Below are 57,671 nucleotides of genomic sequence, written 5' to 3'. Positions count from 1 at the left end.
AGGGACCCGCCCCTGCGGAGCTTGACGCCGGTCCGTGCGTAGGAGGACGACGTTGCCGGCAGGCCGTCCGCCGTGCTGGAGACCAGCAGGGTATCGGCATCCAACCAGCTGATGTTGCCCTTGGCGGTGGGAATGTCGAAGCCGCCCGCCGCCGGGTCCACGAAGGTGCGCGATTCGACGTCGAACTCGCGGTGGCGGTCAGCGTCCCCGCCGTCAGGGGAGAGCGAAACCATGGCCAGGCGGTACTCGGAGCCGTCCGCGGGACGAAGGAATCCGGCCCCGTGGAAGACCCATTCGACCCCTTCAGCCGCGGCCAGCGCGTCAATGTCCAGCAGCACGTCCCACTCGGGCTCGTCCCTGAGGTAGCTCTCCCATGTGGTGCGCCGCCAGAGGCCTTTGGGGTGCTCCTGGTCCTTCCAGAAGTTGTAGTAGAAATCGCCGCGTTTGTTGACCATGGCGATCCGGTCCGTGGAATCCAGGACTTCCAGGATGCCGGATTCCACCTCCGCGTAGTCGGCGTCTTCCAGCAACTCTTCGGTGCGGGCGTTCTGTTCCCGGACCCACGCCAACTGCTCCTCGCCGTGGATGTCCTCCAGCCAGGCATTCTCGTCCGTGGGTTCAGGCGCGATTTCCGCTGCGTGGCGCGGCCCGGAAGCTGGCGAGGAAGCCAGCCCGGAAGCCGGCTCGGTCTCATTCTCGGGAAGTGGCGACTGATCAGCTGCTGTGGTGGTCATCGCCCCATCCAAGCAACACTGTTCGACCGTAAGCAAGTCACTCAGAAGCTAGGCTTTGAACGTGGCTAAATCGCAAACCAACCGTGTTGCCCTTATTGGGGCCGGCCCCCGGGGCACCAGTGTCCTTGAGCGGTTGCTCGCGAACTGGGTTGCGGACGGCGCAGGGGGGTCCCTGCACATCCATGTCGTGGATCCATATCCCGCCGGTGCCGGCCATGTGTGGCAGCCGGAGCAGTCGCGCTTGTACCTGATGAACACCCAGTCGTTCTATCCCACGCTGATACCGGAGGAGCCCGGGTTGGCAGCGCCACTTGCGGGCGGTTCCTTCGATCAGTGGCGCGAGGCCCGGCGTCGGGATGGCATGGGCCTGAACGACGCAGAGAAGGCCGAGCTGGCCACCCTGGACTCCCACGACTTCCCCAGCCGCGCGCTCTACGGGCGCTACTTGCGGCAGACCCTGGCGGAGCTGCTGGACCGGCTGCCCGACGGCGTCGAGGTCACCTTCCATGAAACGCTCGCCGTGGCGGCGCGTCCGGCAGGCGGGATGTTCGACGTCGAACTCGCCAACGGCGCGACGCTCACCGTCGGTTCCGTGGTGCTGGCGTTGGGCCACATCGAGTCACGGCTGAATCCTGAGCAGAAGGCCTTCAAACGCGCCGCGGACGAACTGGGCCTGCTCTACTTTCCGCCAGCCCCGCCGGCCGACGTTGACTGGAGCGAAGTGCCGGACAACGAGCCCGTTCTTGTCCGCGGCATGGGCTTGAACTTCTTTGACGTCATGGGCCAGCTGACCGAGGGCCGCGGAGGCAAGTTCGTGGAGGCCGGCGCGCCCGGGGCCGGGGTGCTGGAGTACCGGGCATCTGGCCGGGAGCCCAGGATCATCGCGGCTTCCCGCAGGGGCACTCCGTACCGCGCCAAAGCTGGGTTGGACGGCTATTACCCCCGCAGTATCACCATGCGCTACCTGACCGAGGACGCCGTGGACCGCTTCCGGGCAGCAGGCATCCAGCCCGGCTTTGACCATGACCTCTGGCCGTTACTGCACCGGGATGCGTTGTGGGCCTACTATTCAACGCTGTCCCGGTCCCAGCCCGCCGCGATCAAGGACCCGGCGCAGTTCCTGGCAGACCTCGAAGACGCGCTCCAACCGCATGCCCACACCACCGCGAACTGGGAAAGCGATGTGGAGGTCCTTGTTGAAAAACACGTGGTCACTTCACGGCGTTTGAACCTTCGCGGGCTGGCGTCGCCGCTGGCGGGCCGGACGTTCGCTTCGCGGCGTGAACTGGATGCAGCGGTCACCGCGTATCTGGACGATGACGCGCGGCGCTCGGCGCTTGGGGAAGCCGACCCCGTGAAAATGGCCATCGGTGCGCTCCACACCGGCAGGGCCATCCTCAAGACCGTGGTGGCTGACGGCGGCATCACTGACGAGTCATGGCTGGCAGGGTTGCGGGGCTGGTTCGAGTCGTTCGTCGAAGGATTGGCCAGCGGCCCTCCCGCGCTGCGTTCGGAGCAGCTGGCCGCCCTGGCGCGTGCCGGCGTCGTAAGTTTTGTTGGACCGGACCCCAAGTTCAGCGTGGACCGTGGCTCCAGGGTGTTCCGGGCCGCCTCCCCGTGGGTGCACGAAGGGCCCGCGGAGGCGCGGACCCTGATCGAGGCGATGTCGCCTGCGAACAGGGTGGGCATCAACATCTCTCCGCTGCTTGAGCAGCTCATGGCCGATGGCTTGGTGCGAACCAAGATCATGATGAGTGTGGAGGGGACGCCGATGCAGACCACGGGCCTTGACGTCGAGCCGCACCCGTACCGTCCCAAAGCGGCCAACGGATCCGTCACAGAAAGCATGTATGTCCTGGGCCTACAGTTGTCCGCCTCGCAGTGGGGAAATGCCATCGCAGCGGAGGCCCGTCCGCGGTCAGGACCCGCCTATGCCAGTGGTCAGCGGACCCTCCGGGATGCTGACGAGATCGCCCGTAGCATCCTGGGCCTCTAGGCCGTTGGGGTTGCGCGGCCTGCCAGCCTTCGTTACTGTGTGAGCTGCATCACCGGATAGGGTGGTGCACGCTTATGATCTGCGGCGGGAGAGTCCTGCCGGTACATTTCGACAGGCGCCGTAGGAGCAAACCCTCCCCAGGAATCTCTCAGGCCCATGTACCGCCGCGGTTAGGCAACTCTGGAAAGCAGTCCGACAACCGGGCTCACCGAAGGTGCAAGCAGGCCCATGCCTGCGGAAACTCTCAGGTCTACCTACAGAGCGGGGAGGAACCCGAATCAATGTGGCACCTTGTGCCGCCTGAACGACGGAGTTCCTTTGACGATTCATCCTCCCACTGGCGCCGAATCACCCCATCTCGAGCGCCAGCTCAGCAACCGCCACATCCAGCTCATCGCCATCGGCGGAGCAATTGGCACCGGCCTCTTCATGGGCTCGGGCAAAACCATATCCGCGGCCGGCCCATCCGTCATCTTCGTGTACATGATCATCGGCTTCATGCTGTTCTTCGTCATGCGGGCCATGGGCGAACTGCTGCTAAGCAACCTGAATTACAAATCCTTCAGCGACTTCGCAGCAGACCTCCTGGGCCCCTGGGCCGGGTTCTTCACCGGCTGGACCTACTGGTTCTGCTGGGTCATCACCGGCATCGCAGATGTGATCGCCATCGCCGGATATTCGCAGGAACTATGGCCCTCCCTTCCCCTGTGGGTACCGGGCCTGATCACCATCGGGATCCTCCTGCTCCTGAACCTGGCAACCGTCAAAGCCTTCGGTGAGACCGAATTCTGGTTCGCACTCATCAAGATCGTGGCCATCGCAGCGCTCATTATCGTGGGCCTGTTCATGATCTTCAGTGGATTCCAGTCCGATGCCGGCCCGGCCAGCTTCACCAACCTGTGGAGCCACGGCGGTTTCTTCCCGAACGAGTCCATGGGCTCCGTGGCTGGTTTCCAGATCGCGGTGTTCGCGTTCGTAGGCATCGAACTGGTGGGCACCACCGCCGCTGAAGCCAAGGACCCGGAGAAGAACCTCCCCAAGGCCATCAACTCCATCCCCATCCGTGTGCTTCTCTTCTACGTGGGTGCGCTCATCATCCTCATGTCCGTCACGCCCTGGACCCAGTTCGCCGCCGGCCACAGCCCCTTTATTGCCATGTTCTCCCTGGCCGGCCTCGGCGCAGCAGCCACCATCGTGAACCTGGTGGTGTTGACGTCAGCCATGTCCTCGGCCAACTCGGGCATCTACTCCACCTCGCGCATGGTGTTCGGGCTCGCGCAGGAGGGTGACGCGCCCAAGGTGTTCGGTGCCCTCTCCGGACGCAAAGTACCCCGCAACGCACTGTTCCTCTCGTGCGTCCTGCTGCTGTCCGGCGTCGTACTGATGTATGCCGGCCAGGACGTTGGCAAGGCGTTCGACATGGTGACCACCGTGTCCGCGGTCTGCTTTGTGTTCGTCTGGTCGATCATCCTGGCAAGCTACCTGGCCTTCCGGAAGCGCAGGCCGCACCTGCACGACGCATCGGCGTTCAAGATGCCAGGTGGCGTGGCGATGGTGTGGGTGGTGTTCGCGTTCTTCGCTTTCGTGCTGTGGGCGCTGACCACCCAGCCTGACACCCTGCTTGCTTTGCTTGCCACGCCCCTATGGTTCGTCATCCTGGGCGTCGCATGGTTCTTGATCCGGCGCCGTCCAACACACCTGGCCCGTTATGCGGCGTTCCAGGCGGAGCTGCAGCGCGATGCCGAGCGCGTCCGGGAGCCGGAACCGGCGAACAAGTAACTCCGCATAACAAAACCGGGCCCCTCACGAGGAAAATCGTGAGGGGCCCGGCCTTCATTCGTCACTCGAGGAGGTGCTTAGCCCCTCAAGCACTTCTGGTACTCCAACCAGGCGAAGGCATACCGCAGCCAGCCCACGATGTCATACCACTTGGACGGCTTGGTGGGCGGGGTGCACTGTGGCGGTTGAGGCCCGCTGTCGGCAATTTTCACCAGCGCCTTGACCACAGTTCCACTTTCGACGGCGGTCAGTACCAGGGTGCCTGTGCCTGCGGCCGCCGCTGCGGGAACCTTGAGGTTCACCGTGGCCGCACCCGCTGTAACAGGAACATCGCCGAGCACCACGGCGGCACCCTTGGCGTCAGTGAAGACGGCCTTGAGTGTGGCGTTTGCCGGGCTGCCGATCGAGGTGAGGTCCAGCTTGGAGACAGCCAGGCTGATCGGCGATCCGGCCTTTACCTCGGCTGCCGTGGAATTGGCCACGGCAACCGAACGGCGTGCGAAGTCCGGGGACACAGGCTTGTGTTCGCGCAGGTACTTGATCCACGCATCCCGGTCAACCAGTCCGGTGTCCTTCGTGTTGCTGCCTTCCTTGAACACCCGGAAGTTGTCACCGCCGGTTGCCAGGAAGCTGAAGGTGCCAAGCCGGTACTGCTTTGCGGGGTCGATCACAGTTCCGTTGACCCAGATGCCGGTGATGCGGTCACCTGCGGGGCGGGCGGCGTCGTAGGTGTAGTTGACGTTCTTGGACAGCCCAAGCTGCTGGTACGGACGGCTGGGGACGGTGCCATCAGGGTTGGTCTGCCACTGCTGCTCCAGGAGAGTCTTGAACTGTGCGCCGGTGAGGGACGTGGTCCACAGGTTGTTCACGAATGGCAGGACCGCGTTGGCTTCGGCGTACGTGATGATTCCGTCGGGTGCATAGTACAGCTCGTTACGCAGTCCACCCGGGTTCACGACGCCGATCTCCGCCGCACCGAGTTCCGGCGCCTTGAGCGTGTCCACCAACGAGTCTGCCACTAGGTTTCCAAGCGTCGATTCGCTCGCGCGGTCATCGCGCTTCGGGGCTCCGCCGGCGGGGTCCGGAGTGAAGGCCGTGGTGATATCAGCGGTCACCGCGCCCACCGCCTGGTTGCCGATTTCAGCAGCCTGGGCAAGGGCCTTTTCCACGATCGCCTTCACGGCAGCCACCCGCGGGTAGGCGGCAACGAGGCTGTCAGCCGTGTCCGTTGTGCGGTCCACGACTGCTGCCTTGTAGGCCGTAACGGACTTGGTTGCGGTATCCACGGTCAGCGTCACGCTGCCCACGTTTTCGCCGTAGTTGCCGGTCTGCACAATCGGCCGGGTCTTGCCTGTAGCTTGTCCGTTGACGTCCAGGACCGGAGCATCCCAGGCGTATTCCTTGTGCGTGTGGCCGGTGAAGATGGCTGCCACGTCGGGGCTGGTTTCGTTGACCAGTTTGGCGAAGGGTCCGCCTGCGGCCACCTCTTGCTCAAGGGTGGCCCCTTCGGGCGTTCCTGAAGCAGCGCCGTCGTGGTTCTCCACGATGATGAGGTCTGCCAGGTTGTCAGCCTTGATCTTCGCGGCCACGCGGTTGATGGCCTCCACCGGGTCTCCAAACTCGAGGTCGGTGATTCCCGCAGGGGTCACCAGGGACGGGACTTCCTGCGTGACAGTGCCGATCACGGCCACCCGCATTCCATTCATGTCCAGGACTTTGTACTCCGGAAGGACCGGAGTGGTGGTTCCCTTCTGGTAGACGTTCGCGCCCAGGTACGCGAACTTTGCGTTGGTACCTCCGGCAACGACGCGGTCGCGCAAATCCTGCCATCCGCCGTCGAACTCGTGGTTGCCCACGGCGGAAGCCTGCAGCTCCAGCGCGTTCAGGACGTCAATGGTGGGCTGGTCCTTCGCCACGGAGGAGGCGAACAGGGATGCGCCGATGTTGTCACCTGCGGAAATAAACGCCGTTGCGCCCGGTGCTGCGGCCGCGCGGAGCTTCTCCACGGTGCCCGCGAAGAGCACGGTGTTGGAGTCGATGCGGCCGTGGAAATCGTTGATGCCCAGGAACTGCAGGTCGACAGTGGCCGGTGCCTCGGGAGCCAGGTTCAGGCCAACCACAACGGGGTCGTGGTCACTGGCCCGGAACTCGTCCCCAGCATAGTAGTTGGTCACATTGTTGTTATACCTGCTGTATTCGAGCGCCACGGATTCAACCGAGTTGATGTTCCAGATGTCGGTTCCTGTGACCTTTCCAGCCGCCGAAGGCGAGGCCAGAATGTGGTCCAGCGATCCCACCATGCCGCCGAACAGATACGAGTGTTTGCCCGTGCCGGCCTCAAGGTCGGTGTACCCCGCGCCCGTGAGGACGTTGATGGGATCTTCCTTGGCGTAGGCGTTGAAGTCGCCGATCAGGAAGACCTTGTCCGTTCCCTTGGACGTCTGGAGGTCCTTGGAGAACTGGAGCAGGGATTCGGCCTGCTTGGTCCGGGCGATGTTGGACGCGCCCTGGCCTTTGTCGGTGTCCTCCGGAGTGGCCGCAGAGCCCTTGGACTTGAAGTGGTTCACGATCGCGATGAACTTCTTGTCATCGGCCGCCCCGGCAGGCTTGAATACCTGTGCCAAGGGCTTGCGGGCGCTTGCGAAGGCCACGGTGTCGTTGTGGATGATGGACTCGCCCACGGGCTCGGCCGCAGCTTTCTTGAAGATGAACGCGGTGCGGATCATGTCTTCGTCGCTCAGCGGGGGAGCGTTGGCGGGAGTGCGCACGTAGTCCCACACGCCAGGCGTCTTCACGTTGAGCGCGTCAACCAGCTTGGACAGGGCATCATCCCGGTTCTTGCCGAACTGTGCCGAGTTCTCGATCTCTTCGAGGGATACGACGTCGGCTCCGGACTTGTTGATGGCCGCTACGATCTTGGCTTGCTGGCGTTCGAAGTTCTCCGCGTTGGCGGCACCGCGGGCGTTGCAGCCTTCCTTGACCGTGATCGGGTTGCCGTCGCGGTCGGTGTAGAAGACGCAGCCGCTCAGTTGGTCACCTGTGGTGGGGAAGTAGTTGAGCACGTTGAAGGAAGCGAGCTTGAGGCTTCCCCCGACATTTGCCGGGCCGTCGGGCCGGGTGGTGGTGAACGACGCCGGCTGGACGGAATCCGCGTTGGCGGGGGTCAGTGCGGTCAATGGCTGGAATTTCCAGGAGTTGTTGCCGTACCCCAGGATCACGTCCGTGCGGAACGTCGCTGACGATCCCACACGTACGGGATCCGACGTCGTCAAGTAAGGCAGCTGCAGGGCCTTCGTGGTGGCGTCTTTGAGGAAGTTCGTCGAGGCGCCGTCGTCAAGCTTGATGCCCCGAAGCGCGTTGTCCGCAACCACCGCGGCGTACTCGGGCGAGCCGTAGCTGGCCACCGCCGTCGGCTGTACCAAGGGGGACGTACCGGCGGCGAGGCCGATCTCGCCGTACTGGTTCAGGGAGTAGTTGTCCGTCACCGTGAAATCGCCTTGCGGCGCGACGAGCATGCCCTCCAGGCTTTCGCGGGCGGCGTCATTGGCGGGCAAAGCGAACGGAGTGGATTTGACCTCGGGTGCTGCCTCGGTGAGCTTCCTGAGCCCGGCGGCCTCGACGGTGAGCTGGGTCTGGTTGGCGAACTCGCTGACTGCGCCGGTGAGTTCCAGGTAGTCGCCCGGCTGGACCGCTGCCGCCGTCGTGGGTGAATAGACGAACAAAGCGTCCGACGCCGTCCTTGCCGCCCCGCCGTTGTCGCCTCCGGTTCCGGGCGTTTGGACGTAGTAGCCGTTGAATCCGCCGGTTGCGTAGACCGCGGTGACCTTGCCGCGCGTCGTCACGGTGCTGCCCACCAGAGGGCTGGCCGCCCCGGGACCCTGGATCTCGGCGATGCTCTTTACGCCGGGTTGCGGCTCAGGATCGGTGGGCGGGGTACCGCCGCCGTTTGACGCGGTGGGAGTGACGGATGCGCTGAGCGTGAAATCGGCGGCGTTGGAGTCTGTGTCCACGCCGTTGGTCCGGTTCAGGCTCTTGACGTCCGCGTTGCTGGTTGGTGCCGTGGCTGCGGCCGTTTCGAACGTGTTGGACGGTCCGTAGCCCAGAAGGTCGGCAACGGCTGGGTTCCCGGTGACCGAGCCGGCAGGAAGCGGCGAGACGGCAGTGCTCTGCTTGGCCAGGACAAGTGTTCCTGTGGTGCCACTTGGGTTCAGGGTGCCAGTTGCCTGCACGTCCGGAGCGGGGAGGGCGGGGGCGGTGGAGCTGCCATTGTTGGTGGCTCCCTGAACGAGGTAGTAACCCTTGGCCGGGATGCTCCCGGTCAGGGGAGTGATGCCCGAGGGGGCGGTTGTGGCGGTGGCAGACCTGTACTGCAGGGACCACCCTGCCAGGCTGACGGGAGCGTCCGAGGAGTTGTAGAGCTCCACGAACTTGTTCCTGAAGGCCGCACCTGTGCTGCCGCCGCTCAGGTAGGCCTCATTGATCACCACCGGCGAGGTGCCTTTGGTTACGGTCGGATCGTCCGCCGCGAAAGCGGGTGCCGCCGTCAGCGGGGCTGCGAGCAACCCTGCTGACAGGACTGTTCCCGCTGCTAATTTCCAATGTTGTTGGTGCATCCGCTCTAACTTTCATTAGGGAGCCCTGTGGGGCCCTGTGGACGACGCCCACCCTCTTGTGGAGTGGGCGATGTTCCGGAAGTTACTCCCGGGTAAAGCTGCCTCGGACATAGCTGAACACGAACGGATGAATGGGAAGTGGCTCCGCGGTGGCCGGAAGGTTCCCCCGGCCACCGCGGTTCCTACTTGGCGGCGCCCTTCAGGGTGCCGGTGGTAGCGGCCCCTGCAGCGGCACCGATCAGGCACACGATCTCGCGGTCGCCGGTCTTCCAGGAATCGCTGGTGGGGTGGAGGAAGGTCACGTCCAATGTGGACTCTTCAAAGGGGACGCCGACGAACGAGGGGAACTGTGCGCCACAGAACTCTTCTGCCTTGTTTCCCACTTCGGTGGTCCCGGGGAACGTGGAAGTGTCCAGCTTGGTGACAGCGTAGGCCTCGAGGTCGTGGCTCTGATCGCAGGGAATGATGGTGACGTCCACAACTTCCTCGGTATCAGGGTTGGCGATGCAGTCACCCAGTTTCACTTTGAAGGCGTCAGCTTTGGACGATTCCGTCGGTTTGCCGGATTCGTCACGCTTGGCGTCGCCGCTGCTGATCAGCGAACATCCCGCCAGCGCGAGCGATGCCATGGTCAGCACGGCAGCAGCCCTGAGGGTCTTTGAAAGGTGGAGCATTATGGTCCTCATTCCAGGAGGAACACAGGATTCCCATGGAACGACCTGTGGTCAGCGATGAGGGACCCAACAAGGTATTCCCACGCCGGTCGATCCCCCAAGGCCGACGATGAGAGGCCCCGGCCGGCTGCCCCTGGGTAGGAGGCAGGCCGGCCGGACCCGAATTTTCATAGTCTAGGACGTTTGGCCCAGGTCCTGGATCACTTTAAAGACGGCACCGGTGGGATCGGACAATGTCGCCAAGCGGCCGAAGGGTGTGTCCTCGGCGGGTTGCAGGATGGTGGCCCCCAGCGCAGTGGCCTGCTCAACGGTGGCATCAGTGTCCGCAACCGCGAAGTAGACGCTCCACATGGAGGGGACCTGCTCGGGGAGGAAACCGGACGCGTCCATGATGCCGGCCTTGGCATTGTCTCCGGAGCCGAGGGTGGTGTAACGGAACTCCGGAGTGTCGCTCATGACGTCCGTTTCCCAACCGAACACCTTCTGGTAGAAGGCGACGGCCGAGTCATAATCCTTGGACAGAAGCTCATGCCACGCGGGAGCACCTGCCTCCGCCGCAACCTCATAGCCCTTCATCCCGCCGAACTGCCAGGCGCCGATCGAGGCACCGGAGGAGTCGCCGTACATGGCCATGCTGCCCTGCTCAGGAACCTCCATCGGTTCCAGGTACACCTGGCCACCGTTGGCAGCCGCCGCCTCCGTTGTCGCCTTGATGTCGTCGGTCCGGAGGTAGGTGGACCAGAGGTCCGGCATGGCCCCCATGTCCTCCTGCTTCTGCATGATCCCCGCAACCATCCGGCCGTCCTTGGCCGCCGTGATGTAGCCGCCGTACTTCTCCTGGTCACCGGTCTGGTAGGTCCAGCCGAAGAGCGCGCCGTAGAACTCCTTGGCTTTCTCGGTGTCGGAGGTCATCAGGTCGATCCAGCAAGGTGCGCCCGGAGTGATGTCAGGGGTTGGCATAAGTGATGCTCCTGTGTGTTGTTCCGCCGCAAATCCACGGCTGATGTCGATGGTGTGGAGACAGTCAGAACACTATGCCGGGGGTCTGACAGTTTCAATGATTTTCCGGATGCCAGGTCTCAGATCGGGGTTGGACGGGCTGTTTGCCGGAACAAAAATGCCCCGGGTTCAAGAACCCGGGGCATTCAGTGGCGGAAGGTAAGGGATTTGAACCCTTGGTACGGGGTTACCGCACACTGGTTTTCAAGACCAGCTCCTTAGGCCGCTCGGACAACCTTCCTCGCCTAGTAGTGTTTCATAGGGAGTTGCCTGTTCCAAAACATCACGTCCTCCAGTCCTGTCCAGGGACCGCGGACAAGCAAGAAACCGGGAGTTCGTCATGAAAGCCGTCTACATCGCAGAGCCGGGCGGGCCCGAAGTCCTCGAGGTCCGCGAGGTGCCCTCTCCGGTGCCTGGCCACGGCGAGGTGCTGATCGACGTCGTGGCTGCGGGCCTGAACCGTGCCGACGTCCAGCAGCGCCGCGGCTTCTACCCGCCACCGCCGGGAGCTTCGGACATTCCCGGGCTGGAAGTTTCCGGCCGTATCGCGGCATTCGGCCCGGGCGTCACCAAGGCCTTCTCGGTGGGTGACAAGGTTGTGGCATTGCTGTCCGGCGGCGGCTACGCCCAGCAGGTGGCTGTACCGGCCGAACAGGTACTCCGCGTTCCCGACGGCGTGGACCTGATCACCGCCGCGGCGCTGCCGGAAGTGGCTGCCACCGTGTATTCCAACCTGATCATGACGGCACAACTCCAACAGGGTGAGACTGTGCTCATCCATGGGGCCACCGGTGGCATCGGCACCGTGGCCATCCAGTTGGCCAAAGCGTACGGCGCCACGGTGGCCGCAACAGCCGGCACGGACGAGAAAGTCGGCACAGCCAAGGCATTCCTCGGGGCCGACATCGCCATCAACTACACAGAAGAGGACTTCGTCGAAAGCCTCAAGGCACAAAACGGCGGCAAAGGCGCAGACGTGATCCTCGACGTCGTGGGTGCCAAGTACCTCCAGCAGAACGTCGATGCGCTCGCCGAGTACGGCAGGCTCATCATCATCGGACTGCAGGGCGGCACCAAGGCGGAGATCAACCTGGGGCAGCTCCTGAGCAAGCGCGCCGCCGTGATCGGCACAGCCCTCCGTCCGCGTTCGGTTGCCGAGAAGGGCATCATCATGACGGCGGTGCGCGAATCGGTGTGGCCCATGATCGCCGACGGCCGCATCAACCCGCTCGTCGCCAAATCATTCCCGTTGGACCAGGTCCAGGAGGCTCACCGGTACTTTGATTCGGGGGAGCACGTGGGCAAGGTTCTGTTGCTTCTCTGAACACCCGCCGCGCGCAGCAAGGAGCCTTATGTCCATCCGGCACAGCCTGCTGGCCCTGCTCCAGGACCAGCCCAAGTACGGCTATGAGTTGCGCGTCGAGTTCGAAGACCGGACCGGGGCCGCCTGGCCGCTGAACATCGGCCAGGTCTACACCACCCTGGATCGGCTGGAGCGCGACGGCTTGGTAACCAAGGACGGCGACGACGGCGGCGGGCACGTCGTCTACAGCATCACTGACGCCGGGGTTGAGGAAGTCGCGGCCTGGTTTTCGGGTGCTGTGGAGCGTGGGAATCCGCCACGGAACGAGATCGCCATCAAACTCGCGCTCGCAGTAACCATGCCGGGTGTGGACGCAGCTGCCGTGATCCAGTCCCAGCGTGAGGTTTCGGTCAGAGCCCTGCAGGAACACACACAGGCCCGAAAAGCGGTCTCGGCCAACCAACGCTCAGCCGACACCGCATTTTTGCTGGTGCTCGATTCCCTGGTGTTCCAGGCAGAAGCCGAAGTCCGGTGGCTGGACTTGTGTGAAGCGCGCATGGTGCAAAGCCTGGGCAAGGGCGGTCCGGCCAGCGCCGGAACCAGCTAGCCTACCGTTCGTCGCACCGAACATACCGTTCAACGCAGCCGAGCCTCGCTATGGTGAGTTCGGCCATTCCGTGGGGTACCTCCTTGCTAGCTTGCCCGTGACGTATGTCCGAGCCAAGGCAGCGCAGCAGTTCTCAAGGAGGAGATATGGGCAAGATTCCTGACCAGACCGGACTCAATGATGGGCTTGATCCGGCCTTGCCCGCACCTGCCGTGGACGATTCGGTCCGCGAAGCCGAGGAACGCAACTGGACGCCGGCCAAGATCGGTTTGTGGGTGGCGATTTCCTTGCTGGGAGCCGTTGCGTGGTTCATGCTCGCCTTGGTTCGCGGCGAGACGGTGAACGCAATTTGGTTCGTTTTCGCTGCGGTCTGCACCTACCTGATCGGGTACAGGTTCTATTCGAGGGTCATCGAGCGTTATCTTCTGAAGCCCAATGACCGCCGGGCAACTCCGGCGGAGTACAAGGCCGACGGCAAGGACTACGTCCGCACGGACCGCAATGTGCTCTTCGGGCACCACTTCGCGGCCATTGCTGGTGCCGGGCCGCTGGTGGGACCGGTTATTGCGGCCCAGATGGGCTACCTCCCCGGCACTATCTGGATCATCATCGGCGTCGTTCTAGCCGGTGCCGTCCAGGACTATCTGGTGATGTTCTTCTCGATGCGCCGGGGCGGCCGGTCGCTGGGCCAGATGGCCCGTGAGGAGCTGGGGGTAATAGGCGGTACCGCGGCACTGATCGCCACGTTGCTCATCATGATCATCATTGTGGCCATCCTCGCGCTGGTGGTGGTCAACGCCCTGGGCGAGAGCCCGTGGGGCGTGTTCTCCGTGGGCATGACCATCCCCATTGCGTTGTTCATGGGTGCCTACTTGCGATTCATCCGGCCCGGCAAGGTCATGGAAGTGTCCATCATCGGTTTCGTGCTGCTCATGGCCGCCATCATCGGCGGCGGCGCGGTGGCCGGTACCGAATGGGGTGCGGCGTTCTTCCACCTGGACAAAGTGACCATCGCGTGGGGCCTGATCATCTACGGCTTCATTGCCGCGATCCTGCCGGTATGGCTGCTTCTGGCGCCGCGCGACTACCTTTCCACGTTCATGAAGATCGGCGTCATCGTGATGCTTGCCCTCGCCATCATTGTGGTGCGGCCAGAGATCACCGTCCCGGCGTTCAGCGAGTTCGCAGGCCGGGAAAACGGTCCGGTCTTCTCGGGTGCCCTGTTCCCGTTCCTGTTCGTGACCATCGCCTGTGGTGCCTTGTCCGGGTTCCACGCCCTCATTTCCTCGGGGACCACTCCCAAGCTGATCGAGAAGGAACGCCAGACCCGTTTCATCGGTTACGGCGGAATGCTGATGGAGTCCTTCGTGGCCATCACGGCGCTGGTCGCGGCGATCTCGATCGATCGTGGCATCTACTTCGCCATGAACGCACCCCTTGCCCTGACCGGTGGCACCGCGGAATCTGCCGCTACCTGGGTCAACAGCCTGGGCCTTGCCAACGTGAACATCACCCCGGATGTCCTGGCGCAAACTGCCAAGGACGTGGGGGAGGAAAGCATCATCTCGCGCTCCGGCGGTGCCCCGACACTGGCTGTTGGCCTGGCACACATCATGCAGCAGTTCATCGGCGGTCCCGCCATGATGGCGTTCTGGTACCACTTCGCCATCATGTTCGAGGCCCTGTTCATCCTCACTGCCGTTGACGCCGGTACCCGTGTTGCCCGGTTCATGCTGCAGGATTCCATCGGCAACTTCGTTCCCAAGTTCAAGGAAGCCTCATGGCGGCCCGGTGCGTGGCTGTGCACCGCCATCATGGTCGCAGCCTGGGGTGCAGTACTCCTGATGGGTGTGACTGATCCCCTCGGCGGCATCAACACACTCTTCCCGCTGTTTGGTATCGCCAACCAGCTCCTGGCGGCTATCGCCCTGGCCGTCTGCATGGCCATCGTCGCCAAGCGGGGGACCTTCAAGTGGCTGTGGATAGTGGCCGTCCCGTTGGCCTTTGCCGCCGTCGTCACCATAACGGCCAGTTTCCACAAGATCTTTTCGCCCGTCCCGGCAGTGGGCTACTTCGCCAACAACCAGGCGTTCTCCAAGGCCTTGGCTGATGGCAAGACGGAGTTCGGTACTGCCAAGACGGTGGTGGCCATGGAAGCCGTGGTCCGTAATACAGCGATCCAGGGCTGGTTGTCAGTGATCTTCGTGGCCTTGAGCATCATCGTGATCCTCACGGCAGTGATCGCCACGATCAAGGCCATCCGGGCCGGTGGGGGACAGGACCATGAGGATCCCGCGGTGCCGTCCAAGGTATTTGCTCCGGCCGGGCTCGTTCCAACATCGGCCGAGAAGGCACTGCTCGCCGAATGGAACGCACTGCCCGCACACAAGCGCACCGAGAAGGCCGGGCACCACTGATGAAGGCCGTCACCAAGGGTTTTCGGAGCTTCGCGGCCTACATGGGCTCGCTCATGGGTGCTGATGCGTACGCGAAATACCTTGAGCACTTCGCCACCTGCGGCCACGCCGGTCCCGCCATGACAGAACGGGAGTTCTGGCGGGACCGGATGGACCGCCAGGACAGCAATCCCCAGGGCCGTTGCTGTTGACGTGCAGTTTCGCTACGAACGAAGTCCAAAATCCGGTTGTGGCCAGAGGTTCACAGGAACCACATGAGAGTATGAACGAATGAGCGATCTGAACGACATTCAGCCCACGGATGAGGCTTCGGACGACACCCCCGTGGAAGGAACCACGCTGGACGGTGACACGGCGACGCCCGATGCCCGCCAAAACCTGGAAGGAGAGGCCGCGAAGGAGGCCAAACCCAAGGGTGGCAGCCTTCAGGAACTCGTGGACGAACCGGCCAAAGTCATGCGGATCGGCACGATGATCCGGCAGCTTCTCGAAGAAGTGAAGAGTGCCCCTCTGGACGACGCTGCCCGTGGCCGCCTCGCAGAGATTCACGAGAGGTCCATCAAGGAACTCGAAGACGGGTTGGCGCCTGAGCTCATCGAAGAACTGGAACGCATCAGCCTGCCTTTCCCCGAGGACAAGGCCCCTTCCGATGCCGAGCTTCGTATTGCCCAAGCCCAGCTCGTGGGATGGCTGGAAGGGCTGTTCCACGGGATCCAAGCCGCAATCGCCGCCCAGCAGGCCGCCAAGGAACACGCTGCAGCCCAAATGCAGCTCCGGCAGCTTCCCCCGGGAACGGTTATCGCCCCGGGCATTGTGATCGGTGAGAACGGGCAACCCCAACGGGCTGCCGCCCCGGGTGGTCCTGGTGTTCCCGGTGGCGCCGCCACCGGCCGCCCGGAAGACCCCGACCATGGCCCGGGCCAGTACCTCTGAGTTCGCAGGTGGGTTTCTTTGGGGCCGTCCGGCAAGGGCGGAAGGATGATCTGGAGCTCGGCAAGGGCTTGTGGCGCCGTGCCCACGACCGTTTCCATCGTGGGTTGGACCGGTACCACCAGGTCCTCGAAGGCGTCGACGACGAGGAGCTCTACAACGAGCTCGTTGAGATCGCCAACGAGTTGGCGGAGTTGTCGCCCCGGGTCCGGAGCATCTGCGCAGAGGCCCAGAGGCGCTCGCCCAGCGATGGGCTGGACGTCCCAGGAGGACTAGCCGGCGTCCACAGGGCGCTGTCGAAGGCAGGAAACTCGTTGGCAACCACTGCCGAAGCCGCAGCAATGCTGCGGTTGGCCGTTGGCCCGGTTCCTGTTGGCGCCTTGTCCGTGAGGCGTCGTGCGGAGTCCGTCTTCGAGCAGGTCTCCGACGCTGAGCGCCAGCTGAATCCTGAGTGACAGCGGGAATAAGAGAGGCGTGCGCAACTACAAGCGTGCGCCTTTATTCCTTGTGTGCAAGAAGTTAAGCGGATAGCTGATCTTTGTAATATTTGGTGCTTTAAGCAACTTCCTGCTGGCAGGATGGCAGACATGACTTCGTCACCAGAACTTACTTTCAACGACGGCAACACCATCCCCCAGCTCGGCTACGGGGTGTGGCAGGTTGAAGACGATGTAGCCGAAAAGGTGGTGCGCCAGGCTTTCGACGCCGGGTTCCGCCACATCGATACCGCCAAGATCTATGGCAACGAGGCCGGCGTCGGCCGCGCCATTGCGTCCTCGGGCCTCTCCGCAGAGGAAATCTTCATCACCACCAAGCTGTGGAACGCGGACCAGGGTTACGAGTCCACGCTCGAGGCCTTCGAGAAGTCGCTTGACCGCCTTGGCCTGGAAACCCTGGACCTCTACCTGATCCACTGGCAGCAGCCAAAGCAGGAGAAGTACGTCGATACCTGGAAGGCCCTCATCGAGCTGAAGAAGCGCGGCCGGGTCAAGTCCATCGGTGTTTCCAACTTCACCAAGGAAGGCCTGCAGCACATCATCGATGAGACCGGCGTTGTACCGGCCATCAACCAGGTTGAACTGCACCCCTTCTTCAACCAGGCCGAACTGCGTGAGTTCAATGCCTCAAAGGGCATCCTCACCCAGGCTTGGTCCCCGCTGGGCCAGGGAGGCGAGCTGCTGGAGAGCGCAACGATCGCCGAGATCGCCGCCAAGCACGGCGCCACCCCTGCCCAGGTTGTCATCGCCTGGCACCTGGCCATCGGCAACGTCGTGATCCCCAAGTCGGTCACCGAGTCCCGCATCCAGGAGAACTTCGCCGCGCTTGACGTCACGCTGGACGCCACCGACGTCGAGGCCATCAACGGCCTGGACCGCGGTGCTGAAGGCCGCATCGGCCCGGACCCGGCAGTCTCCGACTTCGCTTAAGCCCCAGGTTATAAGCAGGTGCCCCGCTCCCTCATGGGTGCGGGGCACCTGCCGTTAACACCCGACGCATTGGAAGCGTCAGGCTCACCTGCGCTTCCGCAGTCCGCGGAATACGACGACGGCGAGGCCACCCGCCGCCAGCGCCCAGGGGGCTCCGACGATGATCGGATCCATCCACTGGTGGCTGAGATCGACGCGCTTTTGCCCCTTCCGGGAGCGGATCCCTCCGCGGGAGAACTCGCTGAGCACTCCTGTTTCGGTGATGGGGTTGTCCGGGCGCAGGGTGGCGAACGAGCGGAGGTGGTGCTCCCAGGCGTCCACTCTGTCTGCCGCTACCAGCAGCAGCCAGTGGGCGGCCCGGCCCTCACTGTACTTGTAGGCGTACTTGCGGATGGCGCCTGAGACCCCGGCCGGAGGAGTGGAGGTTCCAAAGACGGGAGGCAGGAAGGCATGTTCCACCGACCGTTCCCTGGGCCACTTCTCTGGCTGGCGTTCCGGGAAGTCCCAGCGAGCGCCCGTTTCGATGCCTGGTTGTTCGCGGGGGTAGGCAGGGCGGTCGGCTGGGTCGAGGTCGGCGCCCCATCCCGGGATCCGGGCCCGCAAAGCCTCCGCAGACTCCCTTTTGGCAGTCTTCTCGGCGACATAAGGTGTGGCTGTTTCAGTCAAGGTGTGCTCCCTTCAGGACTGGCCGGTGATGACGAGCGGCTTGATCATGTTGTCCAGCTTGGCGGAGAACATGTGGTAGCCCTCGGCGATATGTTCAAGCGGAATCCGGTGTGTGACAATGTCGCTTGGTTTCAGGTAACCGTTCCGGATGTGCTCGAAGAGCCGCGGCCATTGGCGCTTGACCGGGCATTGGTTCATGCGCAGTGTCAGGCCCTTGTTCATGGCGTCGCCAAACTTCACGGCGCTGAAAATCGGACCATAAGCACCCACCACCGACACCGTGCCGCCTTTACGGACGGAGTCGATGGCCCAGTTCAGCGCGATGGGGGAGCCGCCCTGCAGCTTGAATTTGCTGCTGGTGACGTGCTGGAGGAAGTTACCGTCCGCTTCGGCGCCGACAGCGTCAATAACGACGTCGGCCCCCAGGTAGTCGGTCTCCTTCTTGAGATGCACCACAATGTCGCCGTACTCGGCAAAGTTGTACGTCTCGGCGTGCGCGAAGCTGCGTGCTTTCTCCAGCCTGTACTCCAGGTGGTCAATAACGATCACCCGACCAGCGCCCATCAGCCAGGCTGACTTGGCTGCAAAGAGTCCCACAGGGCCCGCGCCGAACACCACCACGGTATCGCCTTCCACGATGTCTCCCAGCTGGGCGCCGAAGTACCCGGTGGGCAGGGCGTCGGTGAGCAGCACCGCGTCCTCTTCCTCCATCCAGTCGGGGATCTTCGAAGGCCCCACGTCCGCGAACGGAACGCGGACGAATTCGGCCTGGCCGCCGTCGTAACCACCGCAGGTGTGTGAGTAGCCGTAAATGCCGCCCACCGCCGTCGCGTTCGGATTGACGTTGTGGCAGTTCGAGTACAGGCCGCGGGAGCAGAAGTAGCAGGAACCGCAGTAGACGTTGAACGGCACCATGACGCGGTCGCCCACCGCCAGGTTCTGCACGGAAGAGCCCACCTCGTGGACTGTGCCCACGAACTCGTGCCCAAATGTCATGCCGACCCGTGTGTCCGGCATCATCCCGTGGTACAGGTGCAAATCGGAGCCGCAAATGGCGCCCGCGCTGACCTTGACGATCGCATCATTTGGATGCTCGATCTTGGGAATATCCTTCTCTTCGACCCTGACTTTGTAGGGGCCGCGATAAACCATTGCCTTCATCAGTACCCCGTCCTGTTTCTGGTTGGTTGTGGCATGGGAAGCTCCTTCTCAAACTCCGGCCGGGTGGAGGACTACCTTGGTCCAGCCGTCTTCGCGGTTGTCGAAGTTCCTGTAGCCGTCGGGGGCCTGGTCCAGCGTCAGCTCATGGCTGACCAGGAAGGACGGGCTGGCCTTTCCGCCGGCGATGAGGTCGCGCAGGGCCCGGTTGTATTTCTTGACCGGGCATTGTCCCGAACCCATGGTCTGTCCCTTGAACCAGTAGTTTCCGTAATCGAACGCGACTTGTCCCTGCTTCTCGAGCTCGTCGGGAGAACCTGGATCCTGTGGCAGGAACACGCCCACCACGCCCAGGCCGCCCACGAACCGGACGGAGTCGACGAGCCGGTTCAGGGTTTGGTTGGGATGTTCGTTGCCTTCGGGATCGTGGGCTTGGTAGCCAACGCATTCACAGCCCCTGTCCGCGCCGAATCCCATGGTCTGGTCTTTGACGAATTCGACGGGATCCACTTCCGCATCATTGACCGGAATGGCGCCGATCTGTTCGGCAAGTTTCAGGCGGTCGCTTTGGCGGTCGACGACCATGACTTTGCCGGCACCCTTGATGATGGCCGAGTAAGCTGCCATGAGTCCCACCGGTCCGGCGCCATAGATGACCACGGAATCCCCGGGATACACCCCGGCCATCTCCGTCGCATGCCATCCCGTGGGGAAAATATCGGCGACCATCACGTAGTCGAGTTCTTTCTCCTCGGCGTCCTCGCCCAGGCGCAGGCAGTTGAAATCGCCGTAGGGAACGCGCAGGTATTCCGCTTGGCCGCCCTGGTATGGCCCCATGTCCGCAAAGCCATAGGCTGCGCCGGCGAGCTTTGGTTCGGGCTGCATCGTCAGGCAGTAGTTGGTGAAACCCCGTTCGCAGTTCTTACAGAACCCGCAGGCGATATTGAATGGCAGCACGACGCGTTCGCCCACCTTGACCTTGCTGACGGCGGGACCGACCTCGATCACCTCGCCGAGGTTCTCGTGCCCGAACGTACGCCCGGTTTCGAAGCTGGTGCGACCCTCGTACATGTGCAGGTCCGAGCCGCAAATATTGGTGGATGTGATCCTGACCAGGACATCCGCGGGATGCTCAATTTTTGCATCCGGTACGTCCTCGACACTGACATCGTTTGGTCCTTTGTAAACAACAGCCTTCATTTTTCCGCTCTTTTCTTCTGCCCATGCCGATTCGACCAAGTCATCGTGGGTTCCGGGGGCACGCGCTCAGAAGGCTGCGGGGCCGGGACCGGAATGGTGGCGCGAGTGATCACGCAAAGACGCGTGGTGAATCAGTGAGGAAATGGGGAAACAAGGATTGTGGCCCTGCGTCCACCTGAAGGTTTGGAAGGGCCCAATGCTTTCAGCCGGCAAGCTGTCCGGGGAATGCCCAGCCGGTCCGTCCGCAAACGCGATACTGATTGAAGACCCAATACTAAGCACACTTATCATTGGTGTCGAGGGGTAGCCCTAAATGGGTCCAAGCCGGATGTGCCCACAAAAAAAGGAACCCCCGGAAATCACTGATTTCCGGGGGTTCCGTACCGAGCTTCCTATCAGAATCGAACTGATGACCTTTTCATTACGAGTGAAACGCTCTACCGACTGAGCTAAGGAAGCACCGCGTTCATCCCCGGTTTCCCGGGCGATCACGCAAGACATAACTGTAATAGAGGCACGGCGCCCGGGTCAAAACGAGCACAGGGGCCGCCGTTGCGGGGATGTTCACCCGGGCGTCGGGCCGGGTTCAGGCGGCCGTTTCCCGGTCGCCGGAAGCTGGGGAATCAACTGTTGCGGCGGTAGCCGCCACGCAGACAGCCGAAGGAGCCGCTCAATGACCGGGGACACACTGACCAGGGACGCCAACCACACACCGACCCGGCTGCGGCTGGCAGTCGTGGACATGGTGGGCACCACCATCACCGATGATGGCCGCGCTGAACGGGCCATGTCCCGGGCCCTGGTGCAACACGGCATCGAGCCAGGCAGCAGCCGGTTCGAAAGCATGCTCGGCTACGCCCGGGACACCATGGGGTTCTCCAAGATGGCCGTCTTCAGCCATCTCTTCGAGGACGGCGCGGTGGCGACGAGCGCCAACAAGGTTTTCGAACAGGCCTATGACGAAATGATTGCCGACGGCGGTGTCCGCGCCATCCCGGGTGCGGAGGATGCGATCTTGTGCATGCGCGAGTCCGGGATGCAGATCTGCCTGGCCACGGGCTTCGGGCGGCACACCCAGAACATGGTGCTCGAATCGTTGGGATGGATGGGCCTGGCCGACCTCAGCCTGTGCCCGGCCGATGCAGGACGCGGGCGGCCCTATCCGGACATGATCCTCACCGCGGTGCTCGCACTTGACCTTGATGACGTGCGGGAGGTCGCGGTGGTAGGTGATACCAGCTCGGACATGCTCTCGGGCGTCCGTTCGGGGGCGTCACTCATCGCCGGCGTGCTGACCGGCTCGCACTCAGAGGCGACTCTGCGCGCGGCCGGCGCGACCGCCGTCGTCGATTCCATCAAGCAGCTCCCGCTCCTGGTGGAGAAGCGCGAAGCCAGGCACCTCTAGCAGGTCAGACCGTCCTGCGGCAGCTTTCCGTCAACGAAATAGTCGTCGACGGCGGAGCTGACGCATGAATTCGAGCGACCGTAGGCGGTGTGCCCCTCGCCTTCCCACGTGACGAGGGAGGCGTTCTCAAGCTGTTTGCGCAGCGACTGGGCCCATTGCAGGGGAGTGGCGGGGTCGCCGGTGGTGCCTACCACCACGATGGGAGCATCGCCCGTGTACTTGACCGGTGCAGGGGTGCGGGTGTTGGCGTACGGCCAGTCCTTGCAGTTGACCCCACCGTAGGCAAAGAAGGAACCGAATGTGGGGGACTCCTGCAGGAGCCTGGCCTCCTCTGCGCGCATGCCGGCGGTGTCCATGACCATCGGGTAGTCGAGGCAGTTGATCGCCTGGAAGGCGAAGGCGGAGTTTGAGCTGTACGTCCCGTTGGGTTCGCGATCAGCCCCGAGGTCGGCAAGCCGCATCATTTGCGATACGTCGCCAGAGAAGGCGCTGTCCAGGGCCTGGGTAAGCGCCGGCCAGCTTTGGTCGTTGTAGAGCGGGAGGATGAGGCCGTTGACGAAGTCGTTTCCGGTCACCAGCCTGCCGTCCTTGGCGGTTTGCGGATTCTGGTCCACGGCGCTGATGAGGTCCCTGATTTCCTGCACGCCGTTGTCCACGGACCCGCTCATGGGGCACTGGTTCTGTTTCTGGCAGCTGGCTACGTAAGTATGGATGGCCTTTTCGAAAGCCCGGGCCTGGCCGGAGGTCAGTTCCTCGTTGCTGATTGAGGGGTCCACGGCACCGTCAAGGACCAAGTGGCCCACGTTGTCCGGGAAGAGCGAGGCGTAGGTTGAGCCGAGGAATGTGCCGTAGGAGAAGCCCAAGTAATTGAGCTTGGCGTCGTTCACCACTGCGCGGAGGATGTCCAGGTCCTTTGCCGCGCTGACGGTGTCGATGTGCCCCAGAACGGGGCCGGTCTGCTGGGCGCACTGCTCCGCGAAGGACTTGTTGAACGCTATCGCCGCGGCCAGCCCGTCATCGGTATCCTTCCGGAACACCTTCTCGCGGGCGGCATCCCGCTCGGCATCCGTCATGCACTTGACCGGTGCGGAATCCTTCACGCCGCGGGGGTCGAAGCCCACCACGTCATAGTTGGCCCGGAGTTTCTCCGTGAAATGCGTGGTGCCGGCGTCCTTGATGAAGTCCACGCCCGAGCCGCCGGGGCCGCCGGGGTTCACCAGGATGGAGCCCTTTTTGTTACCAGTGCTTGGCAGCTTGATTGCGGCGAGGGTGATCTCATCGGAGCCGGGCTGGGCGTAGTCCATGGGAACCCTGACCTTCCCGCATTGGAGGCCGTCCCCGCACGAGCTCCATTCCACAGCCTGCGAATAGAACTTCTCCAGGCCTTTGGGAGCAGAGGCCGCGACAGACGGATCCACCGTGCTGGTGGACGGCTTCGCCGTCGGTGCAGGCAGGAAAGGCACGGTGCAGGCGCTGAGGACCAGCATGGACGCCAAGGCAATACATGCTGCCGCGAACCTGCGGCCGCGGATTCCACGCTGTGCACCCCTCAGACGGGAAGCACCCGCAGAAAGCCGGGCAGGCCGGTCCCTTGAAGGGTTACCGGCGGGCCGGCGAGGTGCGGACGTCATGCGTTCTCCTATTGCTGGATAAGGCTGGTTGCCATGGACTCGACCGCCAACAGCGGTGCCACGTTGGTGGTGGTGATGCGGACACGGGCCTTGTTGATGGCATCCATCCTGGCCAGCGTGGTTTCTGGTGTTGACCGGCCGGCGTATTCTTCCAAATCGCCCCTCAGCTCAACGTTGACCAATTCGACGGCGTTCCCCAACTGGATGATCAGCACGTCCCGGTAGAAGGACAACAGATCGGTCAGTGTGCGGTCCAGGGAATCGGTGATGGAGCGCTTGGCACGCCGTTTCTGGTCGTCTTCAAGCTGCTTTACCTGACTGCGCATGGACGGCGGCAAGGTCCCGGACTCGGGGGCGCCCAGGCTCGCGAGGAGTGCGATTTTCTCGGCGGCGTCGCGTTCGTCGTTGGAGCTGTTGGCTTCTTCCGTGGCGATCTTGACCAGCTTCTCCGCCATCATGACGGCGGCCGTAACCCCCCGCAGGCCCAGGGGGATCCGGACGGTCTCCAGGCGACGCTCCCGGGCTTCGGCGTCACGGGCGAGACGGCGGGCTATGCCTATGTGGCTCTGGGCCGCCCGCGCGGCGCGTTCGGCGAGTTGGCGATCGACGCCGTCGCGCCTCACCAGGAGGTCCGCGACGTCGGCTGCCGGGGGAAGGCGCAGGCTCACCGGCCTGCAGCGGGAGCGGATGGTGACCAGGACGTCGGCGGGCGACGGGGCGCACAGCATCCAGATGGTGCGCGGGGTGGGTTCCTCGATGGCCTTCAGCAGTACGTTGGTGGTCCGCTCGGCCATGCGGTCCGCATCTTCCACGACGATGATCCGCCAGCGCCCGGTGGCGGGCCTGTCGCCGGCTTTGGAAACGAGTTCGCGGGCTTCATCGATGGTGATGGTGACTTTTTCGGTCCGCACGAACGTCACGTCCGAGTGCGTCTCGCCCAGGATGGTGTGGCAGGCCGCGCAGACGCCACAGCCGCGCTGGGTGACGTCGTCCTGCTCGCAGTTCAGCGCCGCAGCGAACGCTTTGGCCGCGTTTGAACGGCCCGAACCCGGGGGGCCGGTGAAGAGCCAGGCATGGGTGAGGCCTGAGTCGCCCTGCGCGGCCTGCTTCAGCTGCGCCACCACAGGAGCCTGCCCCTGGAGGTCGTCCCAGACGCTCACGGGCGTGGGCCGGGAACTCGGTCACCCAACAGGGACTCCACCCGCTCCAGGATCCGGGCGGCAAGGGCATCGATGTCCTCGCTCGCCGGCAGCACCAGGTAGCTTGAAGGTGCGGCCCCGGCAAGGTCCAGGAAAGCGTCGCGGATGGCTGAGTGGAAATCATCGGGCTCGGATTCAAGCCGGTCCTCGGTGGCATCCCCGGCGGTGCGTCGTTGGCGGCCGTCGGCGGGATCGACGTCGAGCAGAACCGTCAGGTGCGGATGGAGGCCTTCGGTGGCCCATTCGTTAAGGGACAACACGCCTTCCGTGCCCAGGCCGCGGCCAGCGCCCTGGTAGGCCACAGAGGAATCGATGTAGCGGTCCGTGATGACCACCGTTCCGTTGGCCAGGGCCGGGCGGATGACTTGGTGCGCGTGCGCCGCGCGGGCAGCGGCGAACATCAGGGCTTCGGTGCGGGCGTCGATGGTGCCGTGCCCGTGGTCCAGCACCAGGGAACGCAATTTCTCGCCAATCGGGGTGCCGCCGGGTTCCCGGGTCCGCAGTACGGAAAGGCCCCGGGATTCGAGGGCGTCCGAGAGCCGGGCGGCCTGCGTGGACTTGCCCGCTCCGTCCCCGCCTTCGAACGCGATGAAAAGACCTGTGCTCTGAATACTCACGCGTCTAGCCTACCGAGCTTCCCTGACAGCAAAGGCGCGTAATGCCTTTCATCCACAGCATTGCCCGCGACTACGCTGAAACCATGAGCCTTTCCGATCAGCACGCCGCCGAATTGTCGCCTGAAACCGTTGTGGTTGCTGCCGGTCGTCCGGAGCGCGCCCATGATGAACCGGTAAATCCGCCCATTGTCTTGTCCTCCACATACTTCGGTACGGGCAGCCTGGGTGACGGCGACCGGGGCTACGGACGCTACGCCAACCCCACGTGGGACCCGTTCGAGGACGCGTTGGCCAAACTGGAAGGCGCCACGCTCCCGGGCCTTCTCTATGCTTCCGGCCTGGCAGCGGTCAGTTCGGCTCTGTCACTGGTTCCCGCCGGTGGCGTCGTGGTGATGCCGACCCATAGCTACGCCGGTTCGCTCGTGATGGCCACGGAGCTGGCGGAGAAGGGCTTCCTGGAACTGCGCACCGTGGACATCACGGACACGGAAGCGGTGAAGGCCTTGATCAGCCCGGAGAGCGGCAGGAAGGCAGACCTGCTGTGGCTCGAAAGCCCCACCAACCCCATGCTCGGAATCGCCGACATCCGAGCGCTCACTGATGCCGCCCACGCCGCGGGCGCGCTGGTGGTCACCGACAATACTTTCTCCACGCCTCTGGTGCAGCAGCCCCTCAGCCTGGGTTCCGACGTCGTACTTCACTCGGTGACCAAATACCTGGCCGGACATTCGGACGTCGTCCTCGGCGCCTTGGTGACATCGAATCCGGAGCTGCGCGCCACGCTCCTGCACCACCGCATCATCCACGGCGGAATCGCCGGCCCGTTCGAAGCCTGGCTGGCCCTTCGAGGCCTGCGCACCCTGGCGCTGAGGATCGAACGATCGCAAGCCTCGGCAGCCACGCTCGCCGAAAGGCTCAGTACCCACCCCCGGGTCCAGTCCATCAGGTACCCGGGACTGCCCACGGACCCCGGACATGAACGCGCCAAGGCCCAGATGAAGGGCTTCGGCTCCATCCTTTGCATCCAGGTCTCCGGCGACGAGCACCGCAGCGGCGCCGACGCCGCGGACCAGCTGGTCCGCGCGTTGCAGCTATGGCTTCCGGCAACGTCACTGGGCGGGGTTGAGTCGTTGATTGAACGACGACGCCGGCACACGGCCGAGCCGCTCACCGTCCCCGAAAACCTGGTCCGTTTGAGCGTCGGAATAGAGAACGTCGAAGATCTTTGGTCCGACCTTGAGCAAGCACTCAAGGCGTTGGACAGTTAGGCTGGAGGGCGTGGACGGAAAAATCTTGATTGCGTACGTCACCACCGGGGTCTACTACATCCTGGGGTTGGTGGCCCTTGCCTTGGAACTGTGGGCGTTCGTTGATTGCCTGCGCCACCGGCCCACCTTGTTTGTGGCTGCTTCCAAGCGGACCAAGACCTTCTGGCTGGCACTTACCGGAGTCGCTCTGGCCATCGGTGGCCTGACCGTCCTTACGGGCGGCAGCAGCCTGGGCCTCTTCGGCATCGCCGCGGTCACCGCGGCTTGCGTCTACCTCGCTGACGTCCGTCCCGCGGTCCGTGAAGCGGGCAGCGGCGGAAACCGCAACGTCGGCCCCTACGGTCCCTGGTAAACAGCGTCCCTGGTAAACAGCGTCCTTGGTGAGCGCAGCTACAGGGGCGCCACAGCGTCCCACGCGACAGTGACTTCACCAAGACGCCACCGTGAGGGACCATCCTGAAGAGGCCATCCGGCGTCGCGCAGTGAACGGCACATCCCCGTCCAACGCTGCCGGTTACCAAACGAAGCCAACGGGGCCGCCTCCAACCAGGCCTTGTCCATCGCCTGTAGGAACGCGTGGATCGGCTCGCCCGGCACGTTCCGGTGGATCAGCGCCTTGGGCAGCCGCTCGGCAACCTCCGACGGCAGCTCGAAACTACCGAACCGGACAGAGAAGCTCAGGCTCAGAGGACGCTCGGGATCCAGGGCAACCCAGGTGACCCGGCGGCCGATTTCGTCGCAGGTGCCGTCAATGAACAGTCCATTCGGGGCCAGCCGCGACTGCACCAAAGCCCAGATCGCGGGCACGTCCGACTCCTCGTACTGGCGGAGCACGTTGAACGCCCGTACCAGTACGGGGTTGCCTGGAACCGGCACTTCAAAGCCGCCCACCGAAAAGCCCAGCCCGGGCCGTTCCAGTGCCTTCGCGTTCCGCACGCGCTCGGGCTCAATCTCAATTCCACGCACTTGCACATCCGGCCGCACGGCCTGCAGCCGTTCAAAAAGTTCCACTGCCGTCGTCGGCGAGGCGCCATAGCCCAGGTCAACTACCAAGGGCTCGACGGCGGCACGCAGCCGCCAGGCCTGCGGACCGGCCAGCCAGCGGTCCAGCCGGCGCATCCTGTTGGGGTTGGTTGTGCCGCGGGTGATGTTGCCGACGGGCTTGCCACCCCGACTGCGGGGAGAGCCCACCCTTTCCGCTTTTTGCACCACGGCCCCACTTTATCCTGCAACCCGGGGTCACTTATGGTCCCTTCGGAGGCAGCTGATGGGCCATAGGTGACCCCGCGTTGCTGTTCGTAACGCCGGGCAGGGCACCGGGCCGCTCGGCTAGGATGAAAACCATGACTTACAAGCTGATTCTGCTGCGCCATGGCCACAGCGAATGGAACGCCAAGAACCTGTTCACCGGTTGGGTGGATGTAGACCTGAACGACCAAGGCCGCAAAGAAGCAGTGCGCGGCGGGGAGCTCCTGGTAGAGAACAACATCCTCCCGGACATCCTCTACACCTCCCTCCTGAAGCGCGCCATCAACACGGCCAACATGGCTTTGGACAAGGCAGACCGCGGATGGATCCCGGTCAAGCGCGACTGGCGCCTCAACGAACGCCACTACGGCGCGTTGCAGGGCAAGGACAAGGCCCAGACCCTGGCCGAGTTCGGCGAAGACCAGTTCATGGAATGGCGTCGCAGCTACGACACCCCGCCGCCGCCCTTGTCCGATGACAGCGAGTTTTCCCAGGCGCATGATGTCCGCTACAAGGACCTCGGCGATGCCCTGCCGCGGACCGAGTGCCTCAAAGACGTCCTCGTCCGCCTGCTCCCTTACTGGGAATCGGACATCAAGGAAGACCTCAAGGCGGGCAAGACGGTCCTGGTCACGGCGCACGGCAACTCGCTGCGCGCACTGGTCAAGCACCTGGATGGCATCAGCGACGACGCCATCGCCGGTCTCAACATCCCCACGGGCATCCCGCTGGTGTACGAACTGGACGACGACTTCCAGCCCATCAACCCGGGCGGGACCTACCTGGATCCCGATGCAGCGGCCGAGGCCATCCTCGCCGTTGCCAACCAAGGCAAGAAATAGGGCTCTGCGGTTCTTCGCCGGGTGCTCGGTCGTTCCTCCCTTAGACGCACTCCGGCCGAAGAACGCGCTGCGCTGCAGTAAAAGGGCGGCCGGTCACCTGAGGTGACCGGCCGCCGTCGTATGCTCTGCGGTTGGAAACGTTAGAAGCCCTCGGGCTGCCATTCGCCGGTCACCAGGTAGGTGACCTTGCGGGCAACCGAGACGCCGTGGTCGGCGAAGCGCTCGAAGTAGCGGCTGGCCAGGGCGACGTCCACGGTGGTGGCGGGGTTCTCGGTCCACTCGGGGGCAGCGATGGCCTTGAAGACGCTGAGGTGGAGGTCGTCCACGGCGATGTTGATCTTGAGGATGTCCCGGGCAACTTCGAGGTCGCGGGTTTCGAGGAGTTCGATGACCTTGGCGGTGATGTCGATGTCGTGCTGTGCCATGGCCTTGAAGGTCTGGGTCAGCGGGGCGGGGATCACGGTGGCCGGGTAACGCAGGCGCGCCAACTGGGCCACGTGGCGTGCCAGGTCACCCATGCGTTCCAGCGAAGCACTCATCCGGAGCGAGCCGACGATCATGCGGAGGTCGCTGGCCACCGGGCCCTGCAATGCCAGGATGTCGATGGCGCGTTCGTCCAGGCTGTTCTGCAGGAAATCGATCCGGGCATCTGCCGCAATGACGTCCTGGGCAAGATCCACGTCGGCGCCCTCGAAGGAAGTTGTGGCCTTCGTGATTGCTTCGTGAACGAGCTTGGAGATCTCGATGAGGTCGTCACCTACCTGGGTGAGCTCCTCCTGAAAAACCTTGCGCACTAAGGCGTCCTTTCCTTGGAAATCCTGGCCCCTGGAGGGGGCCGGACTTCAAAACCATTGGCAGTCCAACCAGTAACTGTGTCAGGGCCCCGTGAACTGTTTGGCACCTTTAGATGAACGTTAGTTGAACCGTCGGCGTTTGGCGCCGGATCAATGCTCCGCCCCGATTCCACAGCATAAGCTGGACACGTGGATCCATTGCTCATAGGTGTCATTGCAGGCCTGGTTGGCCTGTCGTTGGGCGTCTTTGGCATGCTCGCTTTCAGGATCAGCGAACGTCAGCGCAGCATTGTGGACCTCGACGTAACCGAGCCCCTGCTCCCTGAAGGCGCAGCGGAAGTCCTTGCCGTCGTCGGGCGTGCGTTCGTTGTTGTGGACGCGATCGACGGCGTCGTCCGCGCCAGCCCGGCCGCCTACGCCTACGGCCTGGTCCGTGGGCACACCGTGGTCCACAAGCAGCTCCTGGACATGACCGCGAAGGTCCGCCGCGACGGCGTGATCCTTGAGGAACAGTACGAGCTCCCGCGAGGCCCTCTGGGCAAGGGAACCATTGTTGTCCAGGTCCGGGCAGCCATGCTCGGCTGGGAATATATCGTGCTCCTGGCCGATGACCGCACCGAGATCACCCGCACCGAGGAGATCCGCAACGACTTCGTGGCCAACGTGTCCCACGAACTCAAAACCCCTGTTGGCGCGATCTCGCTCCTGGCCGAGGCGCTCGAGGCATCCCCGGATGACGAAGAAGCCGTGCGCCGCTTCGCCAAGCGGATGCACAAAGAGTCCGGCCGCCTGGCTGCCCTGGTCCAGGACATCATCGAACTTTCCCGGCTTCAGGGCGCCAACGTCGCCCAGCAGGGCCATGCAGTGGATATCAACACGGTGATCGGCGAGGCCGTGGACCGCTCGCAGCTTCCGGCCGAGAGCAAGAACATCCACATCGTGGTCGGCGGCCACTCGGACTCCTTGGTGTTCGGCGACCGTGACCTCCTGGTGACAGCCCTGCGCAACCTGATCGACAACGCCATCCGCTACTCGCCCGAGAACACGCGCGTGGGAGTTGGCGTCCGGACCCGGGAGGGCGTTGTTGCCATCTCAGTCACGGACCAGGGCGAGGGCCTGACGCCCGAGGACCAGGAACGGGTCTTCGAGCGCTTCTACAGGGTGGATGCAGCACGCTCCAGGCATACCGGGGGTACAGGCCTGGGCCTCAGCATCGTCAAGCACGTAGTCTCCAACCACGGCGGCGAAGTGACCGTTTGGTCGCAGCCCGGTCAGGGTTCCACCTTCACCATCCGCTTGCCGGAGATGGAAGGCCAGGACGACGACGCCGGCCTCCCGCCCGTCGCCGGCACGGGGGCAGTGGCGCCTGGGCACGCAACTGCAGCGGCCGCCGTCGAACCTGAACGTGCCATCCAGCAACCCCATCACGTGAACCACCAAGGGGGCGCCAGTGGCGCCCGAGAGCAAGGAGCCAGCGCTTGAGCCGGATTTTGATAGTTGAGGACGAAGAGTCCTTCAGCGACCCCCTGTCCTATCTTTTGGGCAAAGAGGGCTTCGACGTCGAGGTAGTGGACAACGGCAGCGATGCTTTGGTGGAGTTTGACCGGAACGGCGCCGACCTCGTCCTCCTGGACCTGCAACTGCCTGGAACGCCGGGAACGGAAGTGTGCCGCCAGCTGCGCCAACGCTCCAGCGTCCCGGTGATCATGCTGACAGCCAAGGACTCCGAGATCGACAAAGTGGTAGGGCTGGAACTGGGGGCGGACGACTACGTCACCAAGCCCTACTCCTCCCGCGAACTGGTGGCCCGTGTCCGCGCTGTCCTGCGTAGGCAGGGCGAGCCGGAGGAACTCATCACTTCCACTGTGCAGGCCGGCCCTGTCCGCATGGACATTGAGCGCCACGTGGTGAGTGTGAACGGCGAGCAAGTCTCGTTGCCGTTGAAGGAATTTGAGCTGTTGGAGATGCTGCTTCGCAACTCCGGCCGGGTCCTGACCCGTGGGCAGCTCATCGATCGCGTGTGGGGTTCGGACTACGTGGGGGACACGAAGACCCTGGATGTGCACGTGAAGCGGTTGCGCAGCAAAATCGAGCCCGACCCCTCTGCGCCGCGCTACCTGGTGACCGTGCGCGGGCTGGGTTACAAATTCGAGCCGTAACCCCGTCCCGTCCCTCCTCCTCCGGAGTTTTTGTACAGGTAATGCCCTTTAGACGGCCTCTAAAGGGCATTACCTGTACAAAAACTCGCTCAGGCGGGGCAAAAAAGGAAGGGTCCCGCCGCAGTGAACTGCGACGGGACCCTTCCTTTGTTTGGTTCTTGGAGCGTGGTCCTAGTGGCCTGCCGCGGAACTCGTGGAGGTGGAGGACGGCGTTGCCGAGCTGGTCTCGGTGCCCGTTGCGCCAGGGGTTGCCGAACCGCTCGGGCTTGCCGAAGGGCTGGGGAGGTACTTGGCGTACTCGGGGAGCGTGCCGTCGACAACAGGGATGTTGATCGTGGCGGAGTCGGACCCGCTGCGGATGGTCACAGGGGTCAGGCCACCGGGCCTCACGCCGGCGGTGCTGAGGACGGCGGCGTCGGCGGTGTCATTGAGGTACGTTTCCGACATTGCCTTAACCGGGATTTCGGTCTGGGCGCCGTTTGCGCCGCTGAGCGTCAACGTGGCGTCGGAGTTGGACTGGTTGAAGACAGCGCCGATGACCCGGCCGGGCGCTTTTTCGCCCGAAGAAACAATCAGCATGTTGCGCAGCTGCAGCTTGCCGAGGTCGGCCCTGACCCCGTCCGAAGCTGAGTACTGGTGCGAAGTCTGCTGGGCATTGACGAAGCCGCAGCCGGTAACGGACAGAAGACCGACGCCGATTGCAGCGGCCGCAATTGCCAGCTTGCCGCGCTGGACAGTGTTCATCGCAGAAATGCGCACGACACCTACTCCTAGAGTCATTGGAAACTTTTTCAGCCATAGCCTATCGGCAAACGGTCCAAAACAAGGATTCGGGAAGGCTTTGTGGCGGACTCGACAGGGAAGTTTCCCTACCCGCGTTGCTTGCGCGATGCATCTTTCGGCGAATACGTCAAGAGGTTGGATGAACCCTTTTGGGGCCTCTTTCCCAGTATTGGCGCGGGTGAAGGGGCCTTTGGATGCCAGTCGTATGCCTTAATCGTGATAGACTAGTCTGCGGGAAAGGGGAAAGTCCACATGGTTTTTGAGGTCGGCGAGACAGTAGTTTACCCTCACCACGGTGCAGCAAAAATTGAAGAAATCAAGATGCGCACCATCAAGGGCGAAGAGAAAATGTATCTCAAGCTCAAGGTGGCTCAGGGTGATCTGACCATTGAAGTTCCAGCAGAGAACGTTGACCTTGTTGGGGTCCGGGACGTAGTGGGCAAAGAAGGCTTGGAGCACGTTTTTGACGTACTCCGCGCCGAGTTCACTGAAGAGCCTACCAACTGGTCACGTCGTTACAAGGCGAACCTGGAGAAGCTTGCTTCCGGCGATGTCATCAAGGTGGCAGAGGTCGTTCGCGATCTTTGGCGTCGTGATCATGATCGCGGCCTTTCGGCAGGCGAGAAGCGAATGCTGGCCAAGGCACGGCAGATTCTGATTTCAGAACTGGCCCTGGCTGAGAAGACGGACGAAGAGAAGGCTGCAAGCGTTCTTGACGAGGTCTTGGCTTCCTAAGAATTGAGCCCCGGTGGTGCGAAAGCGCCGCCGGGTTTCTTTTTGCCACAAAGTACGCTGGTGACCATGAGTAATCCTTCCAAGCGCGCCGTCACGGCCGTGATCGTGGTCGCTGCCGGTTCCGGTGAGCGGCTCGGCTACGGCATGCCCAAAGCCCAGGTTCCACTGGGCGGCGAGACCATCCTGATGCATGCCCTTCGAGGCGTTGTCGCCTCCGATGTTGCCCGCCAGGTCTGCGTGGCCCTGCCCAAAGGCGACACCACCCTGCGGGCGCTGATTGCCGATTTCACCGTGGATCTGGTGGACGGTGGTCCTGAGATCACAGTGGTCGACGGCGGTTCATCCCGGGCGGATTCCGTTCGCGCTGCTTTGGCTGCTTTGGAGGACGGAACCGAGTTTGTCCTGGTGCACGACGCCGCCCGGGCACTCACCCCTGAACGGGTCTTCCAGCGGGTTGCCGATGCTTTGTCTTCCGGGGCGAAGGCGGTCATACCTGCCATGCCCGTGGTGGACACCATCAAGACCGTTGCCGAAACAGATCGTTCCGAGGCCTCCATCGCTCCCGAGGTTGTCACCGGGACAGCTCCCCGCGAACAGTTGCGGGCGGTCCAAACACCGCAGGGTTTCGAGCTGGCCACGCTGCGCCGGGCACATGAGGCTGCCGGGCTTTTCGACGACAAGCAATCCGCGGCCGTGACCGACGACGCCATGCTGGTGGAACTCCTTGGCGTTCCCGTTCACGCCGTCCGCGGGGCAAGCCAGTCCCTCAAAATCACCACGCCGCTGGACCTCATCATCGCCGAAGGCCTCCTTGAAGGACCCTTGGGGATTCGTTGGGTGGAGGGATAGTGGCCGCGGAAAACCCGGTCCTGCCGAGGACTGGCATCGGGATCGACGTTCATGCTTTTGCGCCCGAGAACGACCCCCAGCCGCTCTGGCTCGGTGGTCTCTTCTGGGAGGGCGAACGGGGACTGTCCGGGCATTCCGACGGCGATTGCGTCGCCCACGCGGCTGCCGACGCACTTTTCTCTGCCTGCGGAATCGGCGACCTCGGCACCCACTTCGGCACGGACCGCCCGGAGTACGCAGGTGCTTCGGGCGTGACGCTCCTTGGCGAAGCCGCCAGGATTGTGCGAGCAGCAGGCTTCGGGATAGGCAACGTCGCCGTCCAGTTCGTGGCCAACCGGCCCAAGTTCGGGCCGCGACGGGAGGAATCCCAGCGCGTACTGAGCGAAGCCGCGGGCGCTCCCGTCAGTGTCACGGCCACCACCAGTGATGGACTTGGCTTTACCGGTCGTGGTGAGGGCATCTCGGCCGTGGCCACGGCCCTTGTCTACCCGATCGCCGGCATCACCCACCAGGGTCCAGCGAAAGGTGCCCCGCATGCGTAAGCCAGGTGCCGGCGTCGTGCGTTCCGCTGTGGTGTTGCCGGCCGCCCTGGCTGCCGTGCTCCTTCTGGGCGGTTGTGCCGGCACGCCGAAGATGGACGTGAAGGCGAGCTGCGATTTCCTGAACAACGACGCGTTCAAGCCGGACGGCAACCAGCAGCAGCAGTCGAAGCAGCTCGCGGAGCACTACCACCAGATCGCCGACAAAGTGGCACCGGAAATCGGGGACCCCATCAAGGAGATGGCTGCGATCATGGACAAGGCGGCCGCGTCGTCGCTGGGTGCAGCCACACAGGAGCAGCAGGAAAAACTCAAGGTCCAGTTCAATAAGATCGGCGAATTCTGCAAGTAGGCAGGTCATGCCGCGTCATCGGCTAATCTGGAGCGGTGACCCTGCGCTTTTATGACACCGCCTCCGCCGAAGTCCGCGACTTCGTTCCCCTCGAAGACGGCAAGGCCAGTCTCTACTACTGCGGGGCTACGGTCCAAGGCATGCCCCATGTTGGTCACATTCGCTCGGCAATAGTTTTTGATCAGCTGTCCCGTTGGCTCAAGCACAAAGGGTACAAAGTCACTGTTGTACGCAACGTGACAGATATTGACGACAAAATTCTGGCCAAGTCTGCAGCTTCCTTCGAGCCGGGATTTCAAGAGAACGCCACCGACATTCGTGAAGAAGAGTGGTGGGCTCTCGCCTACCGTTACGAGCGAGAGTTCTTGGATGCTTATGAGACATTGGGTGTTTCTCGGCCGACGTATGAACCCCGCGCCACGGGTCACATCCCCGAGATGCACGCGCTCATCCAGCGCCTGATTGACCGTGGCCACGCGTATCCGGCGCTCGACGATTCCGGCGACGTCTATTTCGATGTCCGCTCGTGGAGCAAGTACGGTTCGCTGACGCGGCAGAACATCGACGACATGCAAGGCGCTCCCGACGCCGACCCCCGCGGCAAGCGCGATCCCCGCGACTTCGCGCTGTGGAAGGGTTTCAAGGAGGGCGAACCCGTTACCGCCAAGTGGGAGTCACCGTGGGGCGCCGGGCGTCCCGGATGGCACCTCGAGTGCTCGGCCATGGTCACCAAGTACCTCGGCACCCGCTTCGACATCCACGGTGGGGGACTGGACCTGCGCTTTCCGCACCACGAGAACGAGATGGCGCAGTCCCAGGCCGCCGGCGACGAATTCGCCAATTTCTGGATGCACAACGGCATGGTCACGTACGAGGGCGAAAAGATGTCCAAGTCCATCGGGAACACCGTGAGCCCGGCCGAGATGTTGGAACTGGCATCGCCGCGCGTGGTGCGTTACTACCTTGGCCAGGCCCACTACCGCTCCATCTTGGACTACCGGCCGACCTCGCTGCAGGAGGCTGCGGCCGCTGTGGAGAGAATTGACGGGTTCCTAAACAGGGCTGAGGCAGCAGTCTTCCCTAACTTTGGCACCGTGACGAGCACATGGTCGCCAGTTCAGCAATACTTTGATGAGTTTTGCGCTGCCATGGACGACGACTTGAATGTTCCGAGAGCCCTTGCGGCATTGCACCAAACAGTTAGGGCGGGCAATGCGGGATTGGCGAGAGGCGATGACCTCGTAGTACACGCTGCGCGCGGACATGTCTTGGCGATGACGCAAATTCTCGGTTTGAATGCGGTAAGGGCGTCAGGCCGTATTGAAAGCGAGAAGGCCGCAGGCTTGGACAGGTTGGTTCGAGCGCAGCTCCAGGCCCGCGCCGCCGCCAGGGCCAACAAGGACTGGGCTGCCTCCGACGCAATCCGCGACACCCTCGCCGCCGCCGGCGTGGTAGTCGAAGATGGTGCGGATGGGGCCACCTGGAGCCTTAAACACGACTGACAAACCGCCGCTGCGGCCGAATTGCATCGGGTCAGTAGACTTGATTCCAGACATACTCACAAAATCAAGGATGGAATCTCATGGCCAACAATGGTCGCCGGTCGGTCAAGAACAAGAAGGGCCCCACCGCCGGAACCGGTGGCCACGGCCGCAAGGCCCTGGAAGGCAAGGGTCCCACGCCCAAGGCGGAGGACCGCACGTACCACAAGGCGTACAAGAACAAGCAGCTGGCTGAGCGCTCTGCCGCCAAGCGCGGACCGGGCACCCGCCCCGGCGGCGCCGGCGCCCGCTCCGGCCCCAAGGGCCGGGCAACCGAGGAACTGGTCACCGGCCGCAACTCCGTGGTGGAAGCGCTGCGCGCAGGCATCCCGGCCAAGGCCCTGCACGTAGCCATCCGCATCGAAATGGATGACCGCGTCAAGGAGTCCCTCAAGCTCGCCGCTGAACGAGGCATCCCGCTGCTCGAAACCGGCAAGCCTGAGCTGGACCGGATGACCGAGGACGCTGTCCACCAGGGACTGGTTCTCCAGATTCCGCCGTACGAATACGAAGACGCCTACGACCTCGCCGAGCAAACGGTTGACAAGTGGAAGAAGGGGCACATCTCCAATGCGCCCATTTTCGTGGCTTTGGACGGCATCACCGATCCCCGCAACCTCGGCGCCATCATCCGATCTGTCTCCGCCTTCAGCGGTCACGGCGTGATCGTGCCTGAGCGTCGTTCCGTCGGCGTCACGGCGTCCGCATGGAAGACCAGCGCCGGTGCCGCTGTCCGCGTGCCGGTGGCCCGCGCGTCGAACCTGAACAACGCGCTCAAGCAGTTCAAGAACATGGGCATCTACGTCCTCGGCCTTGACGGCGACGGCGACGTCTCGCTGCCCGACCTCACGGTTGCCACCGAGCCTGTCTGCATCGTGGTTGGCTCCGAAGGCAAGGGCCTGAGCCGTTTGGTCCGCGAAAACTGCGACCAGATCGTCTCGATCCCGATCGACTCCGCCATGGAGTCGCTCAACGCATCCATGGCCGTGGGCATCTCGCTCTACGAGGTCTCGAGGCAGCGCTCCGCCAAGTAATCCTTGGTAAGGCGGCGTGGCCGTCATCCTCCGCATGCTCGCTCGTTCCTCGCTTAGACGCATGCTTCCGGATGACGGCCACGCCGCCTTTCGTTGCTTGGCGGTCTGTCTGGGCGCTTCGTGGGCCGGTTCCGGCGGGCGGGGTGCTTTCGCTGCGGGTTTTCTTTGGGGCCACGCATACCGGATTACGCCACCTAAATCCCGGTGGCGCCGGCGAAATTGGGTGGCGCCGGCGAAATTGGGTGGCGCCGGCGAAATTGGGTGGCGCCGGTTAGAAGTCGCGGCGGTTGGCCAGGACCGGGAGCTTCTGGCGGGCGTCGGACACCACTGCGGCATCGAGCTCGGCGAAGATGAGCCCGGGCTCGCCTTCCAGTGCTTCCAGGACTTGGCCGAACGGGGATACGACGGCGGAGTACCCGACTCCCGTGGGCGCGGCACCTCTGGCTTCGACGCCTTGGGTAGCGGGGTCGCCCTGGCCGCACGCGAGGACGAACGTGGTGGTGTCCACGGCGCGTGCGCGGGCCAGGAGCTGCCACTGATCGGCTTTCCCGGGCCCGGCTCCCCAAGAGGCCGAAACGATGTTGACCACGGCACCACGGTGCGCATTGGCTGTGAACAAGGCCGGGAAGCGGACGTCGTAACAGGTGGCCAAACCGAAGGTGAGGCCGCCGGCGTCGAACGTCACTGGTTCTGTACCGGCCTCAACGGTGTCCGATTCAGCGAAGCCAAAGGCGTCAAAAAGATGGATCTTGTCGTAACTGGTTTCAACGCCGGGGCCCGTGGCAAGGAGCGTATTACGCACCCGCGGGGACCCGGAATCGGAGGGTGAACCCGGAGTGAACATGCCCGCTACGATCACCAGGTCCAGTTCATCGGCGATCGAACGCACCTTGGCGGCCCACGGCCCATCCAAAGGTTCGGCAATGTCCAGCAGCGAGTTCCCAAACGCGCGCATCATTGCCTCGGGGAAGACCACCAGCTCAGCGCCGCCGTCCTTGGCCCGGCGGGCGTACTCCTCCAGGAGCCGCAGGTTCCCGGCCAGATCCCGGCCGGAGATGACTTGGGCAAGTGCCACGCGCACGATAGAACCTCCAATTGGTCTCCGTCCCAGTATGCCAAGTAATCAAATCGGTACGTCGAACGTCGTCATATGGGCGGCAAGCGCGGCACATAGCTGGCGTGGAACTAAACTTGCCATCAATGGTTATGCCTATTTTTGACACAGCAGCTGCCGTCGACGCGTCGCGGCCACGGCCTCTCGGACTGAGCACGCCCCAGCCCGGTCTTTCCGATGCGGAGAGAGCGCAGAACCATGAAGTGAACGTGGCCGTTTTTGCGCCGGACCTGGAACGGGTTGAGATCGTTTTCCAGGCACCGAGTGAGCCGTGGCGTGCCCAGACCCTTCCCAACACGGAAAATGACGTGCATTTCGGGCTGGTTGCCGGCATGCCGCCCGGGACGCGCTATGGCTTCCGCGCGGCTCCACCCGAGGGCGGGCTTCCGGTGCCGGTTCCGGCGGTGGACCTCGACGACGACCACCGGCAGCCGCTGTTGCTCGATCCTTACGGCCGTGCCGTCGACCAGCGGGGCGAGTTCCTGACCAGCGTCCATGTGGATACGGGCTTCGACTGGGGCGAGGACCAACCACCACGGACTCCCATGCGGACCTCGGTGATTTATGAGGCCCACGTCCGGGGCCAGACAATGCTTCACCCGGACATTCCCGAGCACCTGCGCGGGACCTACGCCGGTATGGCGCACCCCGTGATGATCCAGCACCTCACCGAGCTTGGCATTACCGCCGTGCAGCTGCTGCCCATCCACTTCCACATGGATGAATCGCACCTCCAGGACCTTGGCATGACCAACTACTGGGGTTACAACACCGCTGCTTTTTTTGCCCCTCACGCCGATTACGCCACGGAGGCCGCCCGCAACGCAGGCCCCCACGCCGTGCAGGATGAACTCAAGGGCATGATCAAGCTTCTGCATGCGGCCGGGATCGAGGTCATCCTGGACGTGGTCTACAACCACACCGCCGAGGCCGGCCCGGACGGTCCTGCCTTGAGCTTCCGGGGCCTGGGGGAGAAGCGCTACTACCGCCACGATGCCCACGGCCGTTACCTGGACACCACCGGTTGCGGCAACACCTTGGATTTCAGTGATCCTGTGGTGGTGGACCTCGCCCTGGACTCCTTGCGCTACTGGGTCAGCGACTTCCACGTGGACGGCTTCCGCTTCGACCTCGCCGTCACCCTGTGCCGCGACGCCGGCAATACCTTTGATCCGCAGCACCCCTTTCTGCAGGCCATTGCGGAGGACCCGATCCTGTCTGGGGTCAAGCTGATCTCCGAGCCGTGGGACGTAGGCTACGGCGGCTGGCAGACCGGCCGTTTCCCGCAAGGCTGGTCCGATTGGAACGATCACTTCCGGGACGGTGTCCGCAGCTTCTGGCTCTCGGACCGTGCCGCCATGGAAGCCGGCGGGCAGGGCGGTTCGGTGGCGGCGTTGGCGGAGCTGATGGCCGGTTCCGCGAACCTCTTCGTATCATCGGGCCGCACCCGCCTGGCGTCGGTGAACTTCATTACGGCCCACGATGGCTTCACGCTCAAGGACCTCGTCAGCTACGACCGCAAGCACAATGAGGCCAACGGCGAGCAGAACCGCGATGGCCATGGTGACAACCGCAGCTACAACCATGGCGCGGAGGGCCGCAGCGAGAACGAGGCCATTGTTGCGGCGCGGGCACTGTCCATCCGGAACCTGATGGCAACCCTGTTGATTTCCATTGGCGTTCCCATGATCACGGCCGGTGACGAAATCGGCCGTACCCAGCAGGGCAACAACAACGCTTATTGCCAGGACAACCCCACGGCCTGGTTGGACTGGAGCCGCACGCAGGAAGCCAACGCCATGTTCCGGACCACCCGGGAGCTGGTCAGGCTCCGCCGTTGGTTCCTCCGGCACCAGCCGGAGAGTTTTCCGGGCCAAGCCAGCAATGCCAGCCTCCAGTGGTTTGACGACAAGGGCAAGCGCATGACGCCGGCCCGTTGGAACGATCCCGGCCTCCGTGCCGTGCAGCTGCTGATGGGCCACGAGGACAGCGAAATCCGCGGCCTCATTGTGGTCAACGGCAGCAACCACGACGTGAAGATGGTGCTGCCGGAGATTCTGAGCGAAACGGGAATCGGCAAGCGCATGTTCGAACTCCGGTTCACTACCTCGGTGCTGCACGATCGCAGGAAGGGTGCGCTGGTGGCCTCCGGAGAGCGGGATATCCTGCAAGCCAATACCATCAACATTTACCGCACCTAGGCGCCAACCCACAGGAGTACTACGCATGAACCGCAGCCGCAGCAAACTGGTGGCTTTCGCGGGTTTGGTTATCGCCGTCGTCGTGCTTGTCGTTGCGATGGTGGGCGGCGGCGCGCTGACGGCGCCCTCTTCAGCGCCTGGGCCCAGCGTCGGGACCACGACGCCGGTGCGTGGCCCCGTGCCGACGTCACCTGCCGCCCCAGCTGGCAGGACGACGACCCCAACGGCTGTGGAGAATCCCTCCAGCCTGCCCTCGATCAACGCCTCGCAGCTGCCCAAGGAAGCACGCCAGACCCTGGCCCTGATCGCCGCAGGGGGCCCCTTCCCGTATGACCGTGACGGCGTGAATTTCGGCAACTTTGAGGGTCTGCTGCCCAGAAAGACCGGCGGCTTCTACAAGGAGTACACCGTGCCCACGCCAGGGGAGTCCGACCGCGGAGCCCGGCGGATCATCGTTGGCAAGGACAGCGCCAAGTACTACACCCCGGACCATTATGAGTCGTTCACGTTCATTGTCGAAGGCAAGTAGGAGCCCATGAAAATCTACTCAGCAGACACCTGGACCCTCGAGGAACTTCAGGAACAGGTCTCCGACGCCGGCCGCCGCACCGTCCTGGTGCCGCCCGCCAACACCAAGCAGTCGGTGCTGGAAGTCTTCGGCCAGGTCCTCGATTTCCCCGAATTCTACGGCGTAAACCTGGACGCCTTGAACGATTCCCTGCATGACTACGCGGACGCCTTGTCAGAGGACGACGGCGGCCCGGTCACCATGATCTGGCAGGTCCCGGCAGCCTACCGGACGGACCGCTCCTTCGGCGTTGTCTGCGAGATCCTTCAGGACGCCGAGCGCTACGCCGGCCGTGACCTGGCCGTCATCGCAGTCTTCCAAAACTAGCTGCGCCGACTTACATGTCGTCCGGGCCGACGTCCGGACAGAGAACCGCCGAGGCGACTAGACGGCGAGGTGAGACGCAGTGAGCATCGGTCCCACCTGTGTTTTTACATCCCCCGAAAAATGTTTAAGTGGCGCGTGCAGGCCAATCGTGATGCGAAAAATCGAATATTTCGTTTCACTTTCTGATTATTTCAAAAGTTTGAAATTAAAAGAGTTGCGCGCTACATTTGCCGCGAGGCTATTGTGCGCCTCATCACTTGCGTATTGGGGAACGCTCTGAGTCAATTGCTGACCTCATGACGCACCGGCCAAATGGGGATCAAGATATGAAAAAGATTACACGGGTGGCTGCGGTCGCTGCGCTGTCCGCTGGAGCACTCTTTGCCGCCAGCCAGTCGGCGCAGGCCAGTATCTTTTATGAAGACAATAACTACGGTGGTGCTACGTACGGAGCCGACTATTCGACTTGGATGGGGTCGTTTGACAACAAGGCAAGTTCGGTCAAGAACTTTGGCTACTACGTAACCTGGTGGCAGGACATCAATTATGGCGGCGCTGGCTTCGGCAGCGCGAACGACTACAGCGCCATGGGTTGGTATGTGCCGTTCTTGGGAACGTGGAATGACAATATCAGCAGCTTTCACCGGGGCTGAACCTAACACACCGGTCGCTTGACCTAGAGCGATTGGCATCATGCTTTGACCTGTCGATCAAAGTATCGGCAGGTCAAAGTTGCTGTCCGGGAAGAGGCCCGGCTGCTCTGTCGAGGTGCAAGAGGTGAGATTGGAAGCGGTGTAGTGACGCGAAGAATTCCTGAACGAAAGGTGCGCTGGACACGATGCGTGGTCGGGGCGGTGGCCATGTGCATCACTTTGGCTGTTTCAGCCTGTTCCGGGTCTCCAGATAGTTCAATCACCCCGGACCCATCTGGAAGAGTGAATCTGGATTACGAGAACTCCCTGATTGTATTCCCGGTTGATGCATACAGAATATCTGCACGCGATCGGTCGCGAATTCTTCTTGCTCGAGAAGTCGTCATGACTGATTGCATGGAAAAGTTCGGATTCCACGATGATCCAAATACCGCTTATCCGGAGGCAGAGAATCGGAACTTCGGCGTATGGAACGTCGATCGCGTGAGACAGTACGGTTTTCGGCTTATTGGCGAAGAGTCTCAATCGAGCCAGGAACACGATGAGGCAGGCCCATGGGGGAAGGCCAGGTACGAGTGTCTTGCGAGTGAAAAGGGCAAGATGGATGAAATTACTCCACCAGACGATTTGATGAACGGGGGTGCTGCGGCAGTGATTGCCTTGCAAAGCTTGAGTATGGCTTCAGAAACTGATGCCTGGAAGAATGCAAAAGGCGACTGGGACGATTGCATCTCGGCGGCGGGCTTGACGCCAGGGAAAGACCCCACCAACGCGAAGTGGTCCAGCCAGCAGGCAGCTGATCTCCAGGGGAGGACAGATCAACGTAACCCGTCGAAGTCGGACGCTGCTGAGGGTGTCAGACTCGCCACGATTGAGGCCGAATGCAATCAGGAAGTGCGACTCACCCAAACACTCGGTGATATTCAAGCGAGCTACCAGTTGCCGCTCATTAGGCAGAATGAAGCGGTACTTACTGAACTCAAGAAGAAGAGTCAGAAGTATGTAGATGCCGCTGAGAAGTTGTTGAAAGAGACGCAGTGAATGATTTTCAGCCGCCCCACGAGGAACCGGCGACGACCGCTGTCTTGAGCCGGCTCTCGCGACGGTGGTTGATCGTCCTTCTGGCGGCGACCGCAGTCGTTTCCGCGGGGGTTGGCTTGGTGTCTGGCCGCATCTTTGATCAATCAGAAATTATTCGGCCCGAGAACTCCATGGCTGAAGTTCCTGTCTATGCAAAGGTTGAAAACCGCATCGTCGACGACCGCCTGACGTTTGCTGGCGTCGTAAAGGCTGGCCCCACAGTGCCGATCCTCATCGACTTGGAGGGGCAAGAACCGATTGTCGTGCGGCAAACCCTTAAGGCGGGAGCTACGTTGAAGTGGGGCGATCTTGTGGGTGTGGTTTCTGGCAAGCCCTACTTCGTTTTGCCGGGTCCACTCCCGTTGTACCGCGATCTCTCACAAGGAGACGAGGGAGATGACGTGTTGGCCCTGCAGCGGGCATTTAACCAAATGGGGTACCTCACCCGCGAAACTGGTCACATAGACATCGCCACTTTGGAAGCTGCATCTTCTTTCTTTGCCAGCGAGGGATTCACCTTGAGCAGCGGACGAATGCCCACGGAGACAAGCCACAAAGTCGAACTTGGAGCTACACCGGAAAAACCGGCATCAGACGGTTCGAATCCTCCCGCACTGACAATCCCCTTCAAGCAACTACTAACCCTCCCCGTAGCCAGCGTTACCGTATCCACCGCCCTGGACATAGGGCAGAAAGTCACGGCCCAAAACCCCCTCGCCACGTTCCAGGCCGAAGACAACTACGTTGAGTTTGTCGCTGAGGTCCAGCAAGCTGAATCACTCAAGCCGGGGCAACAGGTCACTGTAAGGGTATCGGATAAGCAATTGGTTGGACGGATAACTGGAGTAGGCCCATTCACCGATGCTGGGAATGGGCAACGTGCGGGACATTCCGTGACGGTCGAGCCGACAACGAGGGCGGATCTGGCCCTGTTTATTCCCAATTTGAGCGTCACTGTGGCTGGTCAGGGTAGTGCCGCCCAGGCCCTCGCCGTGCCGTTATCCGGTATTCGACAGGATGCCGAAGGGACCTACGTCCTCAGAACCTCGGGCGGTAACGCAACTTCAACGGTCCCCACTACACGTGTCCGCGTCACCGTTCTTCGGTCAGGGGGAGGTTTCGCCGCAGTTTCCGGTGATCTAAGCCCGGGAGACGAGGTCCAGATATCGTGACTATTTCGCGACCAGGGGCCCCCGAAGCTAGAGCGAAAGACACAGGCTCTGATGGCGCATTCGACATCAGCTTGGAAAGAGTATCGCGCACATATCCGGGTGCCGAGTCGCCTGCACTACTTGACGTCTCACTGAAAATTGAAGCGGGTGAGTTCGTGTCCATAGTGGGCCCTTCAGGGTCCGGGAAATCAACGCTTTTGAACATCATGGGCTTGTTGGACAGGGCCAGTTCAGGCCGACTCGCTATTCGTGGAAAGGTGGTCGAATTCGCTTCAGAGCAAAGCCTTGACAGGGTGCGACTTCACGTAATCGGGTTTGTTTTCCAGTCTTCGCACGTTCTCGGTGACGATAGCGTAATCAGCAATGCTGCTATCGGGTTGCGGGTTCAGGGCGTGCCCATGGACGCGCGCGCAGCGGGTGCCTTGGACGCGTTGAAGTTCGTTGGGCTGGAGCATAAGCACAGGGTTCAAGCGAAGCTTCTGTCAGGTGGCGAGCGACAACGGCTCGCAATAGCACGCGCAATTGCGACGCAACCGCGAATCATCCTCGCCGACGAACCAACAGGCAATCTCGATTCCAACAACAGCAGACGCATCATGGAATACCTTCGGAAGCTCAACTCCGAGGGTGTCACCGTAGTTGTCATCACCCATGATCCGGAAGTAGCGAACCAAACGGACCGCCGAATTCAGATCCGGGATGGTCGAATCAAGAGCGACGTCGGAACCGGTAGTCATCCGAAGCCGCCATCTAAGACTTCGGCCAACCCGGAGCCTTTACTTGTGCTAAAACGGCAGCCATGGGCGCCTCGCGTCGCCGGTACACTCATGGACGATTGGGGTGATGCACTTACCGCGCTGTCCGCCCGGACCCTCCGAACAATGCTCCTAATTCTTGCGTTTGCGATTGGTATTGGCGGGATGACGGGTGCCCTGGGAATTAGTTCGACGACTTCGAATGCCATAAATAATCGGCTGGCGATCGCGTCACAAGACAGGCTGGCCATTTCCGTCGGAGACGGACCTTCTGTGCTCCGGGACGATTTCGATGGGCTTCGTGCCGGGGTAGACCGCATTGCCCGCGTTCCTCACGTAGTTGGGGCGTCCTTTGTGTACTCAGCAGTTCCGGCAGACGTACGAGTTACCAGCGTTGGACCTTCCGAGCCTGAACCTGAAACGCCCTTATCACTTCATTGCTCCTCTAAGAACTACTTCAAGGACTTTGGCATCAAGCTGATTCCCCAGAACAGTTGGAGTGCCTTGGACGACGCACGAACTGGACCACTCGCAGTAGTCTCGATGAAGGCGGCGACGGCCCTCAACATACCGTTCAGCATGAAAACCGGGCCTGTGGTGGGCGCGAGTCTATGGGTCGAGGACCGACTTGTTCCGGTTATTGGTGTATTCGATCCCGGTCCTGATTTCCCTGAGTACTCCAACTCCGTATTCGTAGACGCCAGTATCATGCGTGCAGTCGCCAGGGCAGACCTTAAAATTCAGGTTCGAACCGAAAAGGGCTTCTCAGGGGCGATCGCGCAAGTAGCACCACTGGCGTACTCGCCCAGCGACCCTGGTAAGGCAAAGGTCGACGTCACAGCCGATATTCAGTCGATCAGGCAGGGTGTCTCAAACGATCTCGGGTCACTCATCGCTTTGTTATCACTCGTCCTGATGCTCCTGGCCACTATCACTGCGGCTTCCTCGATGTACCTGACCGTCCAAAACCGGTCGGCCGAAATAGCCCTACGACGAGCGATCGGCTCAGGCCGATGGCTCATTTGCAGATCCTTCATCCTTGAGGGCTTCATCGTTGGAATAACAGCGGGATCACTTGGCGGCATCATCGGAACCATCACGACGCTTTATGTGTCTTGGATCCAAGCATGGCCACCTGTGTTGCCAACAGGGCTATGGCTGGTGGGAATCCTTCTGGGGACGGCCACCGGTATTGTGAGCGCCATTTACCCTGCTTGGGTCGCCAGCCGCAAGGATCCAGCTATTGCCATTCGCGGCTAGCACGCCCTGAAATGCCATAGGACTAACGTCCTCGTGTCCTGCTCCAACGTCGACGACCCGCTTTCCGTTGTTACCAAAAACGGAAAGCGGGTCATCGGGCTCAGGCGTTCACGATCAACCCCAGTTCAGCCTTGGAAGCCAGCGCCGAGTGCTTCGGGAACACCCGGACGGTGTAGCCGAAGGAACCCGAGCGGTTGATGACCAGGAACCCGTTGAAGAGGTGACGCCCGTTGCCGAGGTCCTCCACGGAGCCCAGTTCCGCCACCACGATGTCCTCGAGTTCGTCCGATTCCTCCGCGCGGCCGAAGGCCACTTCCACGGAAACGTCGTCAGGCGTCAGGTTGTTAAGCGCCACGTACGCGTTGACCTGGAGACTGTCGCCCACTTGCGGTTCCTCGGATACGCCCACCGAGTCAACGTGTTCAACCACGACCTCGGGCCAAGCACTGCGCACCTTGGACGTCCAGGCCGCGAGTTCCTTGGCTTCCTTGAAGGATTCTGCGACCGCCCTGCGCCCGGAAACCGCGGCCGGGCAGTAGAGGTTGTTGACGTAGTCGTGGAGCATCCGTTCGGCTGAAACGGCAGGGCCCAGGTTGGCGAGCGTGTGCTTGATCATCGAGACCCAGTGCGTCGGCACGGTTTCGTGGCTGGACTCGGACGGTCCCGCGGCCCCTGCGCCTTGGGAGACAGTGGTTCCATAGAACCGCGGTGCCACCTGCGTCTCCAGCAGCTCGTACAGTGCCGACGCTTCGATGTCGTCCCGTTCGTCGGCAGATGCGCCGTTGTTGGCGGTGGGGATGGCCCAGCCATTTTCGCCGTCGTACATCTCGTCCCACCAGCCGTCCAGGACGGAGAGGTTCAGCGAGCCGTTGATGGCAGCCTTCATGCCGGACGTACCGCAGGCCTCCAGAGGACGCAGGGGATTGTTGAGCCACACATCGCAGCCAGGGAACAGCGTCCGTGCCATGGCGATGTCGTAGTTTGGCAGGAAGACGATCCTGTGCCGGACCTCGGGGTCGTCGGTGAAGCGGACCAGGTCCTGGATCATCTTCTTGCCCGCGTCATCGGCCGGGTGCGATTTGCCCGCGATGACCAGCTGGATGGGGTGCTTCGGATCCAGCAGCAGGGCCTTGAGCCGCGCGGGGTCGCGCAGCATGAGGGTGAGCCGCTTGTAGGTGGGGACGCGCCGCGCGAAGCCGATGGTGAGCACGTCCGGGTCCAGAACGGAGTCGGTCCAACCCAACTCGGCATCAGCGGCACCGCGCTTCTTCCAGGAAGCCCGGAGCCGGCGTCGGACGTCGTCGATGAGTTGTGCACGAAGTTCACGGCGCAGACCCCAGACGTCTTCGTCACTGACGTTGTAGGCCAGGTCCCAGCGGCCCATGGCTTCAGCTTCGGCACCGAACTGGTGCCGCGCCAAGGACGAAATCCGTGGGTCAACCCAGGTGGGGACGTGGACGCCGTTGGTCACGGAGGTGATTGGAATTTCGGAGTGGTCGAATCCCGGCCACAAACCGGCGAACATCTCGCGTGACACCACGCCGTGCAGCTTTGCCACACCGTTGGCGCGCTGCGCCAGGCGCAGGCCCATTACGGCCATGTTGAAAACGGAAGGGTTGCCGCCGTCGTAGTTTTCGCGGCCGAGTTCCAGGATGCGTTCGGTGGGCACTGCCGGCGCCAGTCCGGCGTCGAAGAAGTGCTTGATCTGGAGAGCCTCGAAACGGTCGATGCCTGCCGGCACGGGTGTGTGCGTGGTGAATACGGTGGACGCACGGCCCGCAGCCAGGGCCTCTTCCCAGGTGAGGGGATCGCTGGAATCGGACATGGCTTCCTGGATGCGTTCGATCCCCAGGAACCCCGCGTGCCCCTCGTTGGTGTGGAAGACCTCGGGCGCAGGCGTGCCGGTGAGTTCCTGGTAGACGCGAAGGGCCTTGACGCCACCCATGCCGAGTAGGAGTTCCTGCTGCAGGCGGTGGTCGCCACCGCCACCGTAGAGGCGGTCGGTGATGCCTCGCGCGGCTTCGTCGTTCGAGGGGACGTTGGAGTCCAGCAGCAGCAGCGGAACGCGTCCGACGTCGGCGCGCCATACGTGCGCGTGAAGCTCGCGGCCGTTGGGCAGCGGCAGGGAAATCTGGACGGGCTTGCCCTGGGCGCCATCCTTGGCCGGGTGGCGGAGCAGGGTCAGGGGAAGGCCGTCGGGGTCCAGCACGGGGTAGGTTTCCTGCTGCCAGGCGTCGCGGGACAGGGACTGCTTGAAGTAGCCGGCCTGGTAGAGGAGTCCGACGCCGATCAGTGGCACGCCGAGGTCCGAAGCGGCCTTGAGGTGGTCCCCTGCCAGGATGCCGAGGCCGCCGGAGTACTGCGGCAGGACTTCGGTGATGCCGAACTCGGGGGAGAAGTAGGCGATGCAGGCCGGCGCATCCTCGCCAAGGCCCTGGTACCAGCGCGGTTCACTGAGGTAGCGGTCCAGATCCTCGGCTGCGTGCTGGACCCGTTCCACTACCTCGCCGTTGTTTGCGAGGTCCTGTAACTGTTCGCGGCTGATGGACCCCAGAAGAGCTATGGGGTCGTGCTGCGCGGCCTCCCAGAGAGCAGGGTTGATGCTCGCGAAAAGTTCCCGTGTTGGCCGGTGCCAGGACCAGCGCAAATTGGTTGCCAATCGGGCCAGCGGCCGGATGGGCTCGGGGAGGACGGTACGGACTGTAAACCTTCGAATAGCCTTCACGAGCGCCACACTAACGGACTCGCATGGCAGTCGGAACTGCATTGGGTTTCTTTTAGGTAAAAGTCATCTTGCGTCGAGGAGAAACCTCGTTTGCTTAGCATTCTGTGATTTTTGTCGCTAACGTCATGGTTGTGATGAAAACTGCGCGAACCACCACCGTTCTGAAATCCAAGACGACCACGGACATCACCGAGGGACTTCGCTTCGGCCGGTTCCCCATTACCGCCGTGCAGCCGGTGGTTGAGGGTGGCCGTTTCCCGGCGAAGGCGTTGCCCGGTGAGGACCTGGTGGTCGGTGCCACGGTCTTCCGTGAGGGGCACGACCAGCTGGGCGTATCCGCCGTGCTGCTTGACCCCCGGGGCAGGGAGCGCCAGCGTGTGCGGCTCACCCCGGCCCAGGGCGAGCAGTGGAAGGGCCTTGACCGCTGGGAGGGCCGGATCACGCCCAGTGGCACCGGGGCCTGGTCGTTCGTCATCGAGGCATGGCATGACCGCTACGGCACGTGGCACCACAACGCCGAAGTGAAGGTTGGCGCCGGCATCGACGTTGAGTTGATGCTCGCCGAGGGCGCGGCCCTCCTTGCCGGAGCAGCTGACGACGCCGGACGCACTGGTGCTGAAAAGCGCACCTTGCGAGCCGCTTCCGTCGCGCTCGCGGACACCACCAAGTCTGCCGAGGAGCGCCTTGGCGCCGGTTTCAGCCCGGAGGTGCAGGCCGCCGTCGAACGCCTTCCGATCCGCGAACTGGTGACCGTTTCCGAGCAGTTCCCGCTGCAGGTGGAGCGCGACCTCGCCGGCCGCGGTTCCTGGTACGAGTTCTTCCCGCGCTCGGAAGGTGCCGCACTGGACCACTCCACCGGTGTGTGGACCTCCGGCAATTTCCGCACCGCGGCCAAGAGGCTCGACGCCGTCGCGGACATGGGCTTCGACGTCATCTACCTGCCGCCCATCCACCCGATCGGCTTTCAGCACCGCAAGGGCCGCAACAACACGCTGACTCCCGGCCCCCAGGATCCCGGATCACCGTGGGCCATCGGCTCCAAGGACGGCGGCCACGACGCCATCCACCCGGAGCTGGGAACGTTCGAGGACTTCGATGCTTTCGTGGCCCGCGCGAACGAGCTGGGCCTTGAAGTCGCCTTGGACCTTGCGTTGCAGGCCGCTCCGGACCACCCTTGGGTTACGTCGAATCCGGAGTGGTTCACCACGCGCGTTGACGGCTCGATCGCCTATGCCGAGAACCCGCCGAAAAAATACCAGGACATCTATCCGCTGAACTTCGACAACGATCCCGCGGGCCTCTCCAAGGAAATCCTGCGGATCGTGCAGCTGTGGATCAGTCACGGCGTGAAGATTTTCCGGGTGGACAACCCGCACACCAAGCCGGTGTGGTTCTGGGAATGGCTGATCGGCAAGATCAACAAGAAGAACCCGGAAGTCGTGTTCCTGGCGGAGGCCTTCACGCGCCCGCCCATGATGCACGCCCTGGGCCGGGCCGGGTTCCAGCAGTCCTACACGTACTTCACGTGGCGGAACACCAAGGCCGAACTGGAGGAGTACTTCCACGAGGTCAGCCACGTAAGCCCGGCCTACTTCCGCCCGAACTTCTTCGTCAACACCCCGGACATCCTCACCGAGTACCTGCAATACGGTGGACCGGCGGCCTTCCGAATCCGTGCCGCCCTGGCCGCGACGGCCAGCCCGCTCTGGGGTGTCTACGCCGGCTACGAGCTGTATGAGCACGTCGCCCGGCCCGGCGCCGAGGAGTACATCGACAATGAGAAGTACGAGTACAAGGCGCGGGACTGGGAAGGCGCAGCCGAATCGGGCCGCACCTTGGCGCCGTACATCACCAGGCTCAACACCATCCGCAAGAACCACCTGGCCTTGGGCGATCTGCAGAACCTGACCATCCACCACAGCACCGACGACGCCACGATCGTGTACTCCAAGCACAAGACCCTGCCCGATGGCACCAAGGACACCTTGATCATGGTGGTCAACGTGGATCCGCACAGTGCCCGCGAAAGCACGGTTTCACTGGACCTGGCCGCCTTGGAACTGGATCCGTCCGATCTCAACGAAGACGGGCTGTTCCGCGTGGATGACCTGATCAGCGGACAGAGCTGGTGGTGGGGCGAACACAACTACGTCCGGCTCGATGCCCACGTTGAGCCGGCCCACGTCCTGAGCATCCGGAGGCAGCCTTAGTGAGTTTTTCTCCGCAGAACCCCAGCCAGTACTTCACTCCGAAGAACACCTTCGAGTTGAATGCCCCCGGTCTCCAGCATGATCCGCTGTGGTACCGCAAGGCAGTCTTCTATGAGGTACTGGTGCGGGCTTTTGCGGATGCCAACGGGGATGGTTCCGGCGACTTCCAAGGGTTGATCGACAAACTGGACTACCTTCAGTGGTTGGGCGTGGATTGCCTTTGGCTGCCGCCGTTCTTCCATTCCCCGTTGCGCGATGGTGGCTACGACATTGCGGACTACACCTCCGTGCTGGACGAGTTCGGCACCATCAGCGACTTCAAAAGGCTCGTTGCCGAGGCCCACGCCCGTGGCGTACGCGTCATCATCGACCTTCCGCTGAACCACACCTCGGACCAGCACCCTTGGTTCCAGGAGTCCCGCAAGGATCCCACCGGACCCTACGGCGATTTCTATGTGTGGAGCGACACGGACGAGAAATACCAGGACGCGCGCATCATTTTCGTTGACACCGAGGAATCGAACTGGACCTTCGATCCCATCCGGCGGCAATTCTTCTGGCATCGGTTCTTCAGCCACCAGCCGGACCTGAACTTCGAGAACCCCAAGGTCATCGAGGCCCTCTACGACGTCATCCGGTTTTGGCTGGACCAGGGCATCGATGGCTTCCGTGCCGACGCCATCCCTTACCTCTTCGAGGAAGAGGGCACCAACTGCGAGAACCTCCCCGCAACCCACACCTTCCTGCAGGACCTGCGGCGGATGGTGGATGCCAACTACCCGGGCAGGGTGATCATCGCCGAGGCCAACCAGCCGCCGCACGAAGTGGTGGAGTACTTCGGGACCGATGATGCCCCGGAATGCCATATGGCTTTCCACTTCCCGATCATGCCCCGGCTGTACTACGCACTCCGCGACCAAAAGGCCGCTCCCATCATCGAGACGCTGCGGGACACACCGGAAATTCCGCGGGGCGCCCAGTGGGGGACTTTCCTGAGGAACCACGACGAACTGACCCTCGAGATGGTGCCTGCGGAGGAACGCGCCGCGATGCTCGGCTGGTACGCCCCGGATCCCCGCATGCGGGCCAACATCGGTATCCGCCGCCGCCTGGCGCCGCTCCTGGACAACTCCCGCGCCGAGATAGAGCTCATCAATGCGCTGTTGTTGTCCCTGCCCGGCAGCCCTTTCCTGTACTACGGCGATGAGATCGGGATGGGTGACAACATCTGGCTCGATGACCGCGACGCCGTCCGCACGCCCATGCAGTGGAACCCCGACCGCAACGCCGGCTTTTCCTCGGCGGACCCGGGCAAACTGTACCTTCCAGTGATCCAGTCGCTGGTCTACAACTACGGCATGGCCAACGTCGAGGCCGAGGCCGCGCACTCGGGTTCGTTGCTTCGGTGGACGCGGCAGATCCTCAGTGTCCGGAAGAACCATCCGGTGTTTGGGCTTGGCGGTTTCCGTCACATCGAAGCCGATCATGAGGTGGTGCTGGCCTACGTCCGGGAGCTGCCGGCGGGAAACCCCGAAGGGGCGGACGCCGAAACCATTCTGTGCGTCTTCAACCTTTCCCAGCACCCGGTGGCGGCAACGCTGGATATTCCCGAGTTCGCGGGCCGCGGCCTGCGCGATATTTTTGGCGGCCAGCCTTTCCCGGCCGTCGGTGACAACGGTCATCTGACCGTGATGCTGGGCAGCCACAGTTTTTATTGGCTGCGCGTCCGCTCGGCATTTTCCAATCCCTCGTCGCCTTTTACCCAGGCGATTCCAGTGGTGACCTCCAAAGGATGAGATGAACAAGGAAAACTTGAACCCCTCCATTGAAGGACTTCTCCGGACCTGGCTTCCCGGCAAACGCTGGTTCCCGGTCAAGAGCCCGGACTTTGCGTTGGAGCAGGTGGGTGGCTTCACGCTGCCGGGCAGCGGCGACGCCGTCCTGGAAGTCCTGCTGCTCGCCGTCACCCACAGGACGGCAGACGGCGGTCCCCGGACCGACGTCGTCCAGGTCCCGTTGAGCTTCCACAGCCAGCCGCTGGTGGACGCGCCTACGGCGCTTTTGGGCGAGCACACGGACCCCGGTTCGGGCCTTCGGCTGGTCTACGACGCGGTGTACGATCCGCAGTTCGTCACCGCCTGGTTGGAACTGATGCGGAGTGAAGGGAGCGTTGGTTCGGTCCGTGGCCACCTCACGGGTGGCCGTGTGCCGCTCCCGGGCAAGCCCGTATCCGTGCGGGTCCTCTCGGGCGAGCAGTCCAACACGTCCGTCATCATCGACGACGGCGAGTCGGCGGCAATCGTCAAAATCTTCCGCGTGCTTTCGGCAGGCAGGAATCCCGAAGTTGAACTCGGCGCGGCACTGACGGCTGCCGGGACCAGCGAGGTTCCCGCGACGTTGGGCTGGATCACGGGCTCGTGGAATGGGCCGGCGTCGAAGGACGCGGGGGCGACGGAAGCGGCAGTGGCCACCGGCGAGCTGACGGTCGTGCACGAATTCCTGCTCGGCGGCCAGGACGCCTGGCGCCTGGCCGTTGACGCCGCCGCTGCCGGCAAGGACTTCACGGAGGAAGCACGTGGCCTCGGCAGGGCTACTGCCACGGTTCATGCCAGGCTGGCGGAGACCTTCGGAACGCATGACGGCCAGGAACAGGGCCCGGACATCATCGCCACAGTAGCCCGGCGCGTCCGCCAGTCGTGGGCGGAGGCCTCAACCGCCGTCGGGCCCTACGACGCAAACCTCGAGGAGCTGCTGGCGGCCTTGGACCCCCGGGCCGTGGGCCAGCTGCAGCGTGTCCACGGAGACCTTCACCTGGGCCAGATCCTGTGGGTTCCCGGCGCCGAAGGGCAGCCGGGCCGCTGGGCCATCCTGGATTTCGAGGGCGAGCCGCTCCGGACAATCGATGAGCGCAACACCCCCGACCTTCCGCTGCGGGATGTCACGGGCATGCTGCGCTCGTTCGACTACGCAGCCGGGGCGGCGACGCGGGAAAACGAAGACACTGCCGCCGGCGTGCCCGAAACCTGGGTGGATGACTGCGCCGCGGCGTTCCTGGAGGGGTACAGCGACGTGACCCCGGGAACCATTGACCGCCAGTCGCCACTCTTTGTGGCATTGTGGCTGGACAAGGCCTTATACGAGGTGGTGTACGAGCTGCGTAACCGGCCCGACTGGTTGTCGATACCGGTTAACGCATCGCGACGAATCCTCGACAACACAAGCCGCGGCAAGCATGCGGCAGCAACAGCGGAAGGTAATGACATGACTGGCTCAGCACGTACCGAACGGCCCCGAGTTCCCCTGCACGTGGACTCCGAGACCTTGGAACGCGTGGCGGCCGGCGCTTACCACGCGCCGCATTCGATCCTCGGCGCCCACCTCGACGACCACGGCCACGTCACGGTCAGGACGGTGAAGCACCTGGCCAAGTCCGTCGCCGTTGTCACGGAGGCCGGCCGGACCCCCATGGAGCATGAGTCGCACGGTGTGTGGACCGCGGTCCTCGAACCGCTGCAGACCGGCCACGTGCCGGACTACCGCTTGGAAGTGGTGTACGACGTCGAACCGGTCACCATCGATGACCCGTACCACTACCTGCCTACCGTGGGTGAGGTGGACCTGCACCTGATAGGCGAGGGCCGTCATGAGCGGCTTTGGGATGTGCTTGGCGCGCATGTCCAGCACTACCGGTCCTCGTTGAGCGATGTAGATGGTGTTTCCTTTGCCGTCTGGGCCCCGAATGCCCAGGCTGTCCGCGTGAAGGGTGACTTCAACGGCTGGGATGGCCGTTCCCACGGCATGCGTTCCTTGGGGTCCTCGGGCGTGTGGGAACTCTTCATCCCGGGCGTTGTAGCAGGGGCGTGCTACAAATACGAGATCCTCACCAAGTCGGGCCAGTGGATCGAGAAAGCGGACCCGCTGGCCTTTGGGACCGAGGTTCCTCCTTTGACTGCCTCGCGGGTGGTGGACGCCAGTTACCGTTTCAAGGATGCGGAATGGATGGCAGCCCGCGCCAAGAAGGATCCCCACAACTCCCCGATGAGCGTCTACGAAGTCCATTTGGGATCCTGGCGCCTGGGCCTTGGCTACAAGGAACTCGCCAAGGAACTTGTGGAGTACGTGAAGTGGCTTGGCTTCACCCATGTGGAGTTCATGCCGGTGGCCGAGCACCCGTTCGGTGGCTCATGGGGTTACCAGGTGACGTCGTACTTCGCCCCGACTTCGCGCTTCGGGCACCCGGATGAGTTCCGTTTCCTGGTGGACTCCCTTCACCAGGCCGGCATCGGTGTCCTCCTGGACTGGGTGCCTGCCCACTTCCCCAAGGACTCATGGGCCCTGGCGCAGTTCGATGGCCAGCCGCTGTATGAGCACTCCGATCCCGCGCTGGGCGAACACCCCGACTGGGGAACGCTGATCTTCGACTTCGGACGCAGTGAAGTCCGCAACTTCCTGGTGGCCAACGCGCTGTACTGGCTGGAGGAGTTCCACATTGACGGCCTGCGCGTGGACGCCGTGGCCTCCATGATCTACCTGGACTACTCCCGTGAAGAGGGCCAGTGGCGCCCGAACAAATTCGGTGGCCGGGAAAACCTTGAAGCGATCTCGTTCATGCAGGAAGTCAATGCCACCGTCTACAAATCCCACCCGGGGGCCATCGTCATCGCTGAAGAGTCCACGGCATTCCCCGGCGTGACAGCACCTACCAACCATGGCGGCCTGGGCTTTGGGCTCAAGTGGAACATGGGCTGGATGCATGACTCCCTCAAGTACATCTCCGAGGACCCCGTCAACCGGAAGTGGCACCACGGCACGGTCACTTTCTCGCTGGTCTATGCGTTCACGGAGAACTTCCTCCTGCCCATCAGCCACGACGAGGTAGTGCATGGCAAGGGCTCCATGCTGCGCAAGATGCCGGGCGACCGCTGGCAGCAGCTGGCCAACCTTCGCGCCTTCTTCGCCTACCAATGGTCACACCCGGGCAAGCAGCTCATCTTCATGGGCAGCGAGTTCGGCCAGGAATCGGAGTGGTCCGAGCAATACGGACTGGACTGGTTCCTCGCCGACATCCCGGCCCACCGGGGCCTGCAGCTGTTGGTGAAGGACCTCAACGAGGTCTATGCCTCAACTCCTGCACTCTATGAGCAGGACAACGACGCCGCCGGTTTCCAGTGGATCAACGGAGGGGACGCGGACCACAACGTCCTGACCTTCATCCGCTGGAGCCGCGACGGTAAGCCACTGGTTTGCGCGGTGAACTTCTCCGGCGCTCCGCACCACGAGTACATCCTTGGAGTTCCGCAGGCGGGGGAGTGGACTGAAGTCCTGAACACCGACGCAGAAACGTACGGAGGTTCCGGTGTGGTCAACTCCGGTTCGTTGAAGGCCTCGACGCCGGGCACCGACGGTCAGCCCGCCGCGCTGTCCGTCACGCTTCCGCCGCTCGGAGCATCCTGGTTCACGCCGGCGGTGTAGTGCCCGCTCCACGCTCCATCACATCCCGCGTGCTTGGGCCCGATCCTCGCTCACGTAATTGATGTTTCCCGGCAACGCTCCTTCACTGTGGTGGAGGGGCGTTGCCGTTTTTACTCGCGCGAGACGTTCGACGGCGGTTCCAGGCTGCGGCGGCCGGCGTCCGGTCGGCGGCGCGACTGGCTGGACGACGGTGTTGCGCCCTGTGCTCCGGGCGCAGAAGGCGTGGCTCATGAGCACGCCAGATCGGGGCTTTGCCAACTCGGCAGAGTGTGTGTATAGTTAATACCCGCGCTGCTCCACGAGTAGAGATCGCAAGCTGACAAGAAAACCGCAAGGAACTTCAGGTCAAGCTTGCCGATTTGACTCGGTGAGAGGCAGCCGGTAAGTTTGAAAAGTTGCTCCGGAGCGATCCAGTGGCCCTGTGGGGTTGGTGGTGGTACTGCTCTGGATTAGTGACCTGTTGTTTGAGAACTCAATAGTGTGCCAAGTTTGTTGATACCGATTGTTTTTTGATTGGTTGAATTTATGCCAGGTTGCTGCGCACCCCCGTGTGTGGTGGTCTGGTTTTCAGCTGGTTTCGAATTTTGTGCAGCCGCGTTCTACCGTTATTTCCGGTGGGTGTGGTTGTGTCTGTT

Annotated in this window: 46 protein-coding genes, 2 tRNA genes and 1 riboswitch (1 of these 49 running past the window's edge); of the genes, 31 read left to right on the top strand and 17 right to left on the bottom strand. The window is 62.9% G+C overall.

Annotated features, from left to right (window positions below):
* On the bottom strand, positions 1 to 734 hold the beginning of the coding sequence (locus AB0N72_RS13125) for a prolyl oligopeptidase family serine peptidase (RefSeq protein ID WP_363930817.1). The gene continues 1,540 nt to the left of window position 1, outside the view; only the first 734 of its 2,274 coding nucleotides appear in the window; the start codon lies at positions 732 to 734; its stop codon lies off the left edge, out of view.
* A 61-nt stretch (positions 735 to 795) separates the two neighbouring features.
* Between AB0N72_RS13125 and AB0N72_RS13120 the strand changes: the two genes are divergently transcribed.
* Positions 796 to 2,730 (top strand): FAD/NAD(P)-binding protein, encoded by a 1,935-nt coding sequence (locus AB0N72_RS13120; RefSeq protein WP_363930816.1) that lies wholly within the window; start codon positions 796 to 798, stop codon positions 2,728 to 2,730.
* A gap of 75 nt (positions 2,731 to 2,805) precedes the next feature.
* A riboswitch (glycine riboswitch) is annotated at positions 2,806 to 2,904 on the top strand.
* A gap of 144 nt (positions 2,905 to 3,048) precedes the next feature.
* Positions 3,049 to 4,509: a D-serine/D-alanine/glycine transporter gene (cycA, locus tag AB0N72_RS13115; protein WP_363930815.1), complete on the top strand. Its 1,461-nt coding sequence runs from the start codon at positions 3,049 to 3,051 to the stop codon at positions 4,507 to 4,509.
* Between the two features lie 77 nt (positions 4,510 to 4,586).
* On the opposite strand, the gene AB0N72_RS13110 is transcribed toward cycA, so the two are convergent.
* From AB0N72_RS13110 to AB0N72_RS13095, 4 genes are all read right to left on the bottom strand, one after another.
* Positions 4,587 to 9,122: an ExeM/NucH family extracellular endonuclease gene (locus AB0N72_RS13110; protein WP_363930814.1), complete on the bottom strand. Its 4,536-nt coding sequence runs from the start codon at positions 9,120 to 9,122 to the stop codon at positions 4,587 to 4,589.
* 182 nt (positions 9,123 to 9,304) lie between these two features.
* The gene (locus AB0N72_RS13105) at positions 9,305 to 9,796 is read right to left on the bottom strand and encodes a septum formation family protein (RefSeq protein WP_363930813.1); all 492 of its coding nucleotides are present in this window, start codon (positions 9,794 to 9,796) and stop codon (positions 9,305 to 9,307) included.
* 174 nt (positions 9,797 to 9,970) lie between these two features.
* Positions 9,971 to 10,756 carry a VOC family protein gene (locus tag AB0N72_RS13100; protein WP_363930812.1) on the bottom strand — a complete coding sequence of 262 codons (786 nt, stop codon included), beginning with the start codon at positions 10,754 to 10,756 and terminating at the stop codon, positions 9,971 to 9,973.
* A 189-nt stretch (positions 10,757 to 10,945) separates the two neighbouring features.
* Positions 10,946 to 11,036: transfer RNA gene (locus tag AB0N72_RS13095), tRNA-Ser, on the bottom strand.
* Positions 11,037 to 11,135: 99 nt separating this feature from the next.
* Between AB0N72_RS13095 and AB0N72_RS13090 the strand changes: the two genes are divergently transcribed.
* From AB0N72_RS13090 to AB0N72_RS13060, 7 genes are all read left to right on the top strand, one after another.
* Positions 11,136 to 12,119, top strand: coding sequence for an NAD(P)H-quinone oxidoreductase (locus tag AB0N72_RS13090; RefSeq protein ID WP_363930811.1), 984 nt, complete (start codon positions 11,136 to 11,138; stop codon positions 12,117 to 12,119).
* Positions 12,120 to 12,147: 28 nt separating this feature from the next.
* On the top strand, positions 12,148 to 12,705 hold the full coding sequence (locus AB0N72_RS13085) for a PadR family transcriptional regulator (protein WP_363930810.1): 558 nt from the start codon (positions 12,148 to 12,150) through the stop codon (positions 12,703 to 12,705).
* A 146-nt stretch (positions 12,706 to 12,851) separates the two neighbouring features.
* Entirely contained in the window at positions 12,852 to 15,122 is a 2,271-nt protein-coding gene (locus AB0N72_RS13080; RefSeq protein ID WP_363930809.1) for a carbon starvation CstA family protein, read from the top strand.
* Positions 15,122 to 15,313, top strand: coding sequence for a YbdD/YjiX family protein (locus tag AB0N72_RS13075; protein ID WP_363930808.1), 192 nt, complete (start codon positions 15,122 to 15,124; stop codon positions 15,311 to 15,313). The genes AB0N72_RS13080 and AB0N72_RS13075 overlap by 1 nt, the downstream gene beginning before the upstream one ends.
* Before the next feature lie 79 nt (positions 15,314 to 15,392).
* Complete coding sequence (locus AB0N72_RS13070; RefSeq protein ID WP_363930807.1) at positions 15,393 to 16,055, top strand: bacterial proteasome activator family protein; 663 nt, start codon at positions 15,393 to 15,395, stop codon at positions 16,053 to 16,055.
* An 8-nt stretch (positions 16,056 to 16,063) separates the two neighbouring features.
* Positions 16,064 to 16,507, top strand: coding sequence for a hypothetical protein (locus AB0N72_RS13065; RefSeq protein ID WP_363930806.1), 444 nt, complete (start codon positions 16,064 to 16,066; stop codon positions 16,505 to 16,507).
* Positions 16,508 to 16,639: 132 nt separating this feature from the next.
* The gene (locus AB0N72_RS13060) at positions 16,640 to 17,479 is read left to right on the top strand and encodes an aldo/keto reductase (protein WP_363930805.1); all 840 of its coding nucleotides are present in this window, start codon (positions 16,640 to 16,642) and stop codon (positions 17,477 to 17,479) included.
* An 84-nt stretch (positions 17,480 to 17,563) separates the two neighbouring features.
* Here the strand turns inward: AB0N72_RS13060 and AB0N72_RS13055 are convergent, their stop codons facing one another.
* The 4 genes from AB0N72_RS13055 to AB0N72_RS13040 form a co-directional block, all read right to left on the bottom strand.
* A complete protein-coding gene (locus AB0N72_RS13055; RefSeq protein WP_363930804.1) occupies positions 17,564 to 18,145 on the bottom strand; it encodes a hypothetical protein in 582 nt (193 codons plus the stop codon).
* A gap of 12 nt (positions 18,146 to 18,157) precedes the next feature.
* The gene (locus tag AB0N72_RS13050; protein ID WP_363930803.1) at positions 18,158 to 19,306 is read right to left on the bottom strand and encodes a zinc-dependent alcohol dehydrogenase; all 1,149 of its coding nucleotides are present in this window, start codon (positions 19,304 to 19,306) and stop codon (positions 18,158 to 18,160) included.
* Positions 19,307 to 19,354: 48 nt separating this feature from the next.
* A complete protein-coding gene (locus tag AB0N72_RS13045; RefSeq protein WP_363930802.1) occupies positions 19,355 to 20,503 on the bottom strand; it encodes a glutathione-independent formaldehyde dehydrogenase in 1,149 nt (382 codons plus the stop codon).
* A gap of 386 nt (positions 20,504 to 20,889) precedes the next feature.
* Positions 20,890 to 20,962 (bottom strand) — tRNA-Thr (locus AB0N72_RS13040).
* 214 nt (positions 20,963 to 21,176) lie between these two features.
* Here AB0N72_RS13040 and AB0N72_RS13035 point away from each other — a divergent pair.
* Entirely contained in the window at positions 21,177 to 21,908 is a 732-nt protein-coding gene (locus tag AB0N72_RS13035) for an HAD family hydrolase (RefSeq protein WP_363930801.1), read from the top strand.
* Here AB0N72_RS13035 and AB0N72_RS13030 read toward each other — a convergent pair.
* The 3 genes from AB0N72_RS13030 to tmk are packed head-to-tail and all read right to left on the bottom strand — an operon-like array spanning position 21,905 to position 25,355.
* Positions 21,905 to 23,539 (bottom strand): alpha/beta hydrolase, encoded by a 1,635-nt coding sequence (locus AB0N72_RS13030; protein ID WP_363930800.1) that lies wholly within the window; start codon positions 23,537 to 23,539, stop codon positions 21,905 to 21,907. The genes AB0N72_RS13035 and AB0N72_RS13030 overlap by 4 nt on opposite strands.
* 8 nt (positions 23,540 to 23,547) lie before the next feature.
* A complete protein-coding gene (locus AB0N72_RS13025; RefSeq protein WP_363930799.1) occupies positions 23,548 to 24,699 on the bottom strand; it encodes a DNA polymerase III subunit delta' in 1,152 nt (383 codons plus the stop codon).
* Positions 24,696 to 25,355 carry a dTMP kinase gene (tmk, locus tag AB0N72_RS13020; protein ID WP_363930798.1) on the bottom strand — a complete coding sequence of 220 codons (660 nt, stop codon included), beginning with the start codon at positions 25,353 to 25,355 and terminating at the stop codon, positions 24,696 to 24,698. The genes AB0N72_RS13025 and tmk overlap by 4 nt, the downstream gene beginning before the upstream one ends.
* 83 nt (positions 25,356 to 25,438) lie before the next feature.
* On the opposite strand from tmk, the gene AB0N72_RS13015 reads away from it, so the two are divergent.
* Positions 25,439 to 26,623 (top strand): aminotransferase class I/II-fold pyridoxal phosphate-dependent enzyme, encoded by a 1,185-nt coding sequence (locus AB0N72_RS13015; RefSeq protein WP_363931234.1) that lies wholly within the window; start codon positions 25,439 to 25,441, stop codon positions 26,621 to 26,623.
* A 10-nt stretch (positions 26,624 to 26,633) separates the two neighbouring features.
* Entirely contained in the window at positions 26,634 to 26,975 is a 342-nt protein-coding gene (locus AB0N72_RS13010; protein ID WP_363930797.1) for a DUF2516 family protein, read from the top strand.
* Between the two features lie 38 nt (positions 26,976 to 27,013).
* On the opposite strand, the gene AB0N72_RS13005 is transcribed toward AB0N72_RS13010, so the two are convergent.
* Entirely contained in the window at positions 27,014 to 27,835 is an 822-nt protein-coding gene (locus AB0N72_RS13005; protein WP_363930796.1) for a class I SAM-dependent methyltransferase, read from the bottom strand.
* A 131-nt stretch (positions 27,836 to 27,966) separates the two neighbouring features.
* Here AB0N72_RS13005 and AB0N72_RS13000 point away from each other — a divergent pair, with 131 nt between their 5' ends.
* On the top strand, positions 27,967 to 28,713 hold the full coding sequence (locus AB0N72_RS13000; RefSeq protein WP_363930795.1) for a phosphoglyceromutase: 747 nt from the start codon (positions 27,967 to 27,969) through the stop codon (positions 28,711 to 28,713).
* 140 nt (positions 28,714 to 28,853) lie between these two features.
* Here the strand turns inward: AB0N72_RS13000 and phoU are convergent, their stop codons facing one another.
* Positions 28,854 to 29,507: a phosphate signaling complex protein PhoU gene (gene phoU / locus AB0N72_RS12995; protein WP_363930794.1), complete on the bottom strand. Its 654-nt coding sequence runs from the start codon at positions 29,505 to 29,507 to the stop codon at positions 28,854 to 28,856.
* A 198-nt stretch (positions 29,508 to 29,705) separates the two neighbouring features.
* Here phoU and AB0N72_RS12990 point away from each other — a divergent pair, with 198 nt between their 5' ends.
* Together AB0N72_RS12990 and AB0N72_RS12985 are read left to right on the top strand one after the other, a co-directional pair.
* Complete coding sequence (locus tag AB0N72_RS12990) at positions 29,706 to 30,989, top strand: ATP-binding protein (protein WP_363931233.1); 1,284 nt, start codon at positions 29,706 to 29,708, stop codon at positions 30,987 to 30,989.
* Positions 30,986 to 31,666, top strand: a complete 681-nt coding sequence (locus AB0N72_RS12985; protein ID WP_020608526.1) for a response regulator transcription factor — start codon at positions 30,986 to 30,988, stop codon at positions 31,664 to 31,666. The genes AB0N72_RS12990 and AB0N72_RS12985 overlap by 4 nt, the downstream gene beginning before the upstream one ends.
* Before the next feature lie 171 nt (positions 31,667 to 31,837).
* On the opposite strand, the gene AB0N72_RS12980 is transcribed toward AB0N72_RS12985, so the two are convergent.
* Positions 31,838 to 32,410: a hypothetical protein gene (locus tag AB0N72_RS12980; RefSeq protein WP_363931232.1), complete on the bottom strand. Its 573-nt coding sequence runs from the start codon at positions 32,408 to 32,410 to the stop codon at positions 31,838 to 31,840.
* A 291-nt stretch (positions 32,411 to 32,701) separates the two neighbouring features.
* Here AB0N72_RS12980 and AB0N72_RS12975 point away from each other — a divergent pair, with 291 nt between their 5' ends.
* From AB0N72_RS12975 to rlmB, 6 genes are all read left to right on the top strand, one after another.
* Entirely contained in the window at positions 32,702 to 33,184 is a 483-nt protein-coding gene (locus AB0N72_RS12975; protein WP_011690592.1) for a CarD family transcriptional regulator, read from the top strand.
* 66 nt (positions 33,185 to 33,250) lie between these two features.
* Positions 33,251 to 34,033 (top strand): 2-C-methyl-D-erythritol 4-phosphate cytidylyltransferase, encoded by a 783-nt coding sequence (gene ispD, locus AB0N72_RS12970; RefSeq protein WP_363930793.1) that lies wholly within the window; start codon positions 33,251 to 33,253, stop codon positions 34,031 to 34,033.
* Positions 34,030 to 34,575: a 2-C-methyl-D-erythritol 2,4-cyclodiphosphate synthase gene (ispF, locus tag AB0N72_RS12965; protein WP_363931231.1), complete on the top strand. Its 546-nt coding sequence runs from the start codon at positions 34,030 to 34,032 to the stop codon at positions 34,573 to 34,575. Before ispD ends, ispF begins: the two co-directional genes overlap by 4 nt.
* A complete protein-coding gene (locus tag AB0N72_RS12960) occupies positions 34,568 to 34,924 on the top strand; it encodes a hypothetical protein (RefSeq protein ID WP_363930792.1) in 357 nt (118 codons plus the stop codon). Before ispF ends, AB0N72_RS12960 begins: the two co-directional genes overlap by 8 nt.
* A gap of 35 nt (positions 34,925 to 34,959) precedes the next feature.
* Positions 34,960 to 36,426, top strand: coding sequence for a cysteine--tRNA ligase (gene cysS, locus AB0N72_RS12955; protein WP_363930791.1), 1,467 nt, complete (start codon positions 34,960 to 34,962; stop codon positions 36,424 to 36,426).
* 80 nt (positions 36,427 to 36,506) lie between these two features.
* Positions 36,507 to 37,499 (top strand): 23S rRNA (guanosine(2251)-2'-O)-methyltransferase RlmB, encoded by a 993-nt coding sequence (gene rlmB, locus AB0N72_RS12950; protein WP_363930790.1) that lies wholly within the window; start codon positions 36,507 to 36,509, stop codon positions 37,497 to 37,499.
* 271 nt (positions 37,500 to 37,770) lie between these two features.
* On the opposite strand, the gene AB0N72_RS12945 is transcribed toward rlmB, so the two are convergent.
* A complete protein-coding gene (locus AB0N72_RS12945) occupies positions 37,771 to 38,580 on the bottom strand; it encodes a carbon-nitrogen hydrolase family protein (RefSeq protein WP_363930789.1) in 810 nt (269 codons plus the stop codon).
* Between the two features lie 119 nt (positions 38,581 to 38,699).
* Here AB0N72_RS12945 and glgX point away from each other — a divergent pair, with 119 nt between their 5' ends.
* The 7 genes from glgX to AB0N72_RS12910 all read left to right on the top strand — a co-directional run bounded on the left by glgX (position 38,700) and on the right by AB0N72_RS12910 (position 46,629).
* A complete protein-coding gene (gene glgX, locus AB0N72_RS12940; RefSeq protein ID WP_363930788.1) occupies positions 38,700 to 40,814 on the top strand; it encodes a glycogen debranching protein GlgX in 2,115 nt (704 codons plus the stop codon).
* A gap of 25 nt (positions 40,815 to 40,839) precedes the next feature.
* The gene (locus AB0N72_RS12935) at positions 40,840 to 41,343 is read left to right on the top strand and encodes a ribonuclease domain-containing protein (protein ID WP_363930787.1); all 504 of its coding nucleotides are present in this window, start codon (positions 40,840 to 40,842) and stop codon (positions 41,341 to 41,343) included.
* Between the two features lie 6 nt (positions 41,344 to 41,349).
* The gene (locus tag AB0N72_RS12930) at positions 41,350 to 41,709 is read left to right on the top strand and encodes a barstar family protein (RefSeq protein ID WP_363930786.1); all 360 of its coding nucleotides are present in this window, start codon (positions 41,350 to 41,352) and stop codon (positions 41,707 to 41,709) included.
* Positions 41,710 to 42,035: 326 nt separating this feature from the next.
* Positions 42,036 to 42,362 (top strand): hypothetical protein, encoded by a 327-nt coding sequence (locus AB0N72_RS12925; protein ID WP_363930785.1) that lies wholly within the window; start codon positions 42,036 to 42,038, stop codon positions 42,360 to 42,362.
* A 384-nt stretch (positions 42,363 to 42,746) separates the two neighbouring features.
* Positions 42,747 to 43,403 (top strand): hypothetical protein, encoded by a 657-nt coding sequence (locus AB0N72_RS12920; RefSeq protein ID WP_363930784.1) that lies wholly within the window; start codon positions 42,747 to 42,749, stop codon positions 43,401 to 43,403.
* A 68-nt stretch (positions 43,404 to 43,471) separates the two neighbouring features.
* A complete protein-coding gene (locus tag AB0N72_RS12915) occupies positions 43,472 to 44,614 on the top strand; it encodes a hypothetical protein (protein WP_363930783.1) in 1,143 nt (380 codons plus the stop codon).
* The gene (locus AB0N72_RS12910) at positions 44,611 to 46,629 is read left to right on the top strand and encodes an ATP-binding cassette domain-containing protein (protein WP_363930782.1); all 2,019 of its coding nucleotides are present in this window, start codon (positions 44,611 to 44,613) and stop codon (positions 46,627 to 46,629) included. The genes AB0N72_RS12915 and AB0N72_RS12910 overlap by 4 nt, the downstream gene beginning before the upstream one ends.
* Before the next feature lie 100 nt (positions 46,630 to 46,729).
* Here the strand turns inward: AB0N72_RS12910 and glgP are convergent, their stop codons facing one another.
* Positions 46,730 to 49,354 (bottom strand): alpha-glucan family phosphorylase, encoded by a 2,625-nt coding sequence (gene glgP / locus AB0N72_RS12905; RefSeq protein WP_363930781.1) that lies wholly within the window; start codon positions 49,352 to 49,354, stop codon positions 46,730 to 46,732.
* 125 nt (positions 49,355 to 49,479) lie between these two features.
* On the opposite strand from glgP, the gene AB0N72_RS12900 reads away from it, so the two are divergent.
* Genes AB0N72_RS12900 through AB0N72_RS12890 form a run of 3 tightly spaced genes read left to right on the top strand, consistent with a single transcriptional unit; the run spans position 49,480 to position 57,036 of the window.
* Positions 49,480 to 51,564 carry an alpha-1,4-glucan--maltose-1-phosphate maltosyltransferase gene (locus AB0N72_RS12900; RefSeq protein WP_363931230.1) on the top strand — a complete coding sequence of 695 codons (2,085 nt, stop codon included), beginning with the start codon at positions 49,480 to 49,482 and terminating at the stop codon, positions 51,562 to 51,564.
* Positions 51,564 to 53,360, top strand: a complete 1,797-nt coding sequence (gene treS, locus AB0N72_RS12895) for a maltose alpha-D-glucosyltransferase (protein WP_363930780.1) — start codon at positions 51,564 to 51,566, stop codon at positions 53,358 to 53,360. The genes AB0N72_RS12900 and treS overlap by 1 nt, the downstream gene beginning before the upstream one ends.
* 1 nt (position 53,361) lies before the next feature.
* Positions 53,362 to 57,036: a 1,4-alpha-glucan branching enzyme gene (locus AB0N72_RS12890; protein ID WP_363930779.1), complete on the top strand. Its 3,675-nt coding sequence runs from the start codon at positions 53,362 to 53,364 to the stop codon at positions 57,034 to 57,036.
* Positions 57,037 to 57,671: the final 635 nt, after the last annotated feature.

This window comes from Paenarthrobacter sp. NPDC089307, assembly GCF_040685055.1.
GTDB lineage: Bacteria > Actinomycetota > Actinomycetes > Actinomycetales > Micrococcaceae > Arthrobacter.
Note: the sequence above shows the minus strand (reverse complement) of the source record. Positions and strands in the feature narration are given on the sequence as shown.

Excerpts from the sequence above, each read along its gene's own strand:
- AB0N72_RS12975 (WP_011690592.1), top strand. The coding sequence starts at position 32,702 with ATGGTTTTTGAGGTCGGCGAGACAGTAGTTTACCCTCACCACGGTGCA.
- AB0N72_RS13110 (WP_363930814.1), bottom strand. The coding sequence starts at position 9,122 with ATGCACCAACAACATTGGAAATTAGCAGCGGGAACAGTCCTGTCAGCA.
- AB0N72_RS13015 (WP_363931234.1), top strand. The coding sequence starts at position 25,439 with ATGAGCCTTTCCGATCAGCACGCCGCCGAATTGTCGCCTGAAACCGTT.
- AB0N72_RS12920 (WP_363930784.1), top strand. The coding sequence starts at position 42,747 with ATGACTGATTGCATGGAAAAGTTCGGATTCCACGATGATCCAAATACC.
- AB0N72_RS12960 (WP_363930792.1), top strand. The coding sequence starts at position 34,568 with ATGCGTAAGCCAGGTGCCGGCGTCGTGCGTTCCGCTGTGGTGTTGCCG.
- AB0N72_RS13100 (WP_363930812.1), bottom strand. The coding sequence starts at position 10,756 with ATGCCAACCCCTGACATCACTCCGGGCGCACCTTGCTGGATCGACCTG.
- AB0N72_RS12935 (WP_363930787.1), top strand. The coding sequence starts at position 40,840 with ATGAACCGCAGCCGCAGCAAACTGGTGGCTTTCGCGGGTTTGGTTATC.
- ispD (WP_363930793.1), top strand. The coding sequence starts at position 33,251 with ATGAGTAATCCTTCCAAGCGCGCCGTCACGGCCGTGATCGTGGTCGCT.
- AB0N72_RS12980 (WP_363931232.1), bottom strand. The coding sequence starts at position 32,410 with ATGAACACTGTCCAGCGCGGCAAGCTGGCAATTGCGGCCGCTGCAATC.
- AB0N72_RS13060 (WP_363930805.1), top strand. The coding sequence starts at position 16,640 with ATGACTTCGTCACCAGAACTTACTTTCAACGACGGCAACACCATCCCC.
- AB0N72_RS13105 (WP_363930813.1), bottom strand. The coding sequence starts at position 9,796 with ATGCTCCACCTTTCAAAGACCCTCAGGGCTGCTGCCGTGCTGACCATG.
- rlmB (WP_363930790.1), top strand. The coding sequence starts at position 36,507 with ATGGCCAACAATGGTCGCCGGTCGGTCAAGAACAAGAAGGGCCCCACC.
- glgX (WP_363930788.1), top strand. The coding sequence starts at position 38,700 with ATGGTTATGCCTATTTTTGACACAGCAGCTGCCGTCGACGCGTCGCGG.
- AB0N72_RS13045 (WP_363930802.1), bottom strand. The coding sequence starts at position 20,503 with ATGAAGGCTGTTGTTTACAAAGGACCAAACGATGTCAGTGTCGAGGAC.
- AB0N72_RS13030 (WP_363930800.1), bottom strand. The coding sequence starts at position 23,539 with ATGACGTCCGCACCTCGCCGGCCCGCCGGTAACCCTTCAAGGGACCGG.
- AB0N72_RS13085 (WP_363930810.1), top strand. The coding sequence starts at position 12,148 with ATGTCCATCCGGCACAGCCTGCTGGCCCTGCTCCAGGACCAGCCCAAG.
- AB0N72_RS13080 (WP_363930809.1), top strand. The coding sequence starts at position 12,852 with ATGGGCAAGATTCCTGACCAGACCGGACTCAATGATGGGCTTGATCCG.
- AB0N72_RS13000 (WP_363930795.1), top strand. The coding sequence starts at position 27,967 with ATGACTTACAAGCTGATTCTGCTGCGCCATGGCCACAGCGAATGGAAC.
- AB0N72_RS13070 (WP_363930807.1), top strand. The coding sequence starts at position 15,393 with ATGAGCGATCTGAACGACATTCAGCCCACGGATGAGGCTTCGGACGAC.
- AB0N72_RS13050 (WP_363930803.1), bottom strand. The coding sequence starts at position 19,306 with ATGAAGGCAATGGTTTATCGCGGCCCCTACAAAGTCAGGGTCGAAGAG.
- AB0N72_RS13075 (WP_363930808.1), top strand. The coding sequence starts at position 15,122 with ATGAAGGCCGTCACCAAGGGTTTTCGGAGCTTCGCGGCCTACATGGGC.
- AB0N72_RS12900 (WP_363931230.1), top strand. The coding sequence starts at position 49,480 with ATGGTTGTGATGAAAACTGCGCGAACCACCACCGTTCTGAAATCCAAG.
- AB0N72_RS12925 (WP_363930785.1), top strand. The coding sequence starts at position 42,036 with ATGAAAAAGATTACACGGGTGGCTGCGGTCGCTGCGCTGTCCGCTGGA.
- AB0N72_RS12930 (WP_363930786.1), top strand. The coding sequence starts at position 41,350 with ATGAAAATCTACTCAGCAGACACCTGGACCCTCGAGGAACTTCAGGAA.
- AB0N72_RS13090 (WP_363930811.1), top strand. The coding sequence starts at position 11,136 with ATGAAAGCCGTCTACATCGCAGAGCCGGGCGGGCCCGAAGTCCTCGAG.
- AB0N72_RS12890 (WP_363930779.1), top strand. The coding sequence starts at position 53,362 with ATGAACAAGGAAAACTTGAACCCCTCCATTGAAGGACTTCTCCGGACC.
- AB0N72_RS13035 (WP_363930801.1), top strand. The coding sequence starts at position 21,177 with ATGACCGGGGACACACTGACCAGGGACGCCAACCACACACCGACCCGG.